This window comes from Hydrogenovibrio sp. SC-1, from assembly GCF_002848135.1.
Classification (GTDB): domain Bacteria; phylum Pseudomonadota; class Gammaproteobacteria; order Thiomicrospirales; family Thiomicrospiraceae; genus Hydrogenovibrio.
In genome coordinates this window covers 1-57,671 of the sequence record NZ_PKGB01000008.1, presented here as the reverse complement: position 1 = coordinate 57,671, position 57,671 = coordinate 1, and the positions used below count along the sequence as shown (strand labels likewise).

The 57,671-nt window shown below is 44.6% G+C and carries 56 protein-coding genes (1 of these 56 running past the window's edge); 30 read left to right on the top strand and 26 right to left on the bottom strand.

Translation table 11 applies throughout. From position 1 onward, the window contains the following. The 6 genes from CYQ88_RS06050 to CYQ88_RS06025 form a co-directional block, all read left to right on the top strand. Positions 1–1,365: the 3' portion of a primosomal protein N' gene (locus CYQ88_RS06050; RefSeq protein WP_101840462.1), read on the top strand. 933 nt of this gene lie to the left of the window's left edge; 1,365 of the gene's 2,298 nt are visible here — the last part of the coding sequence; the start codon falls outside the window, past its left edge; its stop codon occupies positions 1,363–1,365. A 29-nt stretch (positions 1,366–1,394) separates the two neighbouring features. Continuing rightward, complete coding sequence (locus CYQ88_RS06045; protein WP_101840461.1) at positions 1,395–1,898, top strand: TIGR03546 family protein; 504 nt, start codon at positions 1,395–1,397, stop codon at positions 1,896–1,898. Beyond that, positions 1,874–3,955, top strand: a complete 2,082-nt coding sequence (locus CYQ88_RS06040) for a TIGR03545 family protein (RefSeq protein ID WP_101840460.1) — start codon at positions 1,874–1,876, stop codon at positions 3,953–3,955. Before CYQ88_RS06045 ends, CYQ88_RS06040 begins: the two co-directional genes overlap by 25 nt. A 78-nt stretch (positions 3,956–4,033) precedes the next feature. Further along, the gene (locus tag CYQ88_RS06035; protein WP_101840459.1) at positions 4,034–6,883 is read left to right on the top strand and encodes a methyl-accepting chemotaxis protein; all 2,850 of its coding nucleotides are present in this window, start codon (positions 4,034–4,036) and stop codon (positions 6,881–6,883) included. A 42-nt stretch (positions 6,884–6,925) separates the two neighbouring features. Continuing rightward, positions 6,926–7,933 (top strand): tetratricopeptide repeat protein, encoded by a 1,008-nt coding sequence (locus CYQ88_RS06030; RefSeq protein ID WP_233188824.1) that lies wholly within the window; start codon positions 6,926–6,928, stop codon positions 7,931–7,933. Positions 7,934–7,979: 46 nt separating this feature from the next. Next, positions 7,980–8,987, top strand: a complete 1,008-nt coding sequence (locus CYQ88_RS06025) for an LPP20 family lipoprotein (RefSeq protein WP_158236017.1) — start codon at positions 7,980–7,982, stop codon at positions 8,985–8,987. A gap of 17 nt (positions 8,988–9,004) precedes the next feature. On the opposite strand, the gene bioC is transcribed toward CYQ88_RS06025, so the two are convergent. From bioC to bioB, 4 genes are read right to left on the bottom strand one after another with little or no spacing between them, the layout of a single operon-like run. After that, the gene (gene bioC, locus CYQ88_RS06020) at positions 9,005–9,934 is read right to left on the bottom strand and encodes a malonyl-ACP O-methyltransferase BioC (RefSeq protein WP_101840457.1); all 930 of its coding nucleotides are present in this window, start codon (positions 9,932–9,934) and stop codon (positions 9,005–9,007) included. Next, positions 9,934–10,761, bottom strand: a complete 828-nt coding sequence (gene bioH / locus CYQ88_RS06015) for a pimeloyl-ACP methyl ester esterase BioH (protein WP_101840456.1) — start codon at positions 10,759–10,761, stop codon at positions 9,934–9,936. Before bioH ends, bioC begins: the two co-directional genes overlap by 1 nt. 9 nt (positions 10,762–10,770) lie before the next feature. Further along, positions 10,771–11,964 (bottom strand): 8-amino-7-oxononanoate synthase, encoded by a 1,194-nt coding sequence (bioF, locus tag CYQ88_RS06010; protein WP_101840455.1) that lies wholly within the window; start codon positions 11,962–11,964, stop codon positions 10,771–10,773. Positions 11,965–11,969: 5 nt separating this feature from the next. Further along, entirely contained in the window at positions 11,970–12,986 is a 1,017-nt protein-coding gene (gene bioB, locus CYQ88_RS06005) for a biotin synthase BioB (protein WP_101840454.1), read from the bottom strand. A 63-nt stretch (positions 12,987–13,049) separates the two neighbouring features. On the opposite strand from bioB, the gene CYQ88_RS06000 reads away from it, so the two are divergent. Then, positions 13,050–13,763: a ComF family protein gene (locus CYQ88_RS06000; protein ID WP_143483768.1), complete on the top strand. Its 714-nt coding sequence runs from the start codon at positions 13,050–13,052 to the stop codon at positions 13,761–13,763. Here CYQ88_RS06000 and CYQ88_RS05995 read toward each other — a convergent pair. From CYQ88_RS05995 to hisB, 11 genes are all read right to left on the bottom strand, one after another. Beyond that, positions 13,760–14,446, bottom strand: a complete 687-nt coding sequence (locus CYQ88_RS05995) for a zinc metallopeptidase (protein ID WP_101840452.1) — start codon at positions 14,444–14,446, stop codon at positions 13,760–13,762. The genes CYQ88_RS06000 and CYQ88_RS05995 overlap by 4 nt on opposite strands. Beyond that, positions 14,446–16,263 (bottom strand): thioredoxin domain-containing protein, encoded by a 1,818-nt coding sequence (locus CYQ88_RS05990; RefSeq protein WP_158236016.1) that lies wholly within the window; start codon positions 16,261–16,263, stop codon positions 14,446–14,448. The genes CYQ88_RS05995 and CYQ88_RS05990 overlap by 1 nt, the downstream gene beginning before the upstream one ends. Further along, the gene (tatC, locus tag CYQ88_RS05985) at positions 16,220–17,221 is read right to left on the bottom strand and encodes a twin-arginine translocase subunit TatC (RefSeq protein WP_101840450.1); all 1,002 of its coding nucleotides are present in this window, start codon (positions 17,219–17,221) and stop codon (positions 16,220–16,222) included. The genes CYQ88_RS05990 and tatC overlap by 44 nt, the downstream gene beginning before the upstream one ends. Beyond that, positions 17,218–17,688 (bottom strand): Sec-independent protein translocase protein TatB, encoded by a 471-nt coding sequence (tatB, locus tag CYQ88_RS05980; RefSeq protein ID WP_101840449.1) that lies wholly within the window; start codon positions 17,686–17,688, stop codon positions 17,218–17,220. Before tatB ends, tatC begins: the two co-directional genes overlap by 4 nt. A gap of 42 nt (positions 17,689–17,730) precedes the next feature. Next, positions 17,731–17,988 carry a twin-arginine translocase TatA/TatE family subunit gene (gene tatA / locus CYQ88_RS05975; protein ID WP_101840448.1) on the bottom strand — a complete coding sequence of 86 codons (258 nt, stop codon included), beginning with the start codon at positions 17,986–17,988 and terminating at the stop codon, positions 17,731–17,733. A gap of 161 nt (positions 17,989–18,149) precedes the next feature. Beyond that, positions 18,150–18,470 carry an HIT domain-containing protein gene (locus CYQ88_RS05970; protein ID WP_101840447.1) on the bottom strand — a complete coding sequence of 107 codons (321 nt, stop codon included), beginning with the start codon at positions 18,468–18,470 and terminating at the stop codon, positions 18,150–18,152. 13 nt (positions 18,471–18,483) lie between these two features. Next, the gene (locus CYQ88_RS05965) at positions 18,484–18,840 is read right to left on the bottom strand and encodes a phosphoribosyl-ATP diphosphatase (RefSeq protein WP_101840446.1); all 357 of its coding nucleotides are present in this window, start codon (positions 18,838–18,840) and stop codon (positions 18,484–18,486) included. Continuing rightward, complete coding sequence (hisF, locus tag CYQ88_RS05960) at positions 18,837–19,610, bottom strand: imidazole glycerol phosphate synthase subunit HisF (protein WP_101840445.1); 774 nt, start codon at positions 19,608–19,610, stop codon at positions 18,837–18,839. The genes CYQ88_RS05965 and hisF overlap by 4 nt, the downstream gene beginning before the upstream one ends. An 11-nt stretch (positions 19,611–19,621) precedes the next feature. Then, positions 19,622–20,362, bottom strand: a complete 741-nt coding sequence (hisA, locus tag CYQ88_RS05955) for a 1-(5-phosphoribosyl)-5-[(5-phosphoribosylamino)methylideneamino]imidazole-4-carboxamide isomerase (RefSeq protein WP_101840444.1) — start codon at positions 20,360–20,362, stop codon at positions 19,622–19,624. A 9-nt stretch (positions 20,363–20,371) separates the two neighbouring features. Then, positions 20,372–21,013, bottom strand: coding sequence for an imidazole glycerol phosphate synthase subunit HisH (gene hisH / locus CYQ88_RS05950; RefSeq protein WP_101840443.1), 642 nt, complete (start codon positions 21,011–21,013; stop codon positions 20,372–20,374). A 3-nt stretch (positions 21,014–21,016) separates the two neighbouring features. Beyond that, positions 21,017–21,604: an imidazoleglycerol-phosphate dehydratase HisB gene (gene hisB / locus CYQ88_RS05945; RefSeq protein WP_101840442.1), complete on the bottom strand. Its 588-nt coding sequence runs from the start codon at positions 21,602–21,604 to the stop codon at positions 21,017–21,019. Between the two features lie 387 nt (positions 21,605–21,991). On the opposite strand from hisB, the gene ccoN reads away from it, so the two are divergent. The 9 genes from ccoN to ccoS all read left to right on the top strand — a co-directional run bounded on the left by ccoN (position 21,992) and on the right by ccoS (position 30,664). Further along, on the top strand, positions 21,992–23,422 hold the full coding sequence (gene ccoN, locus CYQ88_RS05940) for a cytochrome-c oxidase, cbb3-type subunit I (RefSeq protein ID WP_101840441.1): 1,431 nt from the start codon (positions 21,992–21,994) through the stop codon (positions 23,420–23,422). A gap of 80 nt (positions 23,423–23,502) precedes the next feature. Then, positions 23,503–24,327 carry a cytochrome-c oxidase, cbb3-type subunit II gene (gene ccoO, locus CYQ88_RS05935; protein ID WP_101840440.1) on the top strand — a complete coding sequence of 275 codons (825 nt, stop codon included), beginning with the start codon at positions 23,503–23,505 and terminating at the stop codon, positions 24,325–24,327. Beyond that, positions 24,320–24,502: a cbb3-type cytochrome c oxidase subunit 3 gene (locus CYQ88_RS05930; RefSeq protein ID WP_101840439.1), complete on the top strand. Its 183-nt coding sequence runs from the start codon at positions 24,320–24,322 to the stop codon at positions 24,500–24,502. The genes ccoO and CYQ88_RS05930 overlap by 8 nt, the downstream gene beginning before the upstream one ends. Positions 24,503–24,619: 117 nt before the next feature. Further along, positions 24,620–25,519, top strand: a complete 900-nt coding sequence (ccoP, locus tag CYQ88_RS05925; protein ID WP_101840438.1) for a cytochrome-c oxidase, cbb3-type subunit III — start codon at positions 24,620–24,622, stop codon at positions 25,517–25,519. Positions 25,520–25,581: 62 nt separating this feature from the next. Then, complete coding sequence (locus CYQ88_RS11680; RefSeq protein ID WP_255408760.1) at positions 25,582–25,713, top strand: hypothetical protein; 132 nt, start codon at positions 25,582–25,584, stop codon at positions 25,711–25,713. A 138-nt stretch (positions 25,714–25,851) separates the two neighbouring features. After that, on the top strand, positions 25,852–27,318 hold the full coding sequence (gene ccoG, locus CYQ88_RS05920) for a cytochrome c oxidase accessory protein CcoG (protein ID WP_101840437.1): 1,467 nt from the start codon (positions 25,852–25,854) through the stop codon (positions 27,316–27,318). A 74-nt stretch (positions 27,319–27,392) separates the two neighbouring features. After that, positions 27,393–27,932, top strand: a complete 540-nt coding sequence (locus CYQ88_RS05915) for a FixH family protein (protein ID WP_233188823.1) — start codon at positions 27,393–27,395, stop codon at positions 27,930–27,932. A gap of 8 nt (positions 27,933–27,940) precedes the next feature. Beyond that, a complete protein-coding gene (locus CYQ88_RS05910) occupies positions 27,941–30,448 on the top strand; it encodes a heavy metal translocating P-type ATPase (protein WP_101840436.1) in 2,508 nt (835 codons plus the stop codon). After that, entirely contained in the window at positions 30,449–30,664 is a 216-nt protein-coding gene (gene ccoS / locus CYQ88_RS05905; protein WP_101840435.1) for a cbb3-type cytochrome oxidase assembly protein CcoS, read from the top strand. It abuts the gene before it with no gap. A gap of 152 nt (positions 30,665–30,816) precedes the next feature. Here the strand turns inward: ccoS and CYQ88_RS05900 are convergent, their stop codons facing one another. The 3 genes from CYQ88_RS05900 to gpmI all read right to left on the bottom strand — a co-directional run bounded on the left by CYQ88_RS05900 (position 30,817) and on the right by gpmI (position 38,541). Then, complete coding sequence (locus tag CYQ88_RS05900) at positions 30,817–32,229, bottom strand: glutamate synthase subunit beta (RefSeq protein ID WP_101840434.1); 1,413 nt, start codon at positions 32,227–32,229, stop codon at positions 30,817–30,819. Between the two features lie 11 nt (positions 32,230–32,240). Then, the gene (gltB, locus tag CYQ88_RS05895; protein ID WP_101840433.1) at positions 32,241–36,722 is read right to left on the bottom strand and encodes a glutamate synthase large subunit; all 4,482 of its coding nucleotides are present in this window, start codon (positions 36,720–36,722) and stop codon (positions 32,241–32,243) included. A gap of 253 nt (positions 36,723–36,975) precedes the next feature. Then, positions 36,976–38,541 (bottom strand): 2,3-bisphosphoglycerate-independent phosphoglycerate mutase, encoded by a 1,566-nt coding sequence (gene gpmI, locus CYQ88_RS05890; RefSeq protein WP_101840432.1) that lies wholly within the window; start codon positions 38,539–38,541, stop codon positions 36,976–36,978. Positions 38,542–38,690: 149 nt separating this feature from the next. On the opposite strand from gpmI, the gene CYQ88_RS05885 reads away from it, so the two are divergent. From CYQ88_RS05885 to CYQ88_RS05870, 4 genes are read left to right on the top strand one after another with little or no spacing between them, the layout of a single operon-like run. Then, complete coding sequence (locus CYQ88_RS05885) at positions 38,691–39,140, top strand: rhodanese-like domain-containing protein (protein WP_101840431.1); 450 nt, start codon at positions 38,691–38,693, stop codon at positions 39,138–39,140. Continuing rightward, complete coding sequence (locus tag CYQ88_RS05880) at positions 39,137–39,394, top strand: glutaredoxin domain-containing protein (protein ID WP_101840430.1); 258 nt, start codon at positions 39,137–39,139, stop codon at positions 39,392–39,394. The genes CYQ88_RS05885 and CYQ88_RS05880 overlap by 4 nt, the downstream gene beginning before the upstream one ends. 30 nt (positions 39,395–39,424) lie before the next feature. Next, positions 39,425–39,889, top strand: coding sequence for a protein-export chaperone SecB (secB, locus tag CYQ88_RS05875; RefSeq protein ID WP_101840429.1), 465 nt, complete (start codon positions 39,425–39,427; stop codon positions 39,887–39,889). 22 nt (positions 39,890–39,911) lie between these two features. After that, positions 39,912–40,955: an NAD(P)H-dependent glycerol-3-phosphate dehydrogenase gene (locus tag CYQ88_RS05870; RefSeq protein WP_101840428.1), complete on the top strand. Its 1,044-nt coding sequence runs from the start codon at positions 39,912–39,914 to the stop codon at positions 40,953–40,955. Positions 40,956–40,977: 22 nt separating this feature from the next. Here CYQ88_RS05870 and CYQ88_RS05865 read toward each other — a convergent pair whose 3' ends face one another. Next, positions 40,978–41,442, bottom strand: a complete 465-nt coding sequence (locus tag CYQ88_RS05865) for a tRNA (cytidine(34)-2'-O)-methyltransferase (RefSeq protein ID WP_101840427.1) — start codon at positions 41,440–41,442, stop codon at positions 40,978–40,980. A gap of 28 nt (positions 41,443–41,470) precedes the next feature. Here CYQ88_RS05865 and CYQ88_RS05860 point away from each other — a divergent pair, with 28 nt between their 5' ends. Together CYQ88_RS05860 and tyrS are read left to right on the top strand one after the other, a co-directional pair. Then, complete coding sequence (locus CYQ88_RS05860) at positions 41,471–42,418, top strand: dihydroorotate dehydrogenase (RefSeq protein WP_101840426.1); 948 nt, start codon at positions 41,471–41,473, stop codon at positions 42,416–42,418. 48 nt (positions 42,419–42,466) lie between these two features. Next, the gene (gene tyrS / locus CYQ88_RS05855; RefSeq protein ID WP_101840425.1) at positions 42,467–43,660 is read left to right on the top strand and encodes a tyrosine--tRNA ligase; all 1,194 of its coding nucleotides are present in this window, start codon (positions 42,467–42,469) and stop codon (positions 43,658–43,660) included. A gap of 117 nt (positions 43,661–43,777) precedes the next feature. On the opposite strand, the gene CYQ88_RS05850 is transcribed toward tyrS, so the two are convergent. The 6 genes from CYQ88_RS05850 to hslU all read right to left on the bottom strand — a co-directional run bounded on the left by CYQ88_RS05850 (position 43,778) and on the right by hslU (position 49,595). Beyond that, positions 43,778–44,383 carry a DUF4377 domain-containing protein gene (locus tag CYQ88_RS05850; protein WP_101840424.1) on the bottom strand — a complete coding sequence of 202 codons (606 nt, stop codon included), beginning with the start codon at positions 44,381–44,383 and terminating at the stop codon, positions 43,778–43,780. Positions 44,384–44,745: 362 nt separating this feature from the next. Further along, complete coding sequence (gene ubiB / locus CYQ88_RS05845) at positions 44,746–46,386, bottom strand: ubiquinone biosynthesis regulatory protein kinase UbiB (RefSeq protein ID WP_101840423.1); 1,641 nt, start codon at positions 46,384–46,386, stop codon at positions 44,746–44,748. 13 nt (positions 46,387–46,399) lie between these two features. Next, positions 46,400–47,083, bottom strand: a complete 684-nt coding sequence (locus CYQ88_RS05840; protein ID WP_101840422.1) for an SCP2 domain-containing protein — start codon at positions 47,081–47,083, stop codon at positions 46,400–46,402. Between the two features lie 12 nt (positions 47,084–47,095). Beyond that, positions 47,096–47,857 (bottom strand): bifunctional demethylmenaquinone methyltransferase/2-methoxy-6-polyprenyl-1,4-benzoquinol methylase UbiE, encoded by a 762-nt coding sequence (gene ubiE / locus CYQ88_RS05835; protein ID WP_101840421.1) that lies wholly within the window; start codon positions 47,855–47,857, stop codon positions 47,096–47,098. Positions 47,858–47,869: 12 nt separating this feature from the next. Continuing rightward, positions 47,870–48,262 carry a gamma-butyrobetaine hydroxylase-like domain-containing protein gene (locus CYQ88_RS05830; RefSeq protein WP_101840420.1) on the bottom strand — a complete coding sequence of 131 codons (393 nt, stop codon included), beginning with the start codon at positions 48,260–48,262 and terminating at the stop codon, positions 47,870–47,872. Positions 48,263–48,275: 13 nt separating this feature from the next. Further along, positions 48,276–49,595, bottom strand: coding sequence for an ATP-dependent protease ATPase subunit HslU (gene hslU / locus CYQ88_RS05825; RefSeq protein WP_101840419.1), 1,320 nt, complete (start codon positions 49,593–49,595; stop codon positions 48,276–48,278). Positions 49,596–49,794: 199 nt separating this feature from the next. Between hslU and dapF the strand changes: the two genes are divergently transcribed. Then, a complete protein-coding gene (gene dapF, locus CYQ88_RS05820; RefSeq protein ID WP_101840499.1) occupies positions 49,795–50,652 on the top strand; it encodes a diaminopimelate epimerase in 858 nt (285 codons plus the stop codon). Next, positions 50,652–51,323, top strand: coding sequence for a DUF484 family protein (locus CYQ88_RS05815; protein ID WP_101840418.1), 672 nt, complete (start codon positions 50,652–50,654; stop codon positions 51,321–51,323). Before dapF ends, CYQ88_RS05815 begins: the two co-directional genes overlap by 1 nt. Before the next feature lie 6 nt (positions 51,324–51,329). On the opposite strand, the gene CYQ88_RS05810 is transcribed toward CYQ88_RS05815, so the two are convergent. Then, positions 51,330–52,196, bottom strand: a complete 867-nt coding sequence (locus CYQ88_RS05810) for a bile acid:sodium symporter family protein (RefSeq protein WP_101840417.1) — start codon at positions 52,194–52,196, stop codon at positions 51,330–51,332. A gap of 124 nt (positions 52,197–52,320) precedes the next feature. Between CYQ88_RS05810 and CYQ88_RS05805 the strand changes: the two genes are divergently transcribed. The 6 genes from CYQ88_RS05805 to ureC all read left to right on the top strand — a co-directional run bounded on the left by CYQ88_RS05805 (position 52,321) and on the right by ureC (position 57,666). After that, positions 52,321–53,283, top strand: a complete 963-nt coding sequence (locus CYQ88_RS05805) for a tyrosine recombinase XerC (protein WP_233188822.1) — start codon at positions 52,321–52,323, stop codon at positions 53,281–53,283. A gap of 46 nt (positions 53,284–53,329) precedes the next feature. After that, complete coding sequence (gene hslV / locus CYQ88_RS05800) at positions 53,330–53,881, top strand: ATP-dependent protease subunit HslV (protein WP_101840415.1); 552 nt, start codon at positions 53,330–53,332, stop codon at positions 53,879–53,881. A 603-nt stretch (positions 53,882–54,484) separates the two neighbouring features. Then, positions 54,485–55,315, top strand: coding sequence for an urease accessory protein UreD (locus CYQ88_RS05795; RefSeq protein WP_158236015.1), 831 nt, complete (start codon positions 54,485–54,487; stop codon positions 55,313–55,315). A 16-nt stretch (positions 55,316–55,331) separates the two neighbouring features. Further along, complete coding sequence (ureA, locus tag CYQ88_RS05790) at positions 55,332–55,634, top strand: urease subunit gamma (RefSeq protein WP_101840413.1); 303 nt, start codon at positions 55,332–55,334, stop codon at positions 55,632–55,634. 12 nt (positions 55,635–55,646) lie between these two features. After that, complete coding sequence (locus tag CYQ88_RS05785; protein WP_101840412.1) at positions 55,647–55,970, top strand: urease subunit beta; 324 nt, start codon at positions 55,647–55,649, stop codon at positions 55,968–55,970. Further along, positions 55,960–57,666: an urease subunit alpha gene (gene ureC / locus CYQ88_RS05780; RefSeq protein WP_101840411.1), complete on the top strand. Its 1,707-nt coding sequence runs from the start codon at positions 55,960–55,962 to the stop codon at positions 57,664–57,666. Before CYQ88_RS05785 ends, ureC begins: the two co-directional genes overlap by 11 nt. The last annotated feature ends 5 nt before the right edge of the window (positions 57,667–57,671 follow it).

Below are 57,671 nucleotides of genomic sequence, written 5' to 3'. Positions count from 1 at the left end.
TTTACCCCCTTTGCGAATTTAGGGGTATGTATTTTAGATGAAGAGCATGATTTATCGTTTAAGCAACAGGAAGGCTTTCGCTATTCAGCGCGAGATTGTTTGGTGAGGCGAGCGCAATTACAGCAGGTGCCTGTGGTATTGGGGTCGGCGACGCCGTCCATTGAAACTTTGCACAATGCTCAGTTGGGGCGTTACCACCATTTGACCTTATTGCAGCGCGCTGGGGCTGCTCAAATGCCCGATATCAAGTTGCTAGATGTCCGTGGTGAGCCGATGGTAGCGGGGATTAGTGATTCTTTGCAGCAGAAAATGGCAGAACATCTAGCCAACGGGCACCAGGTTCTATTGTTTTTAAATCGACGAGGATTTGCGCCAGTATTGATTTGCCATCAATGCGGGTGGCAGGCGGTTTGCGAGCAGTGTGATGCCAATATGACCTATCATCAACAGGTGAACGAATTGCGTTGCCATCATTGTGGCGCACAAGCGCCTGCGCCGCATTCCTGCCCAAGCTGTGGCGCTGATCACTTTGCAAGTGTGGGCGTGGGAACAGAACAAATCCAAAAATGGGTGCAGACGCATTTTCCACAGGCCTCTTTCTTGCGCATTGATCGGGATACCACTCGCCTGAAAGGGCAGATGCAAGCCTTAACTGAACAAGCCAGTAACGGCGAGGCCGATATATTAATCGGCACTCAGATGCTAGCTAAGGGTCATCATTTCCCCAAGGTTACTTTGGTGGGAATGCTTGATATCGATCAAGGTTTGTTTAGTTGTGACTTCCGAGCCGCTGAGCGTATGGCACAATTAATTGTCCAGGTGTCCGGGCGTTCAGGACGAGGTCAGTTCGCAGGGGAAGTGGTGATTCAAACGCATCACCCTGAGCATCCTTTATTAAAAGTTTTGGTGGAAAAGGGCTATCCGGCCTTTGCGCAGCAGGCGTTAAAAGGACGACATCAGGCGGAGTTGCCACCTTTTCAGTATCAAATATTATTGCGAGCGGAAGCCATCGATGGGCAATTGGGGTGGTTGTTATTAAATGAAATAAAACAGGCGTTAAATTTTGCTAGAATGTCAGTTTTATTACCGCCAATTAACAAACAAATCAGCGATTTAGTAGATGAGGCCGCTAGCCAAAGAGATGCCTATGGACAGGTGGACTTAGCCAGTTTAGAGGTTTTTGGTCCGGTGAGTGCGCCGATGCTAAAACGCCAAGGGCGCTTTCGATATCAACTGTTATTGCAGGGACGGCAACGAAGTCAATTGCACCAATGGTTGGCCGAAGTGGAAGGGTTGCTGTATCAATTGCCGCTTGCAAAAAAAGTTAGATGGTCAATTGATGTGGATCCGCAAGAAATGGGTTAAGTTGCCCAGAAATTTATTTGAGGGAAAAGGTGTCACTACTCATTCGATTATTTAAAGCGCTCAATGCCAACCAGCATCCTGGGCAAATCGCATTATCATTTCTGCTTGGCATGATATTAGGGTTAACGCCCTTATTTTTTGCGCACAATTTATTTACGTTGGCACTGATTTTGTTATTGAGAATTAATCTGTCTGCATTGATTGCGGCGACCTTGTTCTTTAGCGGTATTTCATATTTATTAGATCCGTTATTTCACCAAGTCGGGTTGTGGCTGTTACAAATGGACACGTTACAGCCACTGTTTACCGAACTATATAACCAAGCTTTTTGGCGCTGGGTGAATTTTAATAATACCTTGGTTATGGGCAGTGTGTTGGTCGCCTATGGATTGAGTTTGCCAGCATTTTTCCTGTTTTGGCTGTTGGTGAAAACCTATCGCAACCGGTTTTTGAAATGGGTGAACCAGTTTAAAATTATTCAAATCCTAAAAGGGGCAAAAGAAGCTGAATGGCTTTCTGGAATCGTCAAATAAAACCGACAACGGCTAACGAAAAATCTTCAGAATCAAAATCGCCAAAACCTAAAGGATGGATTCGGTGGTCGGGTTTGACCGTAGTTGTAGCTGGGGGTGGACTGTTTCTGCTGATTGGGTATTTCGGGGTTACGCTTGCCTTAAAAGCGCAAATAGAAAAGGGTTTGTCGAATGTCTGGGGTGCCAAAGTCGAAATTGGTGCGATTGATCTAGGGCTTTTCCCGCTGGAAGTCGGTCTAAGGCAACTTCAAGTGACCGATCCCAAAAAACCGATGGAAAATCTGATTGAGATTGAGCGAATCAGTGCCGCTGTAAACTTGTATCATTGGGTGGTGGGTCGAACCGTTATTGAAACCGTTTTTTTAACCGATTTGACACTTCATCAGCCTCGACAATCATCAGGGGCACTCGCCAAAACGCCAAAGGCCGTTGCCACAAAAGCGGACACAGGCACGCAAAATGCGGCAACCCAACAAGATTCATTGGCGATTCCATTACCGAAAGTGGCCGTGCCAACGACGGAACAACTACTGTCGAGAGAAACCTTGCAAACGGTTACTTTAGCCAAAGAGATTGAGCAGAAATTGGCCGAAGTGCGTCAGGCCTGGTCAAATTTAGAGGCTGAAATCCCTTCTCAACAACAAATCAATGATTATCAAGCTCGATTCAAAACACTAACACAGGGCAAGATTGATTCTATGCAGGCGTTTGAAGCTAAAAAAGCGCAGTTTCAATCATTAAAGCAAGACCTTGAAGCAAAACAGCAATCACTCAACGCCGCGCAAAAAACATTGAAAAATCATCTGCCAGAATTGCAACAGCAGATTCAGGATTTAAAACAAGCTCCGAAACAAGATTATCAACGCCTGCTGGACACCTATTCATTGGATGCATCAGGGCTATCGAATATCAGTTATCTCCTGTTCGGTCCGCAAGTACAAACCTGGATTAATGAAGGGATTAAATGGGCAGAAAAAGCGGAACCCTTGATCGAGAAATTCAAAACTTGGCAGGCCGAAAATGCCCAACAGGAAGCCGAGGCTGCAGTCATAGAATCAAAGCGTTTTAAAGGTCAGGACATTCATTTTAAAGAGGTGGATCCCCAGCCCGATTGGATAATAAAGCGAATCGTGTTGGAAGGAGACCTCAACTGGGGTCGTTTAACAGCAGAAGCCACCCAAGTGACATTTGACCACCCGAAAACACACTTGCCTATTTTATTTAAAGTGTTCGCTAAAACCGATCAAGCAGAACAGCCGCTGAGCTTTATTGGACAAAGCAATTTTATTAACCCTGATGCGCCTTTTACGGAAGCGAAGGTCTCTTGGCCGCAACGTCCGGTTAAAGATTGGAAAATTTTAAAAGACCAAAACTTACCACTGTCCATGCATGAAGGGATGGTTGATGTGACGGGGCATATTTTGTTGAAAGCCAAACATCAAATTGACGCTTGGCTAAATTTAGAGTATCAACAAGTCGATATGCAGATTGAGGACTCACCCTCAAAAGATGTGAAGCGCTATGTGGCGCCATTATTTAAAGACATACAGACCTTTACCGTACAATCCGAAGTCGTGGGGGATTGGTATGCGCCTAAAATCGGAGCCAATTCAGACTTAGATAAAATTCTATCCGCGGGATTTAATAAGCTATTAACGCAAGAGTTGGCAAAACTAAAAACGGATTTAAAGGCGCAATTGGATGCTGAATTGGCAAAACAGCTTCAGCCGATTCAAAAGCAACTGTCGGTCTGGTTAGACAAGGATTCTCAATTGGCTCTGCAACAAAAAGGGATTGGTCAGATTTTGGATTCCAATTGGCAGGCAAATGCCAAGAAAGCTTTGCAGCAACGTTTAGATGCGGAAGTGAAGAAAGCAAAACAACAGGCACAGGCAAAAATCGCTGCCGAAAAAGCGAAGTTAGAGCAGGCTAAACAAGCAGCAGAAGCCAAGCTGAAAGCAGAGTTAGCCGCGAAGAAAAAGGCAGCAGAACAAAAGGCTAAACAAGAAGCTGAAAAAGCGGTTGGCGATCAGATGAAAAAATTGTTTAAGTTTTAATATGAGCGCCTAGGTTACCCAGAAATTTAAAAAAAATGATTGTAATAAAAACAGCATGATTTATCGAGGAAGCGACTTATGAGAAAAAATTTACCCATCACCCAGACTGAAAAAGTGGTGCCAGAAGGGTATATACTCGTCTCGGAAACAGATCTTCAAGGCAATATTACCTATGCAAATGAAGATTTTATCAAAATTTGTGGCTACTCTAGAGAAGAGTTAGAAGGTCAGCCACATAATATGATTCGTCATCCTGATGTGCCTGAAATTGTATTTGCTGACTTATGGGCAACTTTACAAAAGGGGGAACCTTGGCATCAACTGGTGAAAAATCGCTGTAAAAACGGTGATTATTATTGGGTCGAAGCCAATGTGGCGCCGATTATTCAAAATGGAAAGGTGACAGGCTATAAATCGATTCGTAACCCCATTACTGATGCTGAAAAAGCCGCAACAGAAGCCGCTTATAAGCAGATTGCTTCGGGTAAGCTTTTGATCAAAGGCGGCGCAGTAATGAAGCCGTGGATGCAAAAAATTGCTGATTGGAGTCCATTACCTCAAAAATCGATTCTAGCGAAAACCATGATTCCATTAGTCGTGATGTCGATAATGTGGAGTATTATTTTGCAACTGTATCTACAAAATGTTGCAGATAACCTTTATGCCGATGCAGTTGTTGAACGCCAAAGCGTGCTCAGTGGCAACCTGCAATCAGAAGTCGATGCTCTTGGTAAAGTCGCTTTAACGAATGCGGTGGGGATTGCAGGTAATTCCGCAGTTATTTATGGCCTTTACGATAATCAAGAAACGGCTTTGTGGCAAATTGTTGAGGTCAATTATCAACAATATGTGGACCGGGCGGATCTAAAAAATATCGGGGTGGCGATTTTCGATGCAAAAATGAAAAAAATCGCCAATAGTGGGGTGGAGATAGCCCCGCCGAAAATGCCGTCAGAACCAGTGACCCGAGTACATTTTCAAAAAGAGGGTGGTTTTGTTCAAGCCCTAGTTCCGGTTCCATATGGCGATAAGGTGTTAGGACTGGTGGTGATGAATTTACCCTTAACCCAAATTGAAACAGCAGAGAAGGCTTCAGATCATTCCTATGCGGCTTTGGCATTTGATGGGCAGGCCATTTCATTAGCCAAAGGGTTTGAAACATCGCCTGTTAAAACACTTTTGAATCAGGCCAATCATCAACAACTGATTACAGATGGATATGCGGTGGTTGATAATCAATTGTTGGTGTTTGATCAGATTAAGGATTCTGAGGGCATTGAAGGTGCCCATCTTATCTCTGAACCAATGGTGATCTTGAATAAGTTGTTAAGTGATACCTATTTTATGATTTATGTTGCTCAAGGTGCCATGTCCGGCGGCTTTATTCTGTTATTGATTCAGGTCTTTTTGAGAATGCGGGCTTCTATTTTGGGACCGATGAAACGGCTGACTCAGAAGTTGAAGCGCGCGGCAGATGAGGGCAGTCTGGCGGTGAGAGCGGATGTGTTGGTTGAAGATGAAATTGGGCAAATGGCGCGCAACTTTAACCATTATGTTTCTTCGGTACAACAATTAATGGTTGGGGTGTCCGATATGATTTCAGCCCTAGCCAAGGGCGACTTGGAACAGCGTATTGAGCAGGATGCTAAGGGTGACCTTAACTTGCTGAAAACGGATGTAAATCAATCTGTCGATAACATACAGCAAGTGATTTCTGAAATAGAGAAGGTCATTAATCATCTTAAAACAGCTCAATATCAGTTTGATTCTTCGGCAGAGTTCAAAGGTGCCTTTGCCACTATGATGGGAGATCTGCAAAATGCCATGTCGATAACCGATGAAGCGGTTCAGGGGATTAATGCTACGATGAAATCTATTGCAGAAGGGGATTTTTCTAGCCGTTTAAATGCTGAGTTGATGGGCGATTTGCAAGGATTAAAGAACAATATTAACCAATCGCTAGATGCGTTGGAAACGGGTGTGAATGATGCAGTCGCAGTGATTGTTGCGCAATCCAATGGTGACTTGACCGAGCGCATGACGGGTCAATATGATGGCCAATTGGCATTGATGCAGAAGGCATTAAACAGTTCTTTGGATAAGGTCAGTCATGCTATTTTAGGGTTGATGACCAGTTCTAATACGGTTAATGGCGCTTCCGAGCAAATCGCGCAAGGGAATTTAGATCTTTCGGATCGAATTCAAGAACAGGCCGCTTCGTTACAATCGACCGTGCAATCGATGGAGTCGATTACGAAGATGGTGCAGAACAACGCGCAAAGTGCCAAAGAAGCCGCTAGTTTGGCTGATGAAGCTAAGTCACAAGCAGATAATGGGGCGGCCGTTATGGCGCAAAGCATTCAGTCAATGCAAGCTTTGTCTGAATCCAGCCAAAAGATTGCCGATATTATTGGCTTGATTGATTCCATTGCGTTCCAAACCAATTTATTAGCGTTGAATGCGGCAGTGGAAGCGGCTCGTGCGGGTGAACAAGGCCGAGGCTTTGCTGTCGTGGCCGGAGAAGTTCGTACCTTAGCTGGAAAGTCGGCGGAAGCAGCTAAAGAAATTCGTCACCTAATTGAAACCAGTGGTCAGCAGGTGGTGGATAGTGAACACCTGGTACAGAAGTCAGAGAAGGAATTTTCCTCGGTACTGGATGCGATCTTGAAAATGCAGCAGTTGGTCTCTGATATCGCCCAAGCCAGTTCGGGGCAGGCGCAAAGTGTCTCAGAAATTAACCATGCGATTGAAGGTCTGGATAGAGTGACTCAGCAAAATGCAGCCTTGGTCGAAGAAACAGCGGCGTCTGCAGATACGCTTAAAGATGAAGCGGCTCAAATGCGACAACAAGTTGGATTCTTCCGTGTTGAAGGAGCCTCTGCTCAAGCACTTGCCAAGTGCTTCAAAAAAGCAAAAGGCCTAAAGTGATTCTTTCAAAGATTTGAAATTCTCATTAAAAGAGGACTGAATTTGAGAAACCAAGTGATATTTGCTCTCTTGTCGGCAGTGATGATTGTGACATTGACCGGCTGTACGACAAGCATTCAAATTAGGGTATTAGAACCCGCTAAAATTGGCCGTGCTGCAGAAACCAAACAGATAGCCGTATCTCCTTTTAAAGGCGATCAAGTGGGGTTGTCCTCAAAAATTGAAACGGTATTGTCGAAGCAGGTAGTGGAAGGCAAGCCTTTTTTTACCACGGTTAGCCGGAATGAAGTGGATCGCTTAATTAAAGAGCAAAGTCTGCAATATAGTGGTGTTCTGAAAGAAGACCGCCTGGTTGAAGCTGGTCAGCTGCTCGGTGTACAAGCGTTTGTCAGTGGCGAGGTCAGTGCCGCCTCTGGTCAAGATGAAACCTTTTATGAGGAGCGTTTTCGCTGTTTGGATAAAAAATGTCAGCAATTGCAAAGCTATCAGGTTCGTTGTACCCGGCGTAATATTACTTTGGCCGCTACCGTGAAAATGACGGATGTTGCTCGCGGCGATATTATTGTTGCGGAAAATTTTTCCAAGCATCGTAGTTGGAATACGTGTGTTGATCAAATGCAGCGTTTACCCGCTATTTCGGCTGGTTTAGACAGTTTGGCGAATGAAGTTGCTCGTCAGTTTGTTGCGATGTTGACACCACAGTATCGAACCATGGAAGTGGAATTGTTGGAGGATGTCGATATTGATTATACGGCGGCTCAGGAAAAAACCTTGGAAGTGGCACTAGAGTTTATCGAAGCGGGGCGTTACGACAAAGCCGATCCCTTATTGAGTCGCTTGCTTTCGTCTACGCAAGAGCAATCTTATGTTGCTGCGTATAACTTAGGGGTGGTAAAGGAAGCGCAAGGTGAATATGCCAGAGCGAAACGCCTCTATCAACTAGCAGATCGACTTCAAACGAAGCCTGTTGAAGCGATTAATAAAGCCGTTAGCCGAATTGATTTAGTGATTCGTCAATATGAACAGGCTCAATCTCAACTTGAACAATAAAATGAACATTTCAAAACAGCTTCCCTTTTGGCTAGGATTATTGACAATGGTTTTGTTAGCAGGCTGTGGCAGCTCAGAAGTTAAGCCGTTAGCGCCGACATCAATCGCTTATCCGACTTGGTATACCCAACCCCAGTCGGCCAATGTGAGCCAATTGGTTGGCGCTGGTGAGGGGGAGACTCGGGATGAAGCTATTCAAGCAGCACTGGTGGATTTATTATCACAACTCAGCATCGAGGTAGCAGCCAGTTTCGATACCCGTTTAAGTGTGCATAAGCAGGACTTTGAAAGTGTTGAAAGGGTGTCAGAAAAACGTATTCAAGCCAGTGTGGCCAATACGGAAATCCGAAACTATCAATTGAAACACATTAAGCGACTGGCTTATGACAAGACCGTGGCCTTGGTGACGGCTTCCCGCGCGCAATTATTCTCGGATATTAAAACGCAATTTGATCAAGACTTGGCGTTATTGAAGTCACAGCAAAAGCAACAAGTGATTGAACGACTGTTAGCAACCTATGTGTTTTATGGGCAACACCAGGCTCAGGTGGATGATTTGGCACAACGATTAAAGGTTTTACAAGCCTTGGATGCACATTTTGATGGCGTGTCTGCTAGTCGTTATCTGCAGGGGTTTATTGAAAAAGCGATGCAATTGAAACATCAATTGGTCATTGAGGTACAAGCGGATGCCGGCAGTGAGAAGTTTGTACCTTTGGTTGAAAACGCGTTATCCCAAGCCGGGTTTAAGGTGCAAAAAAGTCCCTTACCCACAGGATACAATGGGGCTGGTCAGAATTCCATCCTATATTTAAATACGGATGTGGCCGTTTCTGAAGCTTATGGTTTTAAAATTATTCGTGTCAATTTACGCAACCGCGTTATGAGTGATGATCAACAATTGGGCGGTGAAACTTGGACGTTTAAAGGTCAGGCTTTGGTGAAAGAAGAAAATGCTATGGATCTGGCGATGCAGCGTGTTGCCCAAAAAGCGAAGAGTCAAATTGAAGAGCACGGCATTAACCATTTTCTAGGCGTGAATTTAGTTTGGTAGCGATGGCGTGTTTCCGGTTAACGGCTAGGCTGAATCGGGATGTCATCTAACGAAATTTCAACCACCCCTTGCCGATTGCGGTGTGGCCCTTTGATAATTTCTTGGCTTGCCCAAGCATGGCCATGTACCACTTCAAAGGTCGCTGGGATACGCCCTTCTATTCGTTGCGATTCATAGGCTTCAAGCATCCGAGTAAATCGCTGTTTGCCCGTTAAACCTGAGCCAGTTGGGTTTGGTTGGGAAGCCCCTACACGGGTAGCGCCAATCGCCTTTAAATCTTTTAAAACGCCAAGTGGCTTGTCATAGGTTAAGGTAAAGTGTTCAACATCTAAAACCGGTTGACCAAAGCCGTTGCGAATCAACGCATCCCCGATATCATGCATATCAATAAAGGTATTAACATGTTGCGCATCGTCAACATTTGACCAGGCCTGGCGTAACTCTTTAAGGGTGTCGGGACCAAAGGTGGTCATCATAAATAACCCTTCGGGTTTGAGAACTCGCCGAAATTCATTAAAGACTTTATCCAGATCATCACACCATTGCAACATTAAGTTCGTCACAATTAAATCGACTGATTGGTCTACTATCGGTAAGTGATAAGCATTGCCATTTATGAAATGGGTGCGAGCGGCTTTTTGCCCTACGATACGTTGGAGCCAGTTTGTCGGCTTGCGCAAGGCTCGACTTTGCGCAATCTGCACCATCTTATCGGACAGGTCGATGCCAATACAGTCAGCATTAGGATAGCGCTGCTCTAAATGGCGGGTTAGTAAGCCTGTGCCAGAGCCCACATCCAATATGGTATTAGGTTGAATGGTGATGAGATCCAGGCGGTCATCAACCTCTTGGGCGACCTGCTTTTGCAACACCGCAGCTTCTTCATACTGGACGGCAGCATGGTCAAAATGATGTTTGATATGGGCTTGACTGAAGCTCTGGGTCATTATGCAGGTGCCTTATGCTGGGAAGTGGTGTGTAAAAACTGTAACAGTGCTTCCGCTGTGGGTTGTGGGTGAGAAAAAAAGGGCATATGGCTAGCGCCTTCAATAATTTGAATTTGACTGTGAGGTTGCAGGGCTTGAATATCTTGCAGTATCTCAGCGGGAATAAGCGGGTCTTTTTCGCCGAGTAGCCACAAAGTCGGCAAGTTGAGCTGGGAAAGTAACTGTCGATTGTCAATGGCTTTGAGTAGGCGAAGTCCCTGCATTAAACCGGTTAATGATGGCAAGTGGCGATCTTGCATTTGTGCGGTCAATTGTTTCATTAAGGGGCGAGCATTGTCACTGCCCTGTAATTGCAACCGCCAAAACTTTTTCACCACAGTGGACGCCTCGATGGTCAAGGCTTGAATGAAATCTGCCAGCAATGGCGGACTAACCGCCCATTGCCAACCATCATTTTGGGTAAAGCGAGCGGTCGAAGCCAGACAGGTCAAACTTTGTATTTTGTCTGGGTAGCGTGCGGCCAATTGTTGAGCTAGAAGTCCGCCTAATGACCAGCCTAACAAATGGGTACGTTCAGGTAAGGCTTCTGCCAAAGCCATCAGCCAGGCTTCATTGAGGCTTTGGTCATCGGTGTTTTTAGGCAAGTCTAATGAAGGACTTTGACCAAACCCTGGCAGTTCAATCAGATGTAATTGATAGTGGGGCTGCAATTGATTTTTCGCCCAAGACAACCAGGTTTGGTTGTCAGCACCCCAACCATGAATCAGGGTAAGGGATTCAGCTTGGTCGGAATCTAGAATGTCACTGTGACAAGTGGTCTTAATCATGGCGCTATTTTACCGAGTTGTCAGTGGAAATTCAGCTTGGCAATGCGCCAAAGCCTGACAAAATTGATGAATGTGATCCTGGGTATGAGCAGCCGACAGGGTAATGCGTAAGCGAGCCGTATTCACCGGAACCGTTGGTGGTCGGATAGCGGTGACCCAAAAGCCTTGTTGCTTCAAAGCATCAGACCATTTAACGGCCAAAGCACTGTCGCCAATTAATAGCGGCTGAATGGCACTGTCAGAAGGCATGAGTTCTATTCCCATGGTTTGTGCTTGTTGCTTAAAATAGCTAATGTTTTGTTTGAGCGACTCTCTGAGCTCGCTATCTTGTTGTAGTAATTTTAAAGCGGTTCGGGTTGCCAAAGCATTCCATTGAGGCATGGCCGTGGTGTAAATATAAGGACGAGCAAATTGGATTAAGGCTTCAATCGCCGTGTTACTGCCGGCGACAAAAGCGCCAAAAGTACCGAATGCCTTACCAAAGGTGCCCATTATGAGAGTATTGTCGTCAGGGGTGAGGCCAAAGTGTTCAAAACTCCCTCTTCCTTGGTCGCCTAGTACGCCTAGCGCATGCGCATCATCGACAAATAACCAGGCCTGGTAAGTTTGGGCTAGTGTTTGAATATCGGCAAGCGGGCAAAGATCACCATCCATACTGAAAACGCCATCAGTGACAATCAGGGCTTGTTGTCCTTTGGAATGTGCTTGTTGTAGCCTTTTTTCTAGCATGTCCATATCGTTGTGAGGATAACGTTTAAAATCCGCTTCGGAGTGAAGGGCGCCATCAATCAATGATGCATGATTCAGTTTATCCCCCAAGATCACATCCCCTTTTTGCATTAGGGTCTGTTGGACCGCTAGGTTCGCCATATAGCCCGTAGAAAATAACAGGGTTCGTTCAGTGTCTAACCAGTCGGCCAGTTCATCTTCTAATCGATGGTGTTGGAGGTGGTGGCCTGTAACGAGGTGTGCCGCGCCAGCCCCATAACTGAGCGATACATCCTCACAAAGGGTTTGACGAATGTCGGCAGCATTGGCTAAGCCAAGATAATCGTTGGAAGAAAAATTGAGAATCTCTAGTCCATTAATATTCATTGCAGGAGATTGCGCAGAAGACACCAAGGGGCGCTTACGCAGCAACGATTCGGCTTGGCGCTGCGCCAAACGCGGCGCAAAGCGCGACTGTAATGACTCTATCGTCATGGGAACTAAGCGGTTAAGTCGGTGGCTTGTTGCGCCAGTTTTTGGGCAGCCATTTCCGCTTTGATATTTTGCTGGGCGTGAATGCCCAGTTTGGCAAAGAGTTGTTCGTCATGGCCCGCTTCCGGATTATCCGTGGTTAACAGCTTATCACCATAAAAAATGGAATTGGCACCTGCAAAAAAGCACATGGCTTGGGCTTCGTCGCTCAGCTCCATACGACCCGCCGATAGACGAACATAGGTTTGCGGCATGACAATGCGCGCGGTGGCAATCACGCGGATAAATTCAAAGACATCGGTTTTGCCCTTCATGTGCGCTAAAGGTGTGCCTTCAATCGGCACCAGTAAATTAATGGGAACGGAATTTGGGTGGTAACGCATAGTGGCAAAGGTGCGAATGAGCTCGGCACGATCTTTGTGCTCTTCACCCATGCCGATAATGCCACCCGAACAGACATTAATGCCGGCTTTTTGAACCTTGTCGATGGTATCTAATCGATCTTGGTAATTGCGGGTGGTAATGATTTTGGGATAAAACGCTTCAGACGTATCAAGGTTGTGATTGTAGTAATCAAGCCCCGCTTCCTTAAGCTGGGCAACTTGATCATCATTCAGCATCCCCAAAGTCAAGCAGGTTTCTAAACCAAGGTCTTTCACCACACGCACCATTTCTAATACTTTAGGAAAGTCTTTCTTGGTCGGGTTGCGCCAGGCGGCGCCCATACACAATCGAGTTGCGCCTTTTTCTTTAGCAGCTAAGGCTTGTTCAATGACTTCTTGAACCGCCATTAGGTGTTCTTTCTCAACTTCAGTTTGGTTGCGAGCACTTTGTGAACAATAGGCGCAGTCTTCAGCACAGCCCCCCGATTTGATATTGACCAAGGTGCTGGTTTGGACTTCATTGGGGTTGAAGTAACGGCGATGAACCGTTTGTGCTTGAAACAGCAGGTCATTAAACGGTTGGTTCATAATTTCTTGAATTTCTTCAAGTTGCCAGTCATTGCGAATGTCGCCCAAAGTCATTGTTATTGCATTCCATAGTGTTCGAAGGATAGGTTATTATAACGAATTAGAGGGGCAATGAATATGACGCAATTTGAATCCTTCGAAAAATGGCTGTTTCCGCCTCAGTGTGTGTTAAGTGGTCAGCCAACCCAAGACTGGGATTTGGCGGATGTTTATTTACAGAAATTATCGCGGCCAAGCGATGCTAACCAAAAAAGCTGCTTTGTCTGTGCAGAACCTTTGGCGGTGGATGGCATTTGTGGGCGTTGTTTACAAACCCCTCCGGTCTTTGAGCAGACTCAAGCGGGATTCTATTATACGTCGGTAGTGCAGGATCTGATTCATTCCTTTAAGTATGAGCAGCAGCTGCATTTAGGTCGACTGTTGGCACAGCTTTGGCGACCACAATTGGTGATGACTGGAATTGATGCAATCCTTCCGGTGCCATTACATCGGGATCGATTATTGGAAAGAGGCTTTAATCAGGCACTGGAGCTAGCCAATGGCCTTGTTGGTGATGACGAAGTTCCGATTCTCCCTTTTGCGATTCAGCGCATCAAGCCGACTGTCGCGCAAGCCTTGTTAAATGCTCAGCAACGACAACATAATCTGGATGGTGCTTTTGCGGTCAATCCCAAAGCTGAAAGCGTATTATCCGCTTGCCAACAAGTGGCCATTTTAGATGATGTCATGACCACGGGTAGCACTCTCAATCAAGTGGCGCTAACTTTGAAAACGAAATTTCCCCATCTCAAAATTCAAGCTTGGGCCTTAGCCAGAGCCAAATCACATTAGCGCCCTTTAATGGCACGTAACCATTTCCACAAGTTAAATAGGCTGGATAAGGATGCGGCGACATAAGTTAGAGCACAGGCGCGTAAAATTTTCCGAGCCGTTTTTAGGTCGGCAGGCGATAGGTATTGGCCATCCTTCAATAGAGGCAAGGCGCGATTATAGCTGGCATCCCACTCAACCGGTAAGGTTGAGAGGTGCAAAATAACGGGAATCCCCATTGCAATAAAGCCAGCGCCAAAGGTCACTAGACCAATAATCGGGGTATGCAATAGTGGAATGAGAACAGGCGTTAGCATTAAGGCGATACCACTGAACTGTTGCATGCGTTGCGCCCTTTCAACCAATAGAGTTCTTTGCAGGAGCGGCTGATAATTTTGCTGGTGCTGGATTGCATGGCCTATTTCATGTGCCACGGTCGTGATGGCGGTGAGAGAGTTGCTGTGAGCGTTTTCCCTGGAAATACGGACGACCTTGCCAATCGGGTCATAGTGATCACCTTGTGCAGTTTCTTCAAGGGTTACAGCCAGCTGATATTTTTTAATCAGGTGTTCGGCAAATTGAAGTCCCGTGCCAGGCAGGGTAGGGTGTGGTTTGCTGTGTTTTTTTAAAATGGAGCGCGTCCAAAGGCTGGGTAAAGAGGTGATGATAAACAGCAATACAAAACCCATGATTAACCAAGTCATTAGTGTGTAACCTCTTCGATGCACTTTAAGGTGGTTGCATAGCTGGCATAGTCTAGCGGATTTACAAGCAGTTCAGCTTGTGCTTGTGACAGGTGTTTTGGCCTTGTGCAATCCAGTAACGCCGTGGCACTGGGGAGGTCAGAATCCATGATTGCCCAATAATTACGTTGGCCGGGCAAGATCGGTGCCGAGGATAATTGCCAACCGCTAGCCGTTAAAAACTGCTGTTGTGCTTGGGTTAATAGACGTGTTTGCCACGATTGGAGGTCTAGGTTTTCCCGTTTCGAGGGGGAACCGTTGATTAGGGTATTTTGCCAATCTGCTAAAGCTTGGTTAGTCAGGGCATATTCTTCAAGCGTTGCGGATCCCATGGATTTTCCTTTACTGTTTAGCGCGCGGGGACTCGGCGTTAGGTCGAAGGCGGCTTTTAAGCCGGCAAGCAATTTTTCAGCGCGTTGTAAGTAGTGATCCCGGTTAGCTCGATCCCATTGATATGCGGTGGCGTAGCTGGACAGCATTAGGGAATTCCAGCCGAGAATGCTTTTGTTATCGGTTGGAAATGCCATTGGCGGTCGCTGTAACTTGGCTTGTATTTCCGGCCAATGATTCGCTGTGCGTTTGGGTAACCAGCCCAATTCAAATGGGGGTGTCTTAGACAAATGCCAAGCCTCAGTGACGACTTTAAATTCCATTGGGTTAAGCTGCTTTTGTAACGCTTGACGAGACCATAAATAACTGCCTCCTTCTCGCTGTTTAAAATCAATGGCAGAATGACTGCTCATAAATAACTGAATCGATGGATTCCATAAGTACTGCTCAGCATATTGCAAGGTTTGTCGTGCGGTTTGCAGGTAGCTGGAATCTTTAAAATAAACCGATGCCATAAAATAGAGTTTCGACAGTAAGGCCTGGGTATAGAGCATCTTTTCAAAGTGGGGGCTTTGCCAGTTAGGATCAATGGTATAGCGAAAGAAACCACCATGAACCGCATCATAAAGCCCTTGTGATTGCATTTGGTCAAGGGTTAATTTTAACCAGGCCTGAAAATCCTTTGGCGGATTGGTCTGTTGGATAAGCGTTAATAAAATGTGGGGATTTGGAAATTTTTGACTGGCTTTTAAACCGCCACTGAAATCATCCATTTGTTGTTGAAGGTGTCGGTTAAAGGTTTTGATAAACCGATCATAGTCAAGTGTTAAGGGGGCGGGGGAAAAGCTCTTTGGTTTGGGCTTTACCTTCTCTGCCATCTGTCGAATCTGCTTTGGGTTGGATTGCCACAAAGCTATAACGCGTTCGAGACGTTCAAGCAATTGGGCTTTAGGTAAATAGACAAACGCATAAAAGGGGAGTCCTTCTGGAGTGAGAACGACATGTTGTGGCCATCCTGCATGTCCGGCAGTTTGCCGCGAAAAGTTAATGAGTGTTTGATCCGTATCGGGCAAGAGTTCACGATCAATTTTGACCGAGATAAAGTGTTGGTTTAGAAATTGTGCGACCTCTAGGTCTTGATAGTTTTCACGTTGCATTACATGGCACCAATGGCACGAAAAATAGCCACTCGATAGCAGAATGGGTTTTTGTTGACGTTTGGCTTCTGCCAATATCTTCAGCTGCCAGCTTTGCCAATGAACCGGGTCTTGAGCATGCATAATGAGATAGGGTGATGTCGTGTCCGCCAGTTTGTTGCTTGATGTTGGCGGCTCAGCATCTGACCAGCTGGTAGAACTAAACCCAATAAAAAGGGTAATAAAAATGACCAGGCCTGGCCATTTTTTAAGGGGTTTTATTTGATGGGTCAGACGGAGATGAGTCTTCATTTTGCGTCTGCTCATTGCCTGATGAATCGGTTTCTGAAGAGGTTTGTGCCGCTTTGCGTTGCTTTTGTTCTTGCTCTAAGCGATCAAAGCTTTCCTCAATCTCATCAAAAGCGTTATCCCAATCGTCGTCATCATCGAGCTGATCAGCATAACGGTCATCAAATTCATATTCAGGTTCGGCATCCGTTTCGCTATTGTCTTCTTCTGTTGGGTCAGCCTTGCGGCGTTTAATCATTCGAGCTCCAATCAAGGTGCCTGCTTCATAAAGTAACCACATTGGGATAGCCAGTAAGGTTTGTGAAATGATATCGGGTGGTGTTAGTAGCATCCCAATGACAAAAGCTCCCACGACGACATAAGGACGGGCATGCGCCATTTTTTCAGCGGAAACCATGCCAGATAAGATCAGTAAGATAACGGCAATGGGGACTTCAAAGGCAATCCCAAACGCAAAGAACATTTTAATGACAAAATCTAAGTAGAGAGCGATGTCAGTGGCGATGGTGACGCCTTCAGGTGCGGTTCCTGATAGGAAGCCAAACACCAGCGGAAAAACCACATAATAAGCAAAAGCACCGCCGGCAAAAAATAGGAAAGAACTGAAAAACAACATGGGTCCGATTAGCTTACGTTCATGCTGATAGAGTGCCGGTTCAATAAATCGCCAGATCTGGTAAAAAATGACGGGGATGGCTAGATAAATGGCCAAGATTAAGCTGAGTTTAAACGGGGTTAGAAAAGGTGAGGCTACCCCTGTCGCAATCATGCTAGTGCCTTCCGGCAGAAAGCGTGATAGGGGTTCTGAAATATAGGTGTAGATTTCATTGGCAAACGGAAACAACACTAGGAAGAACACCATAACAGCTAACAAAATTTTGGTGACCGTGTTCCTCAGTTCAAGCAGGTGTTGAACGAGGGTCATTTCTTTGTCGTTAGGGGGTAGCGCACTGGGTTTCATGAAACCGGTTTTTCCGTAGCAGTTGGTGCTGATGTTTCATTGTCAGGATCTGTCGCTAGGTCAGGCTGAGGCTCTTGCTCAGTAACAGCAGAGGGTTCAGGGCGCTTGGGTTGCGTGGGTGCTTTATTGAATTGTGACCCGGCAGTGGCTATTGCATCGTCTTGTCCAAAGGGGCGAGAGATGGATTCATCCACTTCAAACTGTTGTTGAATCTGCGAAAGATCCTCTTGTAAGGAGCCAGTTACATTCTCTAAAGAGCGCTTTTCTTCTTCAAAATTCATTGAGTCTTGAAGTTCACGAACGGTTTCACTGATTTCCGAATTATCTTTAACCGAATTGATAAACCGTCGTGTTTTACCCACAAACTGGCCAATTTTTCTAGCAACTTCAGGCATGCGTTCTGGGCCAATCACCAAGAGGGTAATGACCAGAATGACGATGATTTCTAAAAAACCAATATCGAACATGTCGCAAATGCCTTTTCAGGTTATGAGAAATTAAGAAAGAGATTAAACTTTGTCTTTGGTTTCTGTGTCAGATTTTGAAGTCGACTTGGTTTCTGCTTCCGCATCAAATACATCGCCTTCTTTTTGATCTAAAGTTTGTGTTGTGCTATCGGCTTTTTTGCCATCTTCTTCCGCAACGGCTTTTTTAAAGCCTTTAATGGCGCCGCCTAAATCCGAGCCGACATTGCGAAGACGTTTGGCGCCAAATAGAACCAATACGATTGCTAAGATGATTAATAGTTGCCAAATGCTAATGCCCATTTTAATTCTCCAGGTTGACGAGTCTGTTTATAAGTAAATGCTAATAATATCAGACTTTTGATTTATTTAAAATAAATTGAATGATTTGCAGCGATTAAATACTCTTCAAAAATTCAATTTTTTCAGCCTTAATGACTCAACAGATGCTTCTAGAGCAGAGCTTATTCACCTAAAAGGTGAATGTGTAGGTGAAAAATTTCTTGTCCACCCGATTCCCCTGTATGGATTTTGGTTTTAAAACCCTGTAGACCTTGTGCTAGTGCCAGTTGGGGAAGCAATAACATCATATGTCCCATAAGATCTTTATCTTCTGGTGCTAGGTCAAACAGTGAGCTGATCGGTTTTTTGGGGATAATAAGCAGATGTGTTTTGGCCTTAGGGTAAAGGTCATTAATCACGATGCATTTTTCATCTTCATACACTATATCAGAAGGAATTTCTCGATCAATTATTTTGCTAAAGATGCTCTTTTCAGTGGTCATGGTTGTTTCCCAGTTAATTTTTCAAGGAGGATGAGTTGTTTTTTGAACGACTCGCTTTTTCTTCATGGCCGGATAAGCCAAAGCGTTTTTGTAATTCGGACAGTATAGCGTCACTCGAACTGCCCTGTTGTGATAATAGTACTAAAGTGTGAAACCATAAGTCAGCGACTTCATAGACTAAGGGTTGTTTGTTGTCAGATTGGGCGACGTCCTTTGCTGCCATAACCGTTTCAGTTGCTTCTTCGCCAATTTTTTTTAAAATCTGATCGAGCCCTTTGTGGTAAAGACTGGCTACATAAGAGCTATCAGGCGACTGGGTTTTTCGCTCGGCTAAAACCTTATCCAGTTCTGATAGAATGTTGTTGCTCATAGTCGTACCTCAATATTTTGTTGTTGCATGACGCGTTTCGCTTCTCCAACCGTATGTTCGCCAAAGTGAAAAATGCTGGCAGCCAGGACTGCCTCGGCATGGCCTTCAGTAATGCCATCGCATAAGTCTTCCAATGTTCCAACGCCACCAGAAGCGATAACTGGAATTGATACGCTATCAGCAATAGTTCGAGTTAAAGCGAGGTCAAATCCACTTTTTGTCCCATCTTTATCCATGCTGGTGACCAGTAGCTCACCAGCACCCAATGCCTGCATTTTTTGAGCCCACTCAATGGCATCAATGCCCGTTGGTTTGCGACCGCCATGGGTGAATATTTCCCAGCGAGGCACTTCTCCCAGCGTTTCAACTTGCTTGGCATCAATCGCGATCACAATGCATTGAGAGCCAAAGGTATCGCAAGCTTCTTTGACAAAGCCTGGATTGAAAATGGCGGCAGAATTGATTGCGACTTTATCGGCGCCAGCGTTCAACATTTTTCTAACATCGTCAAGTGAGCGGATACCACCGCCAACGGTTAACGGAATAAACACTTGATTGGCAACCTCTTCAACCACATGAACAATCGTGTCCCGTTCATGAGCTGTTGCCGTGATGTCCAAAAAGGTAATTTCATCCGCACCCTGTTGGTCGTAGCGCTTAGCTACTTCAACTGGATCGCCGGCATCTCGGATATCAACAAATTGAACGCCTTTGACAACGCGGCCATTGTCGACATCTAAACAGGGGATAATGCGCTTGGCTAAACTCATTCGCAGTGCCTTTAAGGTTGAGAAAGCTGGTCGGAAAGTGTTTGACCCACTTTAAAATCCAAAGTGCCTTCATAGATGGCTCTTCCGGTAATGGCTGCAGTGACGCCATCGGCTTCAATCTTGGAGAGAGCTTTTATGTCTTCAAGGTTAGTAATACCCCCTGATGCAATAATTGGAATAGTGAGCGCTTTCGCGAGAGCTTGGGTTGCTTCAATATTGACTCCTTGCATCATGCCATCACGACCAATGTCAGTATAAATAATGGCCTCAACGCCATCGTCTTCAAACTGTTTTCCCAGTTCAGCGACTTTATGGTCAGTCACTTCTGCCCAGCCATTGATGGCGACCATACCTTCTTTTGCATCGAGTCCGACCATAATGTGTCCAGGAAAGGCTTTACAGGCTTCAGCCACAAACTCAGGGTGATGAACTGCCTGGGTACCAATAATACAATAGCTGACTCCGGCACTTAAATAGGCGTCAATGGTCTCTAGGTCGCGAATACCGCCACCAATTTGAATCGGTAGTTCTGGAAAAGCTTCACGGACTTGGTAAACAGCTTGTGCGTTGACTGGTTTTCCCGCAAAAGCACCGTTCAAGTCGACCATGTGGAGTCGTCTGGCTCCTTGGTCAACCCAGCGTTTTGCCATGGCAACAATGTCACCAGAAAATACAGTTGCATCTTCCATAAGGCCTTGGCGTAATCGGACGCAGTTTCCGTCTTTTAAGTCTATTGCAGGAATTAGTAACATGAGGTTCCTTTATTGTGGGTTCCAATTCAGAAAGTTTTTGAATAGCTGTAAGCCTACCTGTGCACTTTTTTCAGGATGGGCTTGAATTGCAAATAAATGATTATGTGCAACTACAGAGGTAAATGTCGTTCCATGGGTGGTAGTGCCACTGATGATAGAAGTGTCTTCTGGTTCAATAAAATAACTGTGCACAAAGTAAAAACGACTGTCCTGAGGGATTTGGTGCCAAAGCGGGTGGGCTTGGGTTTGATGAATTTGGTTCCAGCCCATGTGTGGGATTTTTAATTCTGGATAATCATGGAGGTCAAAGGCCTTGACGTGTCCTTCAAAAAGGTTGAGGCAGTCAACCCCTTGGTTTTCAGAACTGTCCGTCATGAGAACCTGTAATCCCATGCAAATGCCTAGAAAAGGCTTTTCGGAGGCCGCTTTGACAACGGCATGATCAATCCCGCTGGTTTGAAGTGCTTGCATGCAGGCTTTTGCCGCGCCTTGCCCTGGGAAGATAACCGCATCGGCATCTTCGATATCTTCAGATTTTTGGCTTATCAGAATGCGGGTGTTTGTTGGAGCGACTTGTTCCGCTGCCTTTGCAACCGAGCGCAGATTCCCCATGCCATAATCCACTACGGTGATCAGCTTTTGATCAGACATGGATTACAGAGCTCCCTTAGTAGAAGGTAGTTGATTCGCCATTCTTGGATCCTGTGTGAGTGCTATGCGTAACGCTCGACCAAAGGCCTTATAAATGGTTTCAGCTTGATGGTGTGCATTTTGCCCTCTTAGGCAATCAATATGAAGGGTGGCTTGAGCATGATTGACAAACCCTTGAAAGAACTCTGCGACCAGTTGAGTTTCAAAAGTGCCAATGCTGGCACGCGTGAAATCCGCCTCGAAAACTAATCCAGGTCGTCCAGATAGGTCAATAACCACTCGAGATAGGGCTTCATCCAAAGGTACATAAGCATGTCCATAACGGTTGATGCCCTTTTTATCGCCTACGGCTTCTTTGATCGCCATGCCTAGAGCAATACCGATATCTTCGACAGTATGGTGGTCGTCAATGTGGTTGTCACCTTGTGCATTGATCGTTAGGTCAATCTGGCCATGGCGCGCAATTTGATCCAGCATGTGCTCTAAGAAAGGAACACCTGTTGAAAGCGTTGCTTGACCACTTCCATCTAAATTAACGGTAAGTTGAATTTGAGTTTCAAGGGTGTTTCTCTCGACGCTGGCTTGACGCATAATCGCTCTCTTTGATAAATAGCAGTATTTAAAGACTGCACATTATATCTTTTTTTTTTAAAAAATGGGGTCTTAACATGGTTCGAAGCCGGCTGATTAGTTATACCTAATGATGGCTATAAAAAAAATTTGTAGCGGAAAATGAAAACATCGTGGATTTTTTGCGATAATTCCCTCGATTACTTTGATATTCGTCTTATCTGAAGCGTTATCACGAAACTGATTTGCATCTGTTTATTGATTTGAATTAAGTTTTAGCAAGGGATTGGCTGGTTGGCGCATTAAGAGCCTTTTATAATGCGCCTTGAGGAACCGGCTTTTAATCTTAAGTGGTAACTTCAAGGGTAAGAGTTGATTAATTTGAAAATAAGAGGGGGATTCCAGCTAATGGATACTACAGTAAAACCACAATATGATAATGGTGTGGTGAAGTACTTAACTGTTGGTGCGATTACGTTTCTGGTGTTAGGGACCTTTTTAGGGACTTACGCAGCAGCGGAATTGGCTTGGCCAGCGTTAAATTTAGATATTGCAGAAATTACTTTTGCAAGACTTCGTGTTATGCATACCAATACGGTTATTTTTGCCTTTGGTGGTATGACATTGATGGCGACAGCTTTTTATATTGTTCAAAGAACAAATGGTGTACGTCTATGGAGTAATGGGATGGCTTGGGTAACCGCGATCCTATTTACAATTGGATTGTTAGCTACTGTTGTTACTATCTCTTTAGGGATTACAACGGGTAAAGAGTATCACGAGCAAGAATGGCCTTTAGCAATTGCAATTGCCTTTGTTTGGACCCTTTATACCTTGAACTTTGTGATGACGATCGCTTCTCGTGATAAAGAAACGCATCCAAACGTTTATGTAGCGAACTGGTTCTTCCTAAGTATGATGATCATGATCACTTACCTTTATGTTGTAAATGGTTTAGCGATTCCAGTATCTTTGTTCCGTTCATATTCATTGTTCTCTGGTGTTCAAGATGCCATGATTCAATGGTGGTGGGGACATAACGCAGTAGGTTTCTTCCTGACAGCTGGTTTCTTGGGGATTATGTATTATTTCGTTCCTAAGCAATCTCAACGTCCTATCTACTCTTATCGTTTGTCTGTTATTCACTTCTGGGCATTAACTTTCGGTTATGTTTGGTTGGGTGCTCACCATCTTCAATATACAGCACTTCCAGATTGGACCGGTTCACTTGGTGCGGTTATCTCTTTAGCAATGATCATTCCTTCATGGGGTGGTGCGTTAAACGGGATGTTAACCTTATCAGGTGCTTGGGATAGACTGCGTACAGACTATATCTTACGTTTCTTAATTATCTCTTTGGCTTTCTATGCGATGTCAACTTTCGAAGGGCCTGTTATGGCTGCGAAAACCGTTAATGCGCTTTCTCACTATACTGACTGGACTGTTGGACACGTTCACTCTGGTGCGTTAGGTTGGGTTGCAATGGTTTCAATCGGTGCGCTTTATCATATGGTTATGAAGTTATGGAACACTGAAATGTACTCTATGAAACTCATCAACTTCCATTTCTGGTTGGCAACCATCGGTACTGTGTTCTATGTTGTTGCGATGTGGGTATCAGGGATTATGCAAGGTCTAATGTGGCGTGCATATGATGAGTATGGTACTTTGGCTTACTCATTCGTTGAGTCTGTTGCTGCAATGCACCCATATTATGTAATGAGAGCTGTTGGTGGTTTCTTATTCTTCTCTGGTGCTGCCGTCATGCTTTATAACGTTGTTATGACTATTCGTACAGCGAATGCAAGACAGCAAGCAGGTGCAACTGCAAACGCTTAAACCCGTTATGCTGAGACTTGGGCGATTACAAGCTAATCGCTCTAGAAATAGAAATTATGAGTTTGAGGAGTAATAGACTCATGGCAAATAGACCCAAAAATTTTGAAGATCGATTAGAACAAAACATCTTTGGTTTGTTTTTGTTTACGGCCCTGTTGGTATCCATTGCAGGGATAGTTGAAATTGTACCGTTGTTTTATATTCAAGAAACAATGGACTACACTGAAAAAACCGATGAGTACGGGAATGTTAAAAATGAAAAATTCCCAGAACTTGTTTGGGAACGTACCTTTACGCAGGATGCTAATGGTAAATTAGTTTCTGATAAGGCTCTTTATAAGCAGGATTCACATGGTAACTGGGTGATTGCTGATTGGAAAGCAGGTGATGGGGTTCGTCCTTATACTCCGCTAGAATTAGCTGGTCGCGATATTTATCTACGTGAAGGTTGTTATATTTGCCATTCGCAAATGATTCGTCCTTTCCGTGACGAGCGTGAGCGTTATGGCCATTTCTCTCTAGCAACAGAATCTATGTATGATCATCCAATGCAGTGGGGTTCTAAAAGAACTGGTCCGGATCTAGCTCGTGTAGGCGGAAAATACTCTGATGTATGGCACGTTATGCATTTAATGCGTCCGCAGAATGTGGTTCCAGAATCCGTTATGCCTTCTTATAAGTGGCTTGCTGATAATAAAGTATCAGCAAGTTTCTTCGGAACCAAACGTGATATGGCAAAACGTTTGACTGTAATGAGAAAACTAGGTGTTCCTTACACAGATGAAGAAATTGCAAATGCAGATGCGGCTATTGAGGGTCATACCGAAATGGATGCAATTGTTGCTTATCTTCAAGTGCTAGGCACAATGGTAACGCTTGACGACAGTAAAGTTTATCGTGAGTAAGGTAGAAAACTATTTCACAACTGACTGGTCAGCAATGACCTCGTCAGACTGGATTGGTCTGACGATTACTGTAGCTGTATTTATTGGAATGCTGGTTGCGTTTGTTTGGGCCTTGCGCCCAAGCCAGAAAAAGCAACTTGAGAAACAAAAATACAAAATACTAGATGATGAATAATTGTTCATTTCGATGAAATTAATTTGCTAAAAGAATTCGGATTTGTTTCCGATTTTAATGGCATTAATAACGAATTGAATGAATACGAAAGATAATTTATTCTGAGGAGAATAACCTATGGCACATAACAACCCTTGGCCTGATGAAGGAAATACTGGGCATATCTGGGATGATGATCTACGTGAACTAGATAACCCACCACCGCTTTGGTGGATGCTATCTTTCTACGCAGGTTTTATAATGATTGTTTTTTATGCATTGTATTATCCAACGATTCCGTTACCTGGCTCTTACACAAAAGGTGTTGCCGGCTGGACTGCAATGGAAGAGTATCATGAAGACTATAAGATCCTGAATGATTGGCGTGAAAAGAAATTTGCTGGTCAGGAAGAGCAGTTAGCGGCTTTATCTGTTGAAGAAATTCTTCAGAACGATGAACTAAAGACGTATGCGGTTAAAACTTCTAAAGTACTGTTTGGTGATTACTGTGCAGCTTGTCATGGTTCGGGTGGTCAAGGTAATCCAAACTTCCCAGTGCTAGCGGATGATGATTGGTTATATGGCGGTAAAGTTTCTACCATCAAAACCACCATTACCAACGGGCGCCAAGGTAATATGCCTGCTCGTGGTATGATGGGTAACCTAACGGATCAAGAAATTGAGCAAGTTGCTGATTACGTTATTGCATTAAGTCAAGGTCGTGGAGAAGATACTTCTGTTGCGGCGGGTAAAGGCGTTTTTGCAAAAGGTATGTGTGTTGCTTGTCATGGTCCTAAAGGTAAGCCTTTAGCATTGACTGGTGCTGCTAACTTAACAGATAGCATCTGGAGATTCAGTGGTGAACGTGATCAAGTTATCAAAACCATCACTTATGGTGTTAATGTTAAGAAAAATGGCGAATTGACAGCGGATACACGTGAAGCTGTTATGCCATCCTTTAAAGGTCGTTTACCAAATGCGGATGTTAACATTAAACGCTTGGCCGTTTATGTTCACTCTCTTGGTGGTGGTCAATAACATTTTTGTTAGGCTGGTGCATAGCCAGCCTTAACTGAATTTTTAAGTTAAGGAGTTCAAAAATGAATGAATTAAATAATGATTGGGTATTCTACGGTGTTGTGCTTTGTGTTGTTTTCGCTGTAGTAACAATTATTGGCTTCGGTTTAAAGGCCTTTAAAGGAATGAATGGCCTAGAAGGTGACGATAAGTAATTGCTTAGCCATATCAAAAAAACCCGGTTTTTATACCGGGTTTTTTTGTTTATAAGGCCTGATAAATAAAATTTGTGATTGATCCCCTTTATATTGGTTAGAATCCCACGATTGTTACGTTTCCATAAGGAAGTTATTATGTCTGAAGAACCAAAGTCCAACTCATCAACTGGTCCCGTTAAATCGATGCTTGATGATCTTGATACTTCAAATAAGAACCTACAACATATTGGTGTAGAGTATTTGACCGTTCATACAGAAGGGACAGTGCATGCTAAAAGAATGCCTGGAACCTTCCGTAGCCTGAAGTGGTGGGCTGCATCGGTTTGGTTATTTTTCTTTTTTGGACCATATATTCAATGGGATGGTCGACAAGCCATTTGGTTTGATCTAGAAGGTCGCCAATTCCACATTTTTGGTATTACCGTACTTCCGCAGGATGTATGGGTACTTGCGATGATCTTACTGTTTTATGCCCTTCTCTTAGCGGCAACAACCGCCATAGCCGGGCGTATGTGGTGTGGATATGGTTGCTTTCAGACAGTTTGGATGGATGTGTTTACTTGGATTGAAGAAAAGGTTGAAGGCTTACCCAATAAGCGCATGAAACTGGATAAAGAACCGATTAGTTTTAAGAAATTCCGAATCAAACTGCCAAAGTGGATTGCATGGGGATTAATTGGCTTTTTAACGGGTTTCACCTTTGTTGCGTACTTTGACCCAGCGTTAGATCTTTGGTCGAGATTATTTACTTTGGATTGGACGTCTACAGAGACGACCATTATTTTATCGCTAGCAGGTGCTACGGTTTTCTTTGCTGGCTTCTTACGTGAACAAACCTGTATTGGTTTTTGCCCTTACGCGCGGATTCAAGGGGCAATGATTGATACGGAATCTGTTGTGCCAACTTATGATTATGATCGTGGTGAACCTCGTGGTCGTATGAAACGAGTTAAGGAAGGAGAGGAAGCGCCTGAACTTGGTGACTGTATCGATTGTAATTTATGTGTTGCAGTTTGTCCGACTGGCGTTGATATCCGTAAAGGTCAGCAGTTTGGTTGTATTACTTGTGGGCTTTGTATCGATGCTTGTGATTCGATTATGGAAAAGGTTAAAAAGCCAAAAGGACTTATACGATATGCCTCTCTTGCAGAATTCGCTGGTAAGCCATTTGTCCCATTTTATAAGCGTCCCAGAGTCATTACCTATACCAGTATTATGGCTTTTGCATTAGCGGCAATTGTCTATGGTATCTCAACCATGTCGCCACTAGATGTGAAGGTACTTCATGAGAGAGCACCATTGTTTGTCGCCATGAGTGATGGATCGATTCAGAATAAATACTATGTTAAGGTCGTTAATAAATCAGACAAACAACTTGATGCAGAAATCAAGGTCAGTGGTCCTGAAGGCTTAGTGTTTATTGTCGATAAGGTCGTGCATGTTGAACCTGGTAACGTTGGAACAGCGACATTATTGGTTCGTATCCCTAAAAAAACATTAACAGAACAAAATACGGATGTTCAAATCAATGTTCAGGATATCAATAACCCAGAAGTAAAAGAAATCTATAACAGTATGTTTATCGGCCCAAGAATTCGATAAGGCTAATAAAGTTATCGAAATGTTTCGGGTATAATATTAGGCTCTGTTGAGCCTTTTTTTTTGGAGAGAGACCGTTGGACAATTCTAATTTGCAAGCGTCACCGAGTTTGAAAAAGAAAGATTGGAGTGTGGTTTGGAAAAACCCATTTGTTATCTTTTGGTTCGCCATTATGATCATTGTATTGAGCGTTAATTTTTTTATGGTTAGCATGGCTATTGTCACCGCCCCTGGCTTAACCGTCCCGGATTTTTATGAAAAAGGGAAGAATATGAGTTCCATTCTTGAACGACGTAAGCACATGGAATCATTGGGATGGGAGATGCAGATTGATCTACCGATTCCGGTTGCTGGAAAAGACCAGGTCGTGACTTTAAAAATGATGGATGAGTCCGGACAACTTTTTGACGTTGATACAGCCGTACTGTATTACTATCGCCCTTCCAACATTAAGTATGACGGTGAGCTACTATTACAGTCGATAGGAGAAAAGGGCATTTATCAGGGCGTATTAAATTTACCGATTAAAGGTAAGTACGACTTGGTTATGGAAGTCACTAAAGGTGAAGAAGTCTATAATCTAGGCCGATCAATTATGGTTAAAGAGGCTCCCTAAGTTTTTATATGGCTGAGTCGTGTTACCACTGTGGACAACCAATTCCTTCGGGTGAAACCGTTCAGATTGCCATACAAAATACGTCTAGAAATTTTTGCTGTCATGGATGTGCAGGGGTTTGTGATGCCATCCATGAAGCGGGAATGGAAAGTTTCTATCGGCGAACGCCAGAAGGCGAGTTACTCTCTCCGCCACCTCCGCCTACTCAAGATATTGAGTTCTTTGATTATGATGAAGTGCAATCTCAGTATGTCGAGGGTTTGACCCAACAGCGTGAAATCACACTGGTTTCCGAAGCCATTCATTGTGCAGCTTGCATTTGGTTGATTGAACATACACTTGCGAAGGTGGATGGCATTAAACTGGCTAAAGTGAACTTCACTAATAAACAAATTAAGATCCGTTGGGATAACCATCAAACTAAGCTCTCAGATATTATCAAATCCCTCAATCGCATTGGATATGACGCGATTCCTTATGATGCTTCTGTCAGTGATGAAGCATTTCGAAAAGCCAATCGTGATTTGTTATACCGGTTAGGATTTGCCGGTTTTGCCATGATGAATGTCATGTGGTTCTCAATTGCACTCTATACAGGTGCTGATCAAGATTCGAGTTTTAGGCAATATTTTCATTGGATTGAATTTATTATTGCCACAATGGCATTAGGTTATTCAGGAAAGCCATTTTTACAAGGGGCTTATACCTCTTTAAAATCCCGAACGGTTGGTATGGATGTTTCCATATCACTGGGATTATTGGTCACCTATTTCTATAGTATCTGGGTTACGATTGATCCAACCCATTCAGGTAATGCTTACTATGACACCATGATTGATTTCATGTTCCTACTTCTGATAGGGCGTTACCTCGAAACGATTTCTAAGAACAAGGCCATTGATTCTTCACGAAGATTGATGGATCTTCAACCAAAAGTGGCTCGTTTGGAAACCGCTGAGGGAATTGAGATAGTGCCGGTTCGTAAATTACAACTGGGTCAGATCGTATTTGTAAAACCAGGTGATCAGTTTCCTGTTGATGGCACCATTGTCAAAGGTGCGGGTAATGTTAATGAGTCCATGCTAAGTGGAGAGTCTCGTGAGATCTATAAGCAACCTGGAAATAAAGTGTCAGCAGGAACATTAAACTTGGATGGTGCGCTTTCCATCGAAGTCAAGAATATCCTTCAGAATACAGCATTAGGTCGCATTATTCACATGGTTGAAGATGCACAAGGGTCGAAGGCACCTATCCAATGTACGGCAGAAAAAATTATGCCTTGGTTTGTGTCAACGGTCATTGTTTTGTCAGTGATCACTTTCAGTTTTTGGATGATCAAATTGGATTTTGAGACGGCTATGATTGCAGCAACGGCCGTACTGATTATTACCTGTCCCTGTGCATTTGGTTTGGCGACCCCTATGGCTACGGCTGTTGCCACAGGGGTTTCGGCTCAAAATGGTATTTTGATTAAAAATGGTGCAGTACTGGAAATACTAAATAGTATTGACCACTTTGTGTTTGATAAAACGGGGACTTTGACCAAAGGTCAGATGCAGCTGATGTCATTAGATTTAATGGGTAATGATGAGAATCAAACACTGATAGAAGCGATTTTAACGATCGAGCAGCAATCGGAGCATTCTGTCGCAAAAGCGATTGTCACAGGGCTTCAACAGCGTTATCATCATTTGAAACACCTCCATAAAGCACCTCATTGGTTTCAGGCACATCCTGGGAAAGGGGTTGAAGCAAAGCAAGGCGCATCGCACTATTTAATCGGCACCGCCCATTGGTTACAAAATTATGGGATTGATTTACCTGAGGCATTAGTGGCCCAAGAAGAACAACAGGCTCGACTCGGACAAACCAGCGTGTGGGTAGCGCAAGACGAACAGATCGTTGCCATCCTGTTCTTAGAAGATGAAATACGAGAAGATGCGGCAGAGACCCTATTTAGATTAAAACAAAGAGGAAAGCGGGTGACTCTGCTAAGTGGCGACCGTCAGGAAGTTGCAGAAACCGTCGCTCAGCGTTTAGGCGGGATGGAAGTTATGGCTGAAGTGTTGCCTGAGCAAAAGTATGCGACCATTGAAGCCTTGCAAAAAACTGGGGAAAAGGTGGCGATGATTGGAGACGGGATTAATGACGCTCCCGCTTTGGCGAGAGCAGATGTCAGTTTTGCATTAGGGTCTGGAACAGATGTATCAATGGATTGTGCGGATCTGGTATTGATAAATAATGAATTACGCTCAGTGGATACGGCCGTTGCCTTGTCGGAGCGCACCTTGAAAACCATCAAACAAAATATTGCCAGTTCAATTATCTATAATATCACCATGGTTCCGCTAGCGATGGCAGCTTTATTGACCCCTTTAATTGCGGCCATTACCATGCCATTGAGTAGTCTGGTGGTTATTGGCAATGCAGCAAGACTTCGAACGTTTTTTAGTCCGAAAGCCATCGAACAGCGCCGAAAAATCGCGCATAAAGCAATGCAACAAGGAGAAAAATAAATGGAAGTGGTCTATTGGTTAATCCCCATCGTGTTGTTTGTCGGGTTTTTAGTGGTGTTGGTGTTTATTTGGATGGCGAAATCCGGTCAATTTGATGACTTAGATGGCGCTGCTAATAGTATTTTTATGGAGGATGATGAGTTCGACTTAAAACAAAAGTCATCGAATTCTAGTGAAGATGCGGCAGATACAGAGCAAAAACAGGATTTAAAATAACCAGGTCCAAAAGGGTATATTGTGTACCCAAAGACAGAATTTAGCCTAAGGGAACGGCAGGCCTGGTCAAGTTTGCTGAGATTGAATACTAAAAAACCGTCAAATTGACGGTTTTTTTTAGGTTAGTACCTAGGATGGTTCGGCAGGATAATTTAAACGTCTAGATAGTCTAAAATACCTTCAGCCGCCTTACGACCTTCCGCAATCGCGTGTACTACCAAACTAGAACCGCGTACCATGTCACCGCCGGCAAATACATTCGGATTAGATGTCTGGAAAGGTAACTCAGTGGTTTCCTGAGCAACAACGGTTTTCCAGTCGGTTAAGTTAATATTGAAGTCTTTAAACCAAGCTGGCGGGTTTGGCTGGAAACCAAACGCGACAATAACGGCATCACAATCAATAACCGTTTCTGAGCCTGCTACGGTTTCAGCACGACGACGGCCATTTTCATCCGGCTCGCCCATCTTTGTCTGTATGACTTTTAATCCAGCTACTTGGCCGTTGTCAGAAATCACTTCAACCGGCGCCAGGTTAAATTTGAACTGGACACCTTCTTCTTTGGCATTTTTTACTTCAGCGCGTGAACCAGGCATATTGGCTTCATCACGACGATAAACGCAGAAAACCTCTGAAGCGCCTTGACGAATAGAAGTACGCGTACAGTCCATAGTGGTATCACCACCACCGAGAACAACTACACGTTTACCCTTCATAGACACAAAAGGTTCAGGCGTTTGTTCAAGATCCAGTTCGTTCTTAACATTGCCGATTAAAAAGTCTAAGGCTTTATAGACCTGAGGTAGGTCTTCACCTGGAAAACGACCTGCCATCGGCTGATAGGTGCCCATTCCTAAAAACACCGCATCATGGTTCTCTAACAACGTATCAAAGCTGATGTCCTTTCCAATCTCGGTATTGCAATGAAATTCAACGCCCATGCCTTCTAATATCCGACGACGTTTTAAAACAATCTCTTTATCGAGTTTAAATTGTGGAATACCAAATGTCAGTAATCCCCCAATTTCTTGTTCTTTTTCATAAACAATCGGTTTCACACCATTACGGATTAAAATATCCGCACAACCCAATCCTGCAGGGCCTGACCCAATAATCGCAACGGTTTTATCCGTCATAGTGACTTGGTCTAGGTTTGGCGTCCAACCCATATCAGTGGCCGTATCAGTAATGTATTTTTCAACCGCACCAATGGTCACCGCACCAAAATTGGTATCTTCCAACGTACAAGCCTGCTCACACAAACGATCTTGAGGGCAAATACGGCCACACATTTCAGGTAAAGAGTTTGTCTGGTGCGACAGCTCTGCAGCTTCAATAATATTGCCTTCAGCAACCAGTTTTAACCAGTTTGGAATGTAATTATGAACTGGGCAGGCCCACTCACAATAGGGATTACCACAATGCAAACAGCGATCCGCCTGTGCAACGGCTTTTTGAGGATCAAAAGCTGTGTAAATCTCACCAAAATTTTGCTTGCGCTCCATTGCCGGTTTCTTTTCTGGCAACTGACGGTCGAGTTCTAAAAATTGTCTAACATTTCCCATGATTCGATTCCTTATTCTCCATCCGCACAGTTTGCAAACAAGCCTAATAGTTTATCCACACCAATTGCGCGCGACTTCACTAACCAGAATTGATTGAGGTAACGGCTAAATTGATCTAGCACGGTTTGTCCATAAGCGCTTTGGGTTTTAGCAACATATTCCATTAGCAGTTCACGTAGGTATACTTGGTAAGGCTCAGTCGATTCGGTATCAATGCGAATTGCTTCCACCATTTCCGTATTCAAACGATCAGCTAAGGTATTCTCTGTATCGAGAATAAACGCCATGCCCCCAGACATGCCGGCACCAAAGTTGACACCTACAGGACCTAAACTGACCACACAACCGCCAGTCATATATTCACAGCCGTGATCGCCTAGTCCTTCAACAACCGCCGTCGCACCTGAGTTACGAACCCCAAAGCGCTCGCCAGCGGTTCCATTTGCAAGTAGCTTACCGCCGGTCGCACCATATAAACAGGTATTCCCAACAATTGGTGTCAAATGAGGATCAAATGCCGCATTGTCTGCTGGGCGAATTACAATTTCGCCGCCAGCCATGCCTTTACCAACATAGTCATTGGCATCGCCCGTTAGGTGCAGGTTCAGACCATCCACATTAAAGACACCAAAAGATTGGCCCGCAACACCCGTTAATCTTAGGGTAATTGGGGTCTGCTTCATTCCTCTGTTGCCGTAGCGTTGAGCAATTTCCCCTGCGACGCGTGCGCCAATAGAACGTCCGGTATTGACTAGATTAAATTCATAACTGCCACCTGACTGACTTTCAATCGCTGGTAACACTTCTGCCAAGATGGTTTCCGCCATCGTGCCTTTATCCCAAGGTTCGTTACGAGCAACTTGTACCGTTTGAGGTTTGTCTTTTGGAACACCTCCATCTGAAATAAAGCCAGAAAGATCAATGTTTCTTTGCTTATCCGTTAGGGGCTCATCAATGACTTTCAACAAATCAACGCGGCCAACAAGGTCTTCAAGGCGAGAGACGCCCAATTTTGCCATCCACTGGCGCGTTTCTTCCGCGACAAAGGTGAAGTAGTTAATAACCATTTCTGGCATACCAACAAAGTGTTCTTTTCTTAGGCGTTCATCTTGTGTTGCAACGCCAACGGCACAAGTGTTCAAGTGACAAATTCGTAAATACTTACAACCGAGTGCAATCATTGGTGCGGTTCCAAATCCAAAGGATTCCGCTCCAAGAATGGCTGCCTTAATCACATCTAAACCGGTTTTTAAACCGCCATCGGCTTGTAAAATGACTTGACCCCGTAGATCATTCGCACGCAGGACTTGGTGTGTTTCAGCCAAGCCCATTTCAAAAGGATTTCCCGCATACTTGACGGATGTTAACGGGCTAGCACCGGTACCACCATCATAACCTGAGATGGTAATTAGGTCGGCATAAGCTTTGGCAACACCCGCTGCAATGGTTCCAACGCCTGGTTCGGCAACTAACTTAACCGATACTAACGCATTTGGGTTGACTTGCTTTAAGTCAAAAATCAGCTGCGCTAAGTCTTCGATAGAGTAGATATCATGATGGGGTGGTGGCGATATCAAGGTAACGCCTTCTACTGAGTGACGAAGCTTGGCAATGGTCGCATCGACTTTGTGACCCGGTAGTTGTCCGCCTTCACCTGGTTTCGCACCTTGCGCGACTTTAATTTGGATGACTTCGGCATTGCGCAGATAATGAGCGGTTACGCCAAAACGTCCTGAAGCAATTTGTTTGATTTTTGAAACTTTTTCGGTTCCGTAACGTGCTGGATCTTCCGCCCCTTCACCTGAGTTAGAGCGTGCACCGATGCGGTTCATGGCAATGGCTAAGGCTTCATGCGCTTCTGGTGATAGGGCACCCAATGAAATACCTGCAGAATCAAATCGTTTAAAAATCGATTCTTTCGACTCAACTTCATCCAATGAAATGGACTTGATGCCCTCTTTAAAGGTAATCAAATCGCGCACGGTCATGGCAGGGCGCTCATTGACTAATTTCGCAAATTGGTTATAAGCTTGTTGATCGCCTTTTTGCACGGCTTCACGAAGATAATTGACCACATCTGGATTATAGGCATGGTACTCACCACCATGTACATACTTGAGCAGGCCGCCAGGTTGTAAGAATTTACGCGGGTTAAAGGCATATTTTGCTGTTTTTGCCAAATCTTCCTGTAGGTGAGCAAAGGCGGTCCCGCCAATACGCGTTGGCGTACCTTTAAAGCATAAATCAACCACTTCAGGGTGTAAGCCCACGGCTTCAAATAATTGAGAACCACGATAAGATGTAATGGTTGAAATCCCCATTTTTGAAAGGATTTTAAATAGCCCCTTATTAATCCCTTTACGATAGTTTTTGATGTATTCCGAAATTGTCATTTTGCTATCCAATTCTTTCGAATTGAGCATGTCCTGAATACTTTCATAGGCTAAATAAGGGTAAACAGCGGTTGCACCATAACCAAATAAGACAGCGAAGTGATGTGGATCACGAGCTGTACCGGTTTCGATAATAATATTGGCTTCTGGGCGCAAACCTTCCTGAATTAAGCGGTGATGCGCCGCACCAGTCGCCATTGCCGCTGGGACGGTGATTTTGTCGGATTCTGGGTTAAGGTCAGTCAATATAATTAACGTAACGCCTGATTTGACGGCATCAACAACCTGGTTACAAACAGAAATCGTAGCTGACTTTAAATCTTGTTCATTGGGGTTAAAGTGAAGAGAAACACGCTGATGGCGGTAATCTTCATGATCCAGTGCCGTGAGTTGATTCATCATGTCAGGAGATAAAATCGGCGACTGAGTTTCAAGGCGACGTGCGTGCGCTTCACCTTCGTCAAACATATTCAGTTCGCGGCCAAAACAGGTGTTTAATGACATGACAATGTTTTCGCGCAAAGGATCAATTGGTGGGTTCGTCACCTGGGCAAACATTTGACGGAAGTAGTCAAAAACCGATCTTTGTTTGTGTGAAAACACGGGTAGCGGTGCATCATCGCCCATGGAACCGGTGGCTTCTTGACCCGCTTCGGCTAAAACGCGAATCACTTGATCCCGCTCTTCAAAGCTCATCTGGAAATATTTTTGATACAGATCCGCTTGGTTGCTCGTCCAGCCTTGTAATTTGGCGTCTGCATTCAGTTTTTCTTCCAAACGCATATAGCCTTTATCCATCCATTCGCGATAGGGCTTGGCGGCTTTTAAGTTGGCATCAATGGTTTCTGGCTTGAGCAGGGTGCCATTTTCCAAGTCAACGGCAATCACTTGTCCAGGCTTAAGACGACCTTTTTCGATAATATTTTCGGGCTCATAGTGGTAAACACCGATTTCAGAAGCAAATGTGATATGACGGTCTTTGGTAATCATATAGCGTGTTGGACGCAATCCATTACGGTCTACACCACAAATTGCATATTTCCCGGTATTAATAACCATACCCGCTGGACCATCCCAAGGTTCCATATGCATCGAATTATATTCAAGGAATGCTTTTAAGTCCGGATCCATGTGCGGCATGTTCTGCCAAGCAGGTGGAATTAATAGACGCAATGCTTGGAAGACAGGCATGTCACCCATCATCAGCACTTCTAACATATTATCCAGTGAGTTAGAGTCAGACCCTTCTTGTGCTACTAATGGCTTAAGATCCGCTAAGTCAGGAATTAAAGGGGTTGCAAATTTACCTTGTCTCGCCAAGGCCCAGTTGCGGTTCCCTTTAATCGTATTCAATTCACCATTATGTGCCAAGAAGCGGAAAGGCTGTGCCAAACGCCATTGAGGCAACGTATTGGTTGAAAAACGTTGGTGATAAGAAATCAACGCAGATTCAAAGTGATCTGCTTTCAGGTCTAAATAATACTCTGGCAACTCTTTCGGCATGACCAAGCCTTTATAAGAGATGAGTTGGCTGTGCAAAGAGGCGATATAGAAGGTCGCATCTTGCGGTTCAAGTTGCATTTCGGTTTTGCGACGGGCGACAAAAAGCTTACGGTTAAAGTCACCATCAGAGAGCTCTGCCGGGGTATTAATGAAAACCTGTTCAATTTTGGGTTCCATTCCCGCTGCTTGCGCGCCCAGCACTGATGAATCAACCGGGACTTGTCGCCAACCCGCGACAGTCAAACCTTTATTGGCCAAAATCCGAGTCAGGGTATCTTTTGCGGTTTGAGCCAAGTCAGGGTCTTGGTTTAAAAAGACCATGCCGACGGCATAATTCTCATCCAAAGAGAAGCCTAGATTTTTCGCTTCAAGGCGTAAAAAGGCATCTGGTTTTTTAATCAACAGCCCACAACCATCGCCCGTGCAGCCGTCTGCTGCTACACCGCCTCGGTGTGTCATATTACCTAAGGATTCAATCGCTGTTTGCACGACCCAATGGCTTGGTTTGTCATCCATTTGGGCAATCATGCCGAAGCCACAGTTCTCTTTTTCAAATTCTGGAGAATATAGACCTTGTAAGCTGTTGAGTGAATTCATAATTCAGTTTCCTGTCTGTAAACATTTATAACCGAGCGTGATTGACGAGAGGCTATAAAGGCACTGTTGAGGGTAATTTTAGGTATCTGAGTGCGCAAAAATTAAAATGGTGCGAAATTATACTTTTTTCAACAAGCGAAAGCAAGCCATGACCATTGGTTCAAAAATGGTCCTGACGGTGGTTTTACTCAGATTTAAGGGGATAAAAACAACCAGGCCTGGTTGTTTTTATCGGGTTGCACTGGGTTGATGGTTAGCTTCGATCAATCAGTGATTTACCAGTCATTTCTTCTGGAACGCCGATCCCCATCATATCTAATAAGGTTGGAATGACGTCACATAAGGCGCCGTCTGTTTTGAGTGGGTAATCCTTTTCACCAAAATAGACAAGCGGAACAGGGAAGGTGGTATGAGATGTCAAAGGTTTTCCCGTTTCTTCATTAAACAGCATCTCCATATTGCCATGGTCTGCGGTAACGATGGCTTCCCCGTTCACATCTTTTAACGCCGCTAGGATTTCGCCAAGTGCTTTGTCAACGGCTTCGGCTGCTTTTACGCAAGCTTCAAAATCGCCGGTATGGCCGACCATGTCAGGATTAGCGATATTACAAATAAAGGTGTCATATTCACCAGAGCGAATGGCATGAATCAGTTTTTCAGTTAATTCCGCGAGACTCATTTCCGGCTGTAAGTCGTAGGTGGCCACCTGAGGGGAATTAATCAATACGCGGTATTCATTCGCGTTAGGTTCTTCGACCCCGCCGTTAAAGAAAAAAGTAACATGGGCATACTTTTCTGTTTCGGCAATGCGTAACTGCTTTAAGCCCAGTTTTGAGACATATTCACCAAAGGTGTTTCGTAATTTGGTTGGACGATAAGCGATCAGTGCACCAAACTTTTCAAAATTCTTTTTATATTCCGTCAGCGTGACAAAAGCTGATAGAACAGGCGTTTTGCAACGGTGGAAGTCGGCAAAGTCATCAAAGATAAAGGCTTTGGTCAATTGCCGAGAGCGATCTGAACGGAAGTTCATAAAGATGATCGAGTCACCATCCTTAACACGTTGGCGCTTTCCACCTGGACGTGGAATAGCCGTCGCTTGAATAAATTCATCATTTTCACCACGTTCGTAAGCTTTCTCTACGGCTTCTTTTGCCGTAGCTGCTTCAAGGTCGCTGATGCCACAGGTGATAACATCATAAGCTTGCTTGACCCTTTCCCAACGATTATCGCGGTCAAGTGCATAATAACGACCCGTAATTGATGCAATGCGTCCGCCACCGAGTTCTGCCATAAAGGCTTCCAGTTCTTCAATATATTGAATGGCGCTTTGAGGCGCTGTATCACGACCATCCGTAAAGGCATGAACCAACACTTCAGCACCACGGTCATGTGCCATTTTGACACTGGCTTTAATGTGATCAATATGTGAGTGGACGCCACCATCAGACAGTAGCCCAAGAATGTGGACTTTACGATCTCGGTCAATTGCCGAGTCAATTGCTTTTAACAGCGCATTGTTTTGAAAGAAGCGGCCATCATCAATATCTTTTTGAATGCGGGTGAGCTCTTGGTAAACCACGCGACCAGCACCTAGGTTCATGTGACCCACTTCAGAATTCCCCATTTGACCATCCGGCAAACCGACCGCCATACCGGAAGTATTAATCAATGTGTGGTGATGGGTGTTAATGAGTTGATCCCAGTTTGGCGTGTGAGCTTGTGCAATGGCATTGTGTTGGGTTGCTTCACGGTAGCCCCAGCCGTCTAAAATGATCAATCCAGTCGGTCGGTTAGTAAGTTGCACATCCTTAGTCATATAGGTTCCTTTTGAGAAAAATGGTCTGTTCAATAGTCGATGTTTGAGTGATAACGGCTATTTTTTTAAAATTGTCATTTATTGTAACCAGTTTCACTGTTAAAATCATTAGCTTTGAATTTTGAATGATGCTGATTAAGGAAATGTGAATGTTTATTGAATTTGTGGAAGAGCAAATTTTACTATTTGTAGCGCTGGGCGTCATTATCGCCATGCTGATAATGAGTTATTTTGGGGATAAGTTGTCCGGCTTTCAAAGCGTCAACGCGGAAGAGGCGGTGCGCCTCTATAATAATGGCGCTTGGGTGTTGGACGTTCGTTCCGAAGCTGAATACAAAACAGGCTATATCGGTGAAGCCAAAAATATGACCGCTGCAGAAGTAACGAATCAGATCGAACAACTGAAAACGCATCAGTCAGATGATGTTTTGGTTTATTGTCAGTCGGGTGCCCGTTCGGCTTCGGTTGCCAAACAGTTGGTGAAAGCTGGCTTTACGAAAGTGAATAATTTATCCGGTGGCGTTATGGCGTGGAAAAATGCTGGGCTACCCTTGAATAAACCCATCTCAAAAAAGAAACAAAAAAGGGATGCAAAATGAGTCAAGTTCAACCTGAAATTTTAATTTACCTAACGCAAACCTGCCCATTTTGTAATATGGCTCGTCGCCTATTGGATGGTAAGGGCTTGCGTTATGAAGTGATTGATATTGGTGGCGATTGGGAATTGCTTGAACACAAAACCGGTCGCAAAACCGTGCCGCAAGTGTATGTCGGGTCTCACCATGTTGGCGGTTTTGATGACCTTTCCGCGGCCGATGCCTCGGGCCAACTCGATCAATATTTAACTGAATAATAATCCAATTTAACTAAAGAGAAACCAATCATGTCAGAAGCTGCAGAGCCACAAAAACTTTTTAATCTTCAAAAAATTTATATCCGTAATATGTCATTTGAATCACCAAATGCCCCTGAAGTGTTTACTCAGCAAACACAGCCTCAGTTGGAAATTGATTTAAATGTTGAAAGTCGTACTTTAGAAGAGAATGTTTATCATGTTGTTTTGAGAGTGACAACAACGACGAAAGTAGACGATAAAACTGCATTTTTATGTGAAGTTGAGCAAGCGGGTGTCTTTACCATTGCCGGATTTGACGAAGGTGAAACCAATTATTTAATTGGTGTGCAGGCACCAAGTGCCTTATTCCCATTCGCTCGTGAAGCGATTTCCAGCTTGGTGACAAAAGGTGGCTTCCCGCCATTACTGGTTGAACCAGTGAACTTTGATGCCATGTATGCAGAGCATATGCAGCAGCAACAGGCCCAAGCTCAAGAAGCCACTAAACAGTAGTGTTGACACGAACCCCATTGAAATGCCAGAACAACGTCCAATGAACCGCCAACCAACGATACAAAAAATCGTGGTTGTCGGGGCAGGTGCCTGGGGAACCGCATTAGCGATTCATCTAGCCCGTAAAGGGTTGCAGGTGGTGCTGTGGACGCATCAGCCTGACCATGCTAAGCACTTGGCTGCGGACAGAGAAAATACACGGTATCTAAAAGATATTCCATTTCCTGAAGGTCTCGCGATCTCAGCCGATTTGAATCAAGCTATGGCATCAGCTAGTGCCGTATTGGTGGTTGTGCCCAGTCAAGCATTTCGGTCGGTCCTGATGCAAGTTAAGGCGCAGTTTCAATCACAGCCGCTGCCTCACTTAGCTTGGGCCACCAAAGGGTTTGAGCCAGAAAGTAGTTTGATGTTGCATCAAATTGCACAACAGGTTTGGGGTGAGGCGCAACCGATGGCTGTCTTGTCCGGGCCAACTTTTGCGGCAGAAGTCGCCAAGGGGCTCCCCACCGCGATGGTCAGTGCCTCAGAAGATGCCGATGAAGCTGAATATTGGGCAGAAACTTTTCGCAGTGATCGTTTTCGGATGTACACCCAATCCGATATGGTCGGCGTAGAAATTGGCGGCGCCTATAAAAATATTATGGCGATTGCCACTGGATTGTCTGATGGGTTACAGTTGGGCGCCAATGCCCGAGCAGCTCTGATTGGCCGTGGGATGGCGGAAATGATGCGCTTAGGCGCTGCTTTGGGTGCCAATCCAGAAACCCTGATGGGCTTATCAGGCCTGGGCGATTTGGTACTGACTTGCACGGATAATTTGTCGCGCAATCGTCGGTTTGGCTTGGTATTGGCCAGTGATCAGAAAAAACCGGATGCGATTATGGCCGAGATTGGTCAAGTCGTGGAAGGCGTTAAAGCCGTTAAATCGGTTAAAAAACTGGCGGAAGAACACCAGTTAGAGCTACCGATTATGGAGCAGGTTTATCGAATCGTGACAGGTGAATGCTCTGCAAAAGCCGCAGTGAAAGCCTTAATGGATCGAGAAGGGCGTGCGGAGCAAGAATAACGTGTTAAATGTTTTCTAGCGATTAAAGTGTCATATCAAAGTTCAGTTGTCGCCAGGCTTCATAAGCGACGACCGACACCGCATTCGCCAAATTTAAACTGCGGCCACCCGGCATCATTGGAATGGTTAAACGTTGTGCTTCTGGCAAACTTTCAATGACCGAAGCCGGTAATCCGCGCGTTTCAGGGCCAAACAAAAAAGCATCCCCATCGATAAATTCAGGTTCGGTATAATAGCGGGTTGTTTTGGTGGTCAATGCAAACACCCGATTGGGTTGTACCGTTGCAAGACAGGCTTCTAAGCTTTCGTGCTCATGCAAGTTTGCCAATTCAGCGTAATCTAAACCAGCACGACGCACTTTCTTTTCGCTTAGGTCAAAGGCATAAGGCTGAATCAAGTGTAGATGTGCGCCCATATTGGCACTGAGACGAATCAGCGCGCCAGTATTTTGTGGAATTTCAGGTTCGTATAAGATGATATGAATCATGGTTAATAACTTTTTAAGGTGAAAAAAATTGGTCGATTTATCGGTTCAACTCGGCAGTTTAACATTTCGTAACCCGGTTGCTATGGCTTCGGGTAATGCCGGTTATGGGTTTGAATATCAATCCGTCTCCGGGTTCTCTAATCGAGATGTGGGCGCCGTGTTTTTAAAAGGCACTACCCTAGAGCCTAAATTGGGCAATAAACCCGAAAGAGTCATGGAAACCCCTAGCGGATTGTTGAATTCAATTGGGTTACAAAATCCTGGTGCCCATGCTGTGATAAAGGATTATCTACCAAAGTGCGACTTAAGCCAATCACAATTTATTATAAATGTGTCTGGCTCCTCGATAGAGGAATATGCCGAAGTGGTGCGTTTATTTGACCAGACCGATCTACCTGCCATTGAAGTGAATATCTCTTGCCCGAATGTAAAGAAGGGCGGTGCGGCATTTGGTAATGATCCGGATATGGCGGCACAAGTCGTTGAAGCCTGTCGTAAAAGCACCACCAAGCCATTGATCGTTAAGTTATCCCCCAATCAAACCGATATTGCCGAAGGGGCAAGGCGCGTGATTGATGCCGGGGCCGATATGTTATCCGCTGTGAATACCTTAATGGGTATGCAAATTGATATTCATACCGCCAAACCAACCTTAGGAAATAACCAAGGGGGCTTGTCGGGTCCAGCCATTAAACCCGTGGCATTGCTCAAGGTGCATCAAATTTATCAAGTCGCGAAGCAACATCAAATTCCCATTATTGGATTAGGCGGCATTAGTTGTGCCGACGATGCCATTGAATTTTTATTGGCAGGCGCCTCCATGGTCGCGGTCGGTACGGCTTTAGCCAAAGACCCGTTACTGGTCAAGAAAATCAATAAAGGGATTGCCCGCTATATGCAACGATACGGCTATCAGTCAGTCTCCGAAATCACTGGCAAACTCACTTTAAATACCGATACGGTTCTGTGCGGATAACCGCAGACTGAGAACCCCAAAGACACACATTAGGAAACGAGAATCTCAATGAAAACAGTAGCAGAACAATTAGCGGTCATTCAGCGTGGCGCTGAAGAAATTTTAGTTGAAAAAGAACTGATCGCAAAATTAGAAAAAGGCACCCCTTTAAGAGTAAAGGCGGGCTTTGACCCTACGGCTCCGGATTTGCACCTTGGACATACCGTGCTAATTAATAAATTGCGTCAATTCCAAGATTTGGGGCATCAAGTGCTGTTTTTGATTGGAGACTTCACCGCGATGATTGGTGATCCAACCGGTAAAAGCACCACGCGTCCACCGTTATCTCGAGAAGACGTCTTAAAAAATGCCGAAACCTATAAAACGCAAGTCTTTAAAATTTTAGATCCAGAAAAAACCCAAGTGGTGTTTAACTCGGAATGGATGTCAAAACTCACCGCTGCAGACATGATTCAATTAGCGGGCACCACCACGGTTGCGCGGATGCTGGAGCGTAATGATTTTGGGGATCGTTACCAATCCAATACGCCGATTGCCATTCATGAATTTCTGTATCCGTTGGTGCAAGGCTATGATTCGGTTGAGCTTGAAGCGGACATCGAATTAGGTGGAACCGACCAAAAATTCAATTTGTTGATGGGGCGTACCCTGCAACAACATTATGGCAAACCTGCACAATGTACGTTAACCATGCCGATCTTAGAAGGGTTGGATGGTGTACAGAAAATGTCTAAATCCCTTGGCAACTATATCGGTATCCAAGATGCGCCAAATGATATGTTTGGTAAGGTGATGTCGATTTCAGATGAGCTGATGTGGCGTTACTACGAACTGCTTAGCTTTGAAAGCCTAGAAACCATTGCCGGTTATCAAACTGCGGTTGAAGCAGGGGAAAACCCTCGCAATATTAAAATCAAATTGGCATTAGAACTGATTGAACGTTTCCACGATAAAGCTTCTGCTGAAGCGGCTTTAAAAGACTTTGAAACCCGCTTCTCAAAAAATGCCATTCCAGATGAAATGCCGGAATTCACTTTTACCGAAGTGATGCCACTAGCCAACTTGTTAAAGGCAGCAGAACTGGTTGGGTCGACTTCAGATGGCCATCGCATGGTCAAACAAAATGCCGTGAAATGTAACGGTGAAAAAGTTACCGATAGCCGAGCCTTGGTAGAAGCCTGTGATGCGGCCGTTTATCAAGTCGGCAAACGCAAATTCGCCCGGATTACGGTTCAAGCTTAAATGCCATTAAATAGCATTAGCCACACAAAAAAACCAGGCCTGGGGTTTTTTTGTGCAGTTAATTAACGTCGCAAGATGGAAGATTACTTTGTCGGTTTGCTGGCATTGTTATGTGTTTTATAGACATGAACTCCGAAATGACTCCCTAGAGGAACTACATTTTATTTGACTTAAAGACAAAGGTTGAGAAGGCTCGCCATTGTGAGAAAACTCGAAGAGAATCGCCATATCTTGTGAAAGCAGTGAGTCTATAAATGAGCAATCTTCATCATAACAGATGAATCCTTTCTCACTATAAATTTCATATATTTCTGTTCCTGAAGATATCTGCTCGGGAGTTACGTTGGTGACTAAATTAGACGCTCGACTGACCGAGATATCAAATGTGGTAGTTACCGATTCTTGTTCCTTACTAAGCACCTCTACGAGCGTATATTTTTTGGACGGCGCATCCTCGGGGGGATTCTCAATACTCTCAATCAAAACTTTAAGCTTATAATTATATCCCCACTCATAATCGAAGCCTTCTATTGTGTTGTAAAAAGGCTCCCATTCGTTCTCTATACTTGTTCTTTTTCTCATACAAAGTGACAAAGTAAAACCAAAGCACTCTGACTTATAGTGGTCAATATATATTTCGCTATAAACATTTTTGCTCTCATTACCGCCACAGCCAGCTAATCCGGTTACCAATAACATTATCAATACGACATATAGCTTCATAATTTATCCATTACCCGCATTTAACACATAACAATATTAGGCATCCTAAGTTAGTTATATTAAGTATGTCAACTACTTATAATAATGCGGTTTTATGTTTTAATCTTGAAATAAATTAAAAACAACCTAATGTTTCCATAAAGTTGATTAGGAGGCATATAGCGTGGCGAATATACCTCGGTTATTGGGTTTGGCGTGTGAATGCGATCAAGTTAAGTATTATTCTATGCGAACTGAAGGTGTGGATGTGGGTTGGATTAGAGCTTCTATCTTATTCTAGAATATAGAATATGCAAAACTGCCCAGGCCTGGGCAGTTTCTTGTATCTAAGCGAAATAAAATAGGTTTGAAAAAGGCGGGGTTTAAGGTTTTTTGAGCAAGAAATAACCCGCTGCTAGCAATAATGCGCCTTGCAGTAACATGGATTCCGGTACGCCAAATTGGCCTAATAGCTGTGGGAAAATGGCCGGTACGACAAAGGTTAGCGCTAAGAAGCGATTTTTTTGCGCTTGGTTTTGTTGTTTTAATTGTGCTTCTAGCTTTGCAATTTGGTGTGACTGATGGCTAAAATCGGCTTTAGACAACTTGTCTAAGCTTTGGAAAATGAGCCCGGGGAGTTGAGGGGCTTGCTCGATCCAGAAGGGCGCATTAGCTTTGCTGCTTTTCACTAAGCTTTTTAAGCCGACTCGTTCTTGCATCCAACCTTCTAGGAAGGGTTTGGCGGTATCCCATAAATCCAGTTCATCATCTAATTGACGCCCTAAGCCCTCAATATTCAATAATGTCTTTTGCAGTAGTACCAATTGGGGTTGCACTTCCATGCCAAACCGTCTGGCAGTTTGGAACAGTCTTAATAAAAAGAGCCCGAATGAAATTTCTTTAAGAGGTCTATCCCAAATCGGTTCACAGACTGAGCGAATCGCCGATTCCAGTTCATTAACTCGGGTGTCTTCTGGAACCCAGCCGGATTCGATATGCAGCTCAGCGACCTTTAAATAGTCTCGGTTAAAGAAAGCCAAGAAGTTCTCGGCTAAATAACGCTGATCTTCGGGATTGAGCGTGCCCATAATGCCGAAATCTATCGCGGCATAGCGACCATCTGGCAACACAAAGATATTGCCCGGGTGCATATCTGCATGGAAAAAGTTGTGCTTAAAGACTTGGGTAAAGAAGATGGTGACACCTTTGGCCGATAACTCAGAAAGGTCAATGCCAGCGGCATCCAGTTGATCAATTTCTGAAATACGAATCCCTTCAATGCGCTCCATGGTCATGACATTGTCATTGGTGTGAGACCAATAGATATCCGGCACATACAATAGATCAGACCCTTCAAAATTACGGCGCAATTGAGAGGCATTCGACGCTTCGCGCATCATATCTAATTCATCGAGAATGGTTTTTTCAAACTCTTCCACGACTTCGGTCGGGTGAAGGCGCTTGGATTCTTTAATGGCTGATTCCAAAAGTTGCGCCAGCGATTTCATAATGGACACATCTTGCTCAATGACCGGTTTAATGTCGGGGCGAACGACCTTAACCACGACCTCACTGCCATCATAAAGCGTGGCACTATGCACTTGTGCAATGGATGCGGATGCCATTGGCTTGGGGTTGAAGCAGGCAAAGGCGTCTTCAATACTGCGCTTTAAACCATGTTCGATAATCTGAATGGAGTGTTGTTCATCAAAAGGTGGGCAATCATCTTGTAGCTTGCGCAGTTCAACAGCAATGTCGTCTGGCAAAAGGTCTTTACGAGTGGATAAGGCTTGACCCAGTTTAATAAAAATCGGCCCCAGTTCTTCGAGTGCCAAACGAATACGTTCGCCGCGCGCGCCTTTCGATTTGCGACGCCAGTTCCAAGGGAATAACAAATTGACGAGGATTAACCATGCATATTTGGTTTCGGATAACACCATTTTATCTATTTGATAATGGGTCAAGACTCGATTGATTTTAATCGAGCGCAGCAGTTGGCGAGGAAGTTGGCGAATAAAGGTCATAGGGGCGGTCTATTTAAGGTTTTTGGGAAGTCTCGGAAGGCGTTTGGTCAGCGGTTAAGGCTTTGATTCTTTCGGCCAGGGCATCGACGGCATCGGTGGTTTCGGTTACCTGTTGGTTGAAACGCTTGACTTGCGAAGGTGTCGGCAAGAGTTCAACTTCAAATTGCAGATATTCTTTCAAGGTGTCGGCAATTTTTTGTTGCGCCGCATTGAGATGTTTTTGACCGCGTCGCACTGTTGAGCCAACTTTAAATGCAATCAGATCGCCAGTTAGTTTGGAAAGCTGTTCTTCCCAGTCGATTTCTAATCCTTTGAGGGCTTGCAGAAACTCGGTGGCTAAGGCTTTGTCACCAAAAGACTTGACGGCATCAGGACCTTGCAAAAAATCGGCAACGGTCATCTGTAAATGCGCATCAGGCGCGCCTAATAAATGACTTTGAACGGTGAAGCTGCCTTGAGAAAGTATCTCGGGTTCAGTCGATTCGCTATCAGATGAGGTCAATTGGTAAATGATAAAAAAGGTGATTTCAAAGTCAGTGAAAGTCAGTTGAATGACCTTTTCATCACAAGGCGCAAACGCTTCACTGGCATCTTCATCCAATTTAAGGGTTTGGTTCAGTAGGGTTTCAATGCCTTTAGCCAGTAGATTTCTGGCCAGGCCTGGTGCATTTTCAGTGGTGTCAGAGGGCGTTTTCATAAAAGATCCTTATTAATATTTCCAACCACGGTGCAGTGCGACAATGCCTTGTGACATATTGATATATTCAGCTTTATCAAAGCCAGCGTCCAACATCATTTGCTTGAGCGTTTCTTGGTCGGGATGCATGCGAATCGACTCGGCTAAATATTGATAGCTATCTTCATCATTCGCAATTAATTTCCCCATTTTGGGCAAAATATTAAAGGAATAAAAATCATAGGCTTTTGCCAGCATCGGCTGTGTGACTTTGGAAAATTCTAATACCATTAATTGTCCGCCTGGCTTTAATACCCGCGCCATTTCGGCTAACGCTTTATCCTTATTGGTGACATTGCGCAGTCCAAACGAAATGGTAACCAGATCAAAGGTATTGTCTGGGTAGGTGAGGGCTTCGGCATTGGTAATGGTGTAATCCACATTGCCAATCACGCCTTCATTGATTAAACGATCTCGACCAACGCGCACCATACTTTCATTGATGTCTGCTAACACCACTTGCCCATTCTTACCAACCCGTTTGGCAAATGCTTTGGTTAAATCCCCAGTACCACCCGCTAAATCCAGCACCTTATTGCCTGGGCGAATACCACTCAGTTCAATGGCGTGGCGTTTCCATAAGCGGTGGATGCCTAAGGACATCACATCATTCATCACATCATACTTGCCTGCGACCGAATCAAAGACCCCTTTGACCTTTTTAACTTTTTCCTCTAGCGGAACTTCTGAAAAACCAAAATCAATGGTCTTTTTATGGGGTTGGTCCGAGCTCATAGACGATTTCCTTTATAAAATTTCGTTTAAGGGGGAGGGGGATTGATCCGGGTGACGATGTCCTGCCCTCGCCAATCGGGTTAAATAATCTTGCCAATAGCGTGTTTGATGTTTGCCCAACGTGTATAGCCATTCCCAAGTGTAGATGCCCGAATCGTGGCCATCATCAAAATGCAATTTGACGGCATAGTTGCCCACTGGGGTAATGGCGTCAATATTGACGGCTTGCTTACCGACTTGCAATACGGCTTGATCGGGCGCATGTCCAGTCACTTCGGCGGATTGCGAATAGACCCGTAAATATTCACAGGGCAGCACGAAGGTTTCGCCAGTATCGAAGGTCACCACCAGTTGACGCTCAGATTGCTGGAGTTTCAGTTCAGTGGGTACGGGGGACTGAGACATCGCATTCACTCAATTATAGGATGTATTGTGACAAGTCTTGGTTTTGTGAGAGATCGCCTAAGCGATCATTAACAAACTCAACATCCACTCGAATCACTTGACCTGGGTTTTCCGAAGCATTAAATGACACCTCTTCCAGTAGTCGTTCCATCACCGTATGCAAACGACGTGCGCCAATGTTTTCGGTATTTTCGTTCACATGGTAAGCAATTTCTGCCAAACGCTGGATGCCTTCATCACTGAACTCAATTGACACGCCTTCTGTCTGCAAGAGCGCAATGGCTTGGGTAGTTAAGGCGGCTTTGGGTTCGGTGAGGATACGTACAAAGTCTTCAACTTTCAGTGATTTCAATTCCACTCGAATTGGCAAACGCCCTTGAAGTTCGGGAATCAAATCGGATGGCTTGGCTAAATGAAATGCCCCTGAGGCGATAAACAAAATATGATCGGTCTTAATCATGCCATATTTGGTGGACACCGTTGACCCTTCAATTAACGGTAGCAAATCACGCTGTACGCCTTCACGCGACACATCCCCGCCGGAACCTTCCTGACGTTTGGCGACCTTGTCAATTTCATCAATAAAGACGATGCCATTTTGTTCGACATTTTCAATGGCTTTGGTTTTAAGGTCTTCCTGGTCAATGAGGCGTTGCGCTTCTTCCTCGGTGAGCAATTTCATCGCTTTTTTAATGGGCAGTTTCCGTTTGTTTTTTTTGCCCTGACTCATGCCTTGAAACATTTCCTGCAATTGGCTGGTCATTTCTTCCATGCCAGGCGCACCCATAATTTCCACATGCGGTGGTGCGGCATTTAAGTCAATTTCAATTTCTTTGTCATCCATCGACCCTTCACGCAAGCGCTTACGGAATTTTTGGCGAGTTTCAGCCATTTGTTCACCAGCATCATCGTCGCGTCCCCTTGCAGGTGGCAATAAAATATCCAAAATGCGCTCTTCTGCTAAATCTTCCGCTTGACGTTGTACCGCTTTCATCGCTTGGTCTCGGTGCAGTTTAATCGCATTCTCGGCCAAGTCTTTAATGATGGAATCTACCTCGCGACCGACATAACCGACTTCGGTGTACTTTGTAGCTTCTACTTTAATAAAAGGGGCATTGGCGAGTTTGGCCAAGCGGCGCGCAATCTCTGTTTTACCAACCCCTGTGGGGCCAATCATTAAAATGTTCTTGGGGGTGATTTCCTGGCGGAGTTCCTCTGGGAGTTGTGCACGACGCCAGCGGTTTCTTAACGCAATGGCTACCGACTTTTTCGCCTCAGATTGGCCGATAATATAAGTGTCAAGCGCGTGCACAATTTCCTTAGGTGTCATCATAATTATGTCTTAGTCCTATCCTGTTTGTTTCGGGGGTCAGCAACTTGGTTATTCTAAAAGGTCTTAATGTCGATTTTGAGAGTAACCGCAAAAGCGATTAGAAAATTCAACACAAAGGTTTTCAAGGTGCCCATTTATTCACAGATGGTTTATTATAAAGGAATTAAATCATCGAATGATACAGGCAAAGCAAAACAACATGACAAACGTTTTAAAATTCTCCAAAATGCAAGGCCTTGGCAATGACTTTATGGTCGTTGATGGCATCTCCGCTAATCTTTCTTTAACCGCTGATGAAATTCGTTTTTGGGCCGATCGCCATTTTGGGATTGGTTTTGATCAATTATTATTGGTCGAAAAGCCGCAGGCTGATTCGGTGGATATTGATTTTCGTTATCGCATTTTTAATGCCGATGGTTCGGAAGTGCAGCAATGTGGCAATGGCGCGCGCTGTTTTGCTCGGTTCGTGGTTGATAAAGGGCTGACAACGAAGCGAGATATACGGGTAGAAACCGCTTCGGGGGTGATTGTATTAACGCTGACCGACCAAGGCTGGGTTAAGGTTAATATGGGCGCGCCAAATTTCTTGCCACAGGCTTTGCCCTTCGATGTGCCGGTTGAATCTGATCAATATGAATTGGAAGTGGCGGGTGAACATTATCAAATTGGTGCCGTTTCCATGGGCAACCCGCATGCGGTGATGCGCGTGACCGATCTCAGCACGGCACCCGTGGCACAACTTGGAGAGCAGATTGAATCCCATTCATTGTTCCCAGAAAGGGTCAATGTCGGCTTTGCCGAACCCGTGAATCGTCATCAAATTAAGCTCAGGGTTTATGAGCGGGGGGTTGCTGAAACGTTGGCCTGTGGCACGGGTGCTTGTGCAGCCATGGTGGTGCTAAGACGTTTGGGAGAAGTTGATGATGCGGTGACCGTGAGCCTGCCCGGTGGCGATTTATTGATTGAATGGGATGGCAATCCCAGTCACCCTGTATGGATGACTGGGCCGGCGGTTCAGGTGTTTGATGGGGAAATTATGCGTGGGGTACCGAACTAATGTCGAGTTTATTGAATGATATTCATGCCGAAGATGTCGCTGAGTTTCTAAATCGGAACCGTGAGTTTTTTCATGTTTTCCCCAACTTACTGAATGACTTGAGTATCCCACACCCTAAATCGGGTCAAGAAGTGTCTTTGTTGGAACGCCAAGTTTATCAACTTCGTGAACAACGTGACCATCTCAAGGTAGAAGTGGACACCTTAAAAGATATTGCAGGTGAAAATGGTGTCTTGCTGAATAAAGTTTATCAGTTCTCGTATGCGCTACTCGAAGCGACCACTAATCAAGCAGCTGTCGATGCCATTTATCACACCATGCAGACACTATTTGAGGTGGAAGCCATTGCATTGATTTCGTGGGAGCTGCCCAAAGATCCGATGAAAGGCATGACGCAATTGGGGTTATCTTCTGCTTGGTCAAATAGTCTAAAAGGCACTTTAGAAGTTGATAAACCGCGGTGTGGTTTATTGGAAGATCAATGGCAAAAAGGGTTATTTCAAACCGAGCAGCCAATGCAGTCGGTTTGTATTTTGCCATTGGGTCAAAAAACCGTTTGGGGCGCGTTGGCGCTTGGCGCAACCACCGATCGCTTTAACCCAGAACTAGGAACCTACTTTTTAAAAGTGATGGGTCAAATGATGAGCGCGCGCCTAGAGCGGCTATTTTAATTCCGCTTATGCCTGCTTGAGCTGACGCACTCGCCAAACGGCATAGATTGAGCCAGTGACAAACATAATCAGCGAATAGGTCACCGCTGGAATCATCATGGTGGTGTTCGCCAATAGGGTGCCTGCGACCACTAAGGCCAAAGTCCCATTTTGAATGCCAACTTCAAAACCAATTGCCGTGGCTTGAGCTCGTGATAAGCGGGTGACTTGTGCCAGCTTGACACCTAAATAAAACACCGAAATATTCAGTAACAGCGTCGCAATACCGGCCTGCATAAAGTAGTTCACTACATGGTCTTTATTTTTCAGCACGATTAAGGCGATGATTAAAAATAAGAAGCCAACTGAAAACCACTTAAACACCGTCTCTAATCGAGAAGACAAGGCTGGCCAACGAGACAAGACCCACATCCCCAATGTCACTGGAACGAGGGTGATCGCCAATAGCTGAACAATGGTTTTTAAGACGGGCAAGCTGATTTGAGTGGCATCGCTCATAAAGAAATGCATGCTCCAAGCTAAGATAATCGGCAGGGTAAACGGGGTGATTAAACTGGTGACCGCCGTTAAGCTGATGGAAAGCGATACATCCCCTTTGGCTAAATAGCTATACATGTTTGAGGTCGCGCCGCCAGGTGCTAAGGCAATAATCATTAATCCGACCGCAATTTCAGGAGGCAAATTTAACGCCACTGCAATGGCCAATGCGACTAACGGTAATAACACCATTTGTCCGATCAACCCGATCCAAACGGCTTTAGGGGCAAAAATAACATTTTTGAAGTCAGCGGGTTTGAGTGATAATCCCATACCAAACATGATTAAAAATAATGCAAGCGGTAAGATGATTTGTGTCAAAATGTCTGGGTTCATTGTCATTGCCTTCAATTAGATGAGAAGGGCTAAAGCATAGCGCAAAATCTCAGCAGATGCGACTCAAAATCTTTAAAATGGCGTTAACAATCAGCTTCATGTTTACCACGAGATAGGAAGTCCATTGAACGCTTTTACTCAATTTATGCAGCATCTACAGCGTGCTAATAAGTCGCCACACACCCAGCAAAATTATCAAAGGGATTTGGCAGCGCTGGTGGTTTTTTATCAAAACTATGTGGATGATGACGCTCATAACAATGACGCTAGCCGAAGGACACAACAGGCCTGGGCAGATTTAACTCAATTTGATCAATGGCAAGCCATTGATTTTGAGGTTATACAAGCCTTTGTGTCTAGTCGAATGCAACAGGGTATTTCTGCAAGAACCATCGCACGACAATTATCAACCTTTCGCAGTTTTTATGATTTTTTAATCCAGCAGAATCGGGTGTCGCAAAATCCTGCCAAAAATATCAAAGCGCCAAAACAGCCCAAACCACTGCCCAAAAGCCTCGATGTCGATTTAACTCAGCAACTGCTTGAACAGCCGCTAAACAGCTGGCAAGACATTCGCGATCAAGCCATTTTTGAATTGCTTTATTCCGCCGGGTTGCGGGTTGCTGAATTGGCATCGCTTGATTTGTCTCCGGGGTTGGATTCTTTACAGTCTGGCTGGGTTAGAGTGATTGGTAAAGGCCAAAAAATGCGTCAGGCACCAGTGGGCAACCAGGCGAAACAAGCAATCCTAAACTGGCTGGCGATTCGTGCTGACCATGCTCGGCCAGATGAAACAGCGGTATTTGTTAACCGATCCGGTGGGCGACTGGGCATTCGCAGTATTCAGCAACACCTTGATCAAAGAACGCTTAAAGCGGGCTTGCCCACTAAAATGTCTCCTCATAGATTACGGCACGCCTGCGCGACCCATGTGTTAGAATCTAGTGGAGATTTAAGGGCGGTACAAGAGATGCTTGGGCATGCGAATATCTCTACCACCCAAATTTATACCAAACTGGATTTGCAGCACCTTGCCAAGGTTTATGATTCGGCGCATCCCCGAGCTAAAAAACGCCGCGAACCCTAACCCAATTCAAAGAACAGCATTAACCGAATTTACAAGAGAACTTTTTATGAGCGAAACAACCTTTCACGGAACCACTATCCTTTGTGCAAAACGAAACGGCGAAATGGTCATCGGCGGTGACGGTCAAGTGACCTTGGGTCACGTGGTGATGAAAGGCAATGCCCGTAAGGTTAGACGGCTTTATAGCGGCAAAATTCTGGCCGGTTTTGCGGGGGCAACTGCCGATGCTTTTACCTTGTTTGAACGCTTTGAAGGTAAGTTACAATCGCACAATGGTCAGCTAATGCGTGCAGCAGTCGAAATGGCCAAAGACTGGCGTACCGACCGCGCTTTGCGCAAATTGGAAGCAATGATGTTGGTAGCCGATGAAGATAATATGCTACTGATTTCCGGTACCGGCGACGTGATTGAACCGGCACATGATTTTATTTCGATTGGTTCTGGCGGTAGTTATGCCCACTCAGCTGCACAGGCATTAATGGAAAATACCGAACTCAGTGCGAAAGACGTGGTCGAAAAAGCGTTAAATATCGCGGCCGATCTTTGTATCTACACCAATCATAATCTCACCATTGAAACCCTTCGTAAAGAAAGTTAAAACCGTTTTTAGTAGAAGCGAATCATGCTCTTCAGTGTGCTCAAGACTTTGGGCACACAAAACCGTCTCAAAGAAAGATTGCCTGCCTCTTTAAAGTAACGCTAAATCAAGTTTTGAACAGCCCGGATATTGGCTGGTTACACGTTTTCTGTTGCCAGTTTACTCTGTCAGTTGGTTGTTTAAATTGTGTTCATTCTAAAATAGCGTCATCGTTTTTGTTGAAAATAGGGTAGTCTAGAGCTTTGCACCAACGTGGAATAGCTTGGGTCAAAATGAAACAAGCATTGCGTAAGAAACTTGTATAAATATAGCTGAAAACTTGATTAAGTAACTGATTATTAAGTTCTATTAGATCTTGGTATTTACCTTTCTATAGTTTTAGGATAATCCAGTAAAAATCCCATCTATTGAGATGGTCAGTATTTTTGATAAATACATTTGAGTCGCATTTTGGACAGAGAATTATGATGAAGACAAAAGGTCAATGTTTAAGGGTGCTTACCAACTCTCGGTTCAATGTGCCTTGTGTGTGCAAACAGCATGTCGGAGTAGGAAGGGGGGAGCAAGCCCCTTTTTTTATTCCAAAAAAATATGCAGCTTGATATGGGGGGGCAGAAAGGGTGGCAAGGCTTTTTATCGTTTTCTTTTGTAGAGGTTAACGGTAAATCCGTCATAAAAGATAGAAAACACTTTGGCCCTTTAGTGCTTCAACGACCCTATTATCAAGAAAAGGATCGCCCCAGCGTATTGGTATTGCATCCTCCTGGTGGCGTAGTAGGTGGCGATTCGCTTGAGTTGAATGCGACCTTTCAGCCTCAATCAAAAGGCAGTATTGGTACGCCGGCAGCCACTAAGTTTTATCGAAGCGATGGTCGTTTGGCAACTCAACGTCAGACGGTGACGTTGACTGAAAATGTAGAAGTTGAATGGCTGCCCCAGGAAACCTTGTTTTTCAATCAATCCCGAGTGAATAATTCACTGAAATTTATTTTAAGTAAGGCCAATAATAAGCTAATAGCTTGGGACATCGTTGGTTTGGGGCGTCCTGCTAGCGGCGAGGGGTTTGAGCAGGGGGAATTGCAGCAGTCACTGGAACTCTGGATTGAAGACAAATTGATTTTTGTGGATCGGTTGAAAATCGCACCGCAGAATAACGTGTTAACCAGTGCCTGTGCATTAGCCGGCAATTCACTATTCGCTACGGCCTTGTTTTATCAAAATGAATTAGGTGAACAAAAAAAATTATTGGCAGATTTGCAGGCGATTGATTGGCCGTTGCCTGTGGGTGTGACACAAATGGATTCTTTGGTGGTGATGCGGGTTCTGGCATCGGAACTTGATGAAATAAAGCAGGTTTTGTTTGATGCATGGAAAATCGCCAGGCCTGCCATTTTAAATGTCCCGGTGGTTAAACCAAGGATTTGGAATACTTAAATTTAATGGAGGCTCTATGGAACTGTTGCCGAGGGAAAAAGATAAATTATTACTATTTACTGCTGGACTGGTTGCCGAAAGACGTTTAAATCGAGGGGTGAAATTAAATTACCCAGAATCGGTTGCCTACATCAGTTGTGCGATTCTTGAGGGTGCCCGCGATGGGAAAACGGTGGCAGAGCTAATGGATTTAGGCACTACAGTTTTAACCAAAGAGGATGTCATGGACGGTATTCCAGAAATGATTCACGAGGTTCAGGTAGAGGCCACTTTTCCTGATGGCACCAAACTGGTGACAGTCCACCAACCCATTGTATAGGAGGCGATATAAATGATTCCTGGAGAGTTGATTGTTCAAGACGGCGAAATCGAATTGAATGTGGGTCGGGAAACCGTCGAAGTGGTGGTCGCAAACTCGGGTGATCGTCCGATTCAAGTCGGTTCGCATTACCATTTTTTTGAAACCAATACCGGCTTGATATTTGATCGAGAACTTACGAAAGGGTTTCGATTAGATATTCCTGCGGGGACGGCGGTACGTTTTGAACCTGGGCAAAAGCGTCGGGTACAACTGGTCAAGGTCGCAGGAAAAGAAGTTATTTTCGGTTTTAATCAGCAAGTCATGGGGTCATTGGGAGGGCAGGATGAGTTATAAAATTGATCGTAAAGCTTATGCAGAAATGTATGGCCCCACCGTGGGAGATAAAGTTCGATTAGGTGACACGGACTTGTTGATTGAAGTGGAAAAGGATTTTACGACCTATGGCGAAGAGGTTAAGTTCGGTGGGGGTAAAGTCATTCGAGACGGTATGGGGCAAGGCCAGCTTTGTGCAAATGACGTCGTTGATACAGTGATTACCAATGCCTTGATTCTAGACACTTGGGGGATTGTAAAGGCCGATATCGGTATTAAAGATGGGTTGATTGTAGCAATTGGTAAGGCTGGAAATTCGGATATTCAACCGAATGTGGATTTTGAAGTTGGAGCTGGCACTGAAGTGATTGCTGGTGAAGGTCAAATCTTAACGGCCGGTGGAATCGATTCCCATATTCACTTTATCTGTCCGCAACAAGTTGAAGAGGCATTAATGTCTGGTGTCACTACTATGTTAGGGGGTGGGACAGGGCCAGCCGCAGGGACGAATGCAACCACCTGTACTTCGGGTGTCTGGTATATGCACCGTATGTTGGAAGCGGCTGAAGGGTTGCCGATGAATCTTGGCTTTTTAGGAAAGGGCAATGCATCCTTGCCAGCGCCTCTGATTGAGCAGGTTGAAGCCGGCGCGATTGGCCTTAAGTTGCATGAAGATTGGGGAACAACGCCAGGCGCAATTGATAATTGTTTGAGTGTGGCTGATGAATTCGATGTACAGGTAGCCATCCATACGGATACGTTAAATGAATCAGGCTTTGTCGAGAATACCTTGGCTGCTTTTAAGGATCGAACGATTCATACCTACCATACCGAGGGTGCTGGTGGTGGCCATGCTCCAGATATTATCAAAGCCTGTGGTTTTAGCAACGTCTTGCCATCGTCGACAAATCCGACACGTCCCTTCACTGTTAATACTATTGATGAGCATTTGGATATGTTGATGGTCTGCCACCACCTTGATCCGAATATCGTCGAAGACGTTGCCTTTGCTGAATCAAGAATTCGTCGTGAGACAATTGCTGCCGAAGATATTTTGCATGACTTGGGAGCCTTTTCGATGATCTCTTCTGATTCGCAGGCGATGGGGCGAGTGGGTGAAGTGATTACCCGTACTTGGCAAACTGCCCACAAAATGAAACAACAGCGCGGCCCACTAGCAGACGATGGTGATGGTAACGATAATTTCAGAGCTAAACGTTACGTGGCTAAGTATACAATCAATCCAGCGATTACCCATGGTATGTCCGATATTGTCGGCTCAGTTGAGGTGGGTAAATTGGCAGATTTGGTTTTGTGGAAACCCGAATTTTTCGGAGCAAAACCCTCTATGATTATTAAGGGAGGGATGATTGTTGCAGCCCCGATGGGGGATGCCAATGCGTCTATACCAACGCCACAGCCTGTGCATTATCGTAATATGTTTGCAGCACAAGGTAAGGCGATCTTTAAAACGTCGATCACTTTTGTATCGCAAGCAGCGTTTGATAAAGACATTAAGGGACAATTGGGGTTGGAAAAGATTATTCGACCCGTTTCAAATACACGAAACATCAGTAAGAAAGATATGGTGCTGAATGATTTGCAACCGGACGTTTCAGTGGACCCCGAAACTTATGTGGTTAAAGCCGATGGCGAGTTATTGACTTGTGAACCGGCAGAAACCTTGCCTTTAGCGCAACGGTATTTCTTATTTTAATATGG

Excerpts from the sequence above, each read along its gene's own strand:
- CYQ88_RS05795 (WP_158236015.1), top strand. The coding sequence starts at position 54,485 with ATGGGGGGGCAGAAAGGGTGGCAAGGCTTTTTATCGTTTTCTTTTGTA.
- tyrS (WP_101840425.1), top strand. The coding sequence starts at position 42,467 with ATGAAAACAGTAGCAGAACAATTAGCGGTCATTCAGCGTGGCGCTGAA.
- ccoN (WP_101840441.1), top strand. The coding sequence starts at position 21,992 with ATGGATACTACAGTAAAACCACAATATGATAATGGTGTGGTGAAGTAC.
- ubiB (WP_101840423.1), bottom strand. The coding sequence starts at position 46,386 with ATGACCTTTATTCGCCAACTTCCTCGCCAACTGCTGCGCTCGATTAAA.
- CYQ88_RS06040 (WP_101840460.1), top strand. The coding sequence starts at position 1,874 with ATGGCTTTCTGGAATCGTCAAATAAAACCGACAACGGCTAACGAAAAA.
- hisB (WP_101840442.1), bottom strand. The coding sequence starts at position 21,604 with ATGCGTCAAGCCAGCGTCGAGAGAAACACCCTTGAAACTCAAATTCAA.
- CYQ88_RS05885 (WP_101840431.1), top strand. The coding sequence starts at position 38,691 with ATGTTTATTGAATTTGTGGAAGAGCAAATTTTACTATTTGTAGCGCTG.
- bioF (WP_101840455.1), bottom strand. The coding sequence starts at position 11,964 with ATGACGATAGAGTCATTACAGTCGCGCTTTGCGCCGCGTTTGGCGCAG.
- hisA (WP_101840444.1), bottom strand. The coding sequence starts at position 20,362 with ATGTTACTAATTCCTGCAATAGACTTAAAAGACGGAAACTGCGTCCGA.
- hslU (WP_101840419.1), bottom strand. The coding sequence starts at position 49,595 with ATGATGACACCTAAGGAAATTGTGCACGCGCTTGACACTTATATTATC.
- hisH (WP_101840443.1), bottom strand. The coding sequence starts at position 21,013 with ATGTCTGATCAAAAGCTGATCACCGTAGTGGATTATGGCATGGGGAAT.
- CYQ88_RS11680 (WP_255408760.1), top strand. The coding sequence starts at position 25,582 with ATGAATGAATTAAATAATGATTGGGTATTCTACGGTGTTGTGCTTTGT.
- ccoG (WP_101840437.1), top strand. The coding sequence starts at position 25,852 with ATGTCTGAAGAACCAAAGTCCAACTCATCAACTGGTCCCGTTAAATCG.
- CYQ88_RS05815 (WP_101840418.1), top strand. The coding sequence starts at position 50,652 with ATGTCGAGTTTATTGAATGATATTCATGCCGAAGATGTCGCTGAGTTT.
- CYQ88_RS05900 (WP_101840434.1), bottom strand. The coding sequence starts at position 32,229 with ATGGGAAATGTTAGACAATTTTTAGAACTCGACCGTCAGTTGCCAGAA.
- CYQ88_RS05830 (WP_101840420.1), bottom strand. The coding sequence starts at position 48,262 with ATGTCTCAGTCCCCCGTACCCACTGAACTGAAACTCCAGCAATCTGAG.
- hslV (WP_101840415.1), top strand. The coding sequence starts at position 53,330 with ATGAGCGAAACAACCTTTCACGGAACCACTATCCTTTGTGCAAAACGA.
- CYQ88_RS05965 (WP_101840446.1), bottom strand. The coding sequence starts at position 18,840 with ATGAGCAACAACATTCTATCAGAACTGGATAAGGTTTTAGCCGAGCGA.
- CYQ88_RS05785 (WP_101840412.1), top strand. The coding sequence starts at position 55,647 with ATGATTCCTGGAGAGTTGATTGTTCAAGACGGCGAAATCGAATTGAAT.
- CYQ88_RS05970 (WP_101840447.1), bottom strand. The coding sequence starts at position 18,470 with ATGACCACTGAAAAGAGCATCTTTAGCAAAATAATTGATCGAGAAATT.
- ccoS (WP_101840435.1), top strand. The coding sequence starts at position 30,449 with ATGGAAGTGGTCTATTGGTTAATCCCCATCGTGTTGTTTGTCGGGTTT.
- gpmI (WP_101840432.1), bottom strand. The coding sequence starts at position 38,541 with ATGACTAAGGATGTGCAACTTACTAACCGACCGACTGGATTGATCATT.
- CYQ88_RS05870 (WP_101840428.1), top strand. The coding sequence starts at position 39,912 with ATGCCAGAACAACGTCCAATGAACCGCCAACCAACGATACAAAAAATC.
- dapF (WP_101840499.1), top strand. The coding sequence starts at position 49,795 with ATGACAAACGTTTTAAAATTCTCCAAAATGCAAGGCCTTGGCAATGAC.
- tatC (WP_101840450.1), bottom strand. The coding sequence starts at position 17,221 with ATGAAACCCAGTGCGCTACCCCCTAACGACAAAGAAATGACCCTCGTT.
- bioH (WP_101840456.1), bottom strand. The coding sequence starts at position 10,761 with ATGATTAAGACCACTTGTCACAGTGACATTCTAGATTCCGACCAAGCT.
- gltB (WP_101840433.1), bottom strand. The coding sequence starts at position 36,722 with ATGAATTCACTCAACAGCTTACAAGGTCTATATTCTCCAGAATTTGAA.
- CYQ88_RS05990 (WP_158236016.1), bottom strand. The coding sequence starts at position 16,263 with ATGAAGACTCATCTCCGTCTGACCCATCAAATAAAACCCCTTAAAAAA.
- CYQ88_RS05995 (WP_101840452.1), bottom strand. The coding sequence starts at position 14,446 with ATGACTTGGTTAATCATGGGTTTTGTATTGCTGTTTATCATCACCTCT.
- CYQ88_RS05810 (WP_101840417.1), bottom strand. The coding sequence starts at position 52,196 with ATGAACCCAGACATTTTGACACAAATCATCTTACCGCTTGCATTATTT.
- ureA (WP_101840413.1), top strand. The coding sequence starts at position 55,332 with ATGGAACTGTTGCCGAGGGAAAAAGATAAATTATTACTATTTACTGCT.
- bioC (WP_101840457.1), bottom strand. The coding sequence starts at position 9,934 with ATGACCCAGAGCTTCAGTCAAGCCCATATCAAACATCATTTTGACCAT.
- hisF (WP_101840445.1), bottom strand. The coding sequence starts at position 19,610 with ATGAGTTTAGCCAAGCGCATTATCCCCTGTTTAGATGTCGACAATGGC.
- CYQ88_RS05865 (WP_101840427.1), bottom strand. The coding sequence starts at position 41,442 with ATGATTCATATCATCTTATACGAACCTGAAATTCCACAAAATACTGGC.
- CYQ88_RS06035 (WP_101840459.1), top strand. The coding sequence starts at position 4,034 with ATGAGAAAAAATTTACCCATCACCCAGACTGAAAAAGTGGTGCCAGAA.
- ccoO (WP_101840440.1), top strand. The coding sequence starts at position 23,503 with ATGGCAAATAGACCCAAAAATTTTGAAGATCGATTAGAACAAAACATC.
- CYQ88_RS05850 (WP_101840424.1), bottom strand. The coding sequence starts at position 44,383 with ATGAAGCTATATGTCGTATTGATAATGTTATTGGTAACCGGATTAGCT.
- CYQ88_RS05910 (WP_101840436.1), top strand. The coding sequence starts at position 27,941 with ATGGCTGAGTCGTGTTACCACTGTGGACAACCAATTCCTTCGGGTGAA.
- CYQ88_RS05880 (WP_101840430.1), top strand. The coding sequence starts at position 39,137 with ATGAGTCAAGTTCAACCTGAAATTTTAATTTACCTAACGCAAACCTGC.
- bioB (WP_101840454.1), bottom strand. The coding sequence starts at position 12,986 with ATGACTTTGGGCGACATTCGCAATGACTGGCAACTTGAAGAAATTCAA.
- secB (WP_101840429.1), top strand. The coding sequence starts at position 39,425 with ATGTCAGAAGCTGCAGAGCCACAAAAACTTTTTAATCTTCAAAAAATT.
- ubiE (WP_101840421.1), bottom strand. The coding sequence starts at position 47,857 with ATGAGCTCGGACCAACCCCATAAAAAGACCATTGATTTTGGTTTTTCA.
- tatA (WP_101840448.1), bottom strand. The coding sequence starts at position 17,988 with ATGGGCATTAGCATTTGGCAACTATTAATCATCTTAGCAATCGTATTG.
- tatB (WP_101840449.1), bottom strand. The coding sequence starts at position 17,688 with ATGTTCGATATTGGTTTTTTAGAAATCATCGTCATTCTGGTCATTACC.
- ccoP (WP_101840438.1), top strand. The coding sequence starts at position 24,620 with ATGGCACATAACAACCCTTGGCCTGATGAAGGAAATACTGGGCATATC.
- ureC (WP_101840411.1), top strand. The coding sequence starts at position 55,960 with ATGAGTTATAAAATTGATCGTAAAGCTTATGCAGAAATGTATGGCCCC.
- CYQ88_RS05840 (WP_101840422.1), bottom strand. The coding sequence starts at position 47,083 with ATGAAAACGCCCTCTGACACCACTGAAAATGCACCAGGCCTGGCCAGA.
- CYQ88_RS06000 (WP_143483768.1), top strand. The coding sequence starts at position 13,050 with ATGACGCAATTTGAATCCTTCGAAAAATGGCTGTTTCCGCCTCAGTGT.
- CYQ88_RS06025 (WP_158236017.1), top strand. The coding sequence starts at position 7,980 with ATGGTTTTGTTAGCAGGCTGTGGCAGCTCAGAAGTTAAGCCGTTAGCG.